Source organism: Kitasatospora sp. NPDC048194 (genome assembly GCF_043202455.1).
In the GTDB taxonomy this organism is placed as follows: Bacteria; Actinomycetota; Actinomycetes; order Streptomycetales; family Streptomycetaceae; genus Kitasatospora.
The window spans coordinates 94,994-151,789 of the sequence record NZ_JBIDAK010000017.1; the positions used below are offsets into that span (position 1 = coordinate 94,994).

The 56,796-nt window shown below is 69.9% G+C and carries 49 protein-coding genes and 8 pseudogenes (1 of these 57 running past the window's edge); 23 read left to right on the plus strand and 34 right to left on the minus strand.

What is annotated here, in order from left to right:
* Positions 1–135: 135 nt before the first annotated feature.
* From ACGF07_RS21355 to ACGF07_RS21370, 4 genes are all read right to left on the minus strand, one after another.
* Positions 136–399 carry a GlsB/YeaQ/YmgE family stress response membrane protein gene (locus tag ACGF07_RS21355; protein ID WP_392901130.1) on the minus strand — a complete coding sequence of 88 codons (264 nt, stop codon included), beginning with the start codon at positions 397–399 and terminating at the stop codon, positions 136–138.
* A gap of 286 nt (positions 400–685) precedes the next feature.
* Entirely contained in the window at positions 686–1,165 is a 480-nt protein-coding gene (locus tag ACGF07_RS21360; protein WP_392901131.1) for a rhodanese-like domain-containing protein, read from the minus strand.
* A gap of 745 nt (positions 1,166–1,910) precedes the next feature.
* Complete coding sequence (locus tag ACGF07_RS21365; RefSeq protein ID WP_392901133.1) at positions 1,911–3,515, minus strand: ISL3 family transposase; 1,605 nt, start codon at positions 3,513–3,515, stop codon at positions 1,911–1,913.
* A 258-nt stretch (positions 3,516–3,773) separates the two neighbouring features.
* Complete coding sequence (locus tag ACGF07_RS21370; RefSeq protein WP_392901135.1) at positions 3,774–4,817, minus strand: saccharopine dehydrogenase family protein; 1,044 nt, start codon at positions 4,815–4,817, stop codon at positions 3,774–3,776.
* Positions 4,818–4,945: 128 nt separating this feature from the next.
* On the opposite strand from ACGF07_RS21370, the gene ACGF07_RS21375 reads away from it, so the two are divergent.
* Positions 4,946–5,881, plus strand: coding sequence for a helix-turn-helix domain-containing protein (locus tag ACGF07_RS21375; protein WP_392901137.1), 936 nt, complete (start codon positions 4,946–4,948; stop codon positions 5,879–5,881).
* A 193-nt stretch (positions 5,882–6,074) separates the two neighbouring features.
* Here ACGF07_RS21375 and ACGF07_RS21380 read toward each other — a convergent pair whose 3' ends face one another.
* The 3 genes from ACGF07_RS21380 to ACGF07_RS21390 form a co-directional block, all read right to left on the minus strand.
* Positions 6,075–6,350, minus strand: a complete 276-nt coding sequence (locus tag ACGF07_RS21380; RefSeq protein ID WP_392901139.1) for a hypothetical protein — start codon at positions 6,348–6,350, stop codon at positions 6,075–6,077.
* Between the two features lie 627 nt (positions 6,351–6,977).
* Positions 6,978–7,688, minus strand: coding sequence for a response regulator (locus ACGF07_RS21385; RefSeq protein WP_392901141.1), 711 nt, complete (start codon positions 7,686–7,688; stop codon positions 6,978–6,980).
* Positions 7,685–9,022 carry a sensor histidine kinase gene (locus tag ACGF07_RS21390; RefSeq protein WP_392901143.1) on the minus strand — a complete coding sequence of 446 codons (1,338 nt, stop codon included), beginning with the start codon at positions 9,020–9,022 and terminating at the stop codon, positions 7,685–7,687. The genes ACGF07_RS21385 and ACGF07_RS21390 overlap by 4 nt, the downstream gene beginning before the upstream one ends.
* 322 nt (positions 9,023–9,344) lie before the next feature.
* Between ACGF07_RS21390 and ACGF07_RS21395 the strand changes: the two genes are divergently transcribed.
* Positions 9,345–11,525, plus strand: a complete 2,181-nt coding sequence (locus ACGF07_RS21395) for an MMPL family transporter (protein WP_392901145.1) — start codon at positions 9,345–9,347, stop codon at positions 11,523–11,525.
* 24 nt (positions 11,526–11,549) lie between these two features.
* Here the strand turns inward: ACGF07_RS21395 and ACGF07_RS21400 are convergent.
* Positions 11,550–11,958 (minus strand): annotated as a pseudogene (locus tag ACGF07_RS21400) (hypothetical protein).
* Between the two features lie 357 nt (positions 11,959–12,315).
* Between ACGF07_RS21400 and ACGF07_RS21405 the strand changes: the two are divergent.
* From ACGF07_RS21405 to ACGF07_RS21420, 4 genes and pseudogenes are all read left to right on the plus strand, one after another.
* A pseudogene (locus ACGF07_RS21405) lies at positions 12,316–12,737 on the plus strand (DUF3052 domain-containing protein).
* A gap of 924 nt (positions 12,738–13,661) precedes the next feature.
* A complete protein-coding gene (locus ACGF07_RS21410) occupies positions 13,662–14,888 on the plus strand; it encodes a hypothetical protein (protein ID WP_392901147.1) in 1,227 nt (408 codons plus the stop codon).
* Positions 14,889–15,500: 612 nt separating this feature from the next.
* On the plus strand, positions 15,501–16,076 hold the full coding sequence (locus tag ACGF07_RS21415; RefSeq protein WP_392901149.1) for a MarR family winged helix-turn-helix transcriptional regulator: 576 nt from the start codon (positions 15,501–15,503) through the stop codon (positions 16,074–16,076).
* A gap of 21 nt (positions 16,077–16,097) precedes the next feature.
* The gene (locus ACGF07_RS21420) at positions 16,098–16,490 is read left to right on the plus strand and encodes a hypothetical protein (protein WP_392901151.1); all 393 of its coding nucleotides are present in this window, start codon (positions 16,098–16,100) and stop codon (positions 16,488–16,490) included.
* Positions 16,491–16,776: 286 nt separating this feature from the next.
* Here ACGF07_RS21420 and ACGF07_RS21425 read toward each other — a convergent pair whose 3' ends face one another.
* The 3 genes from ACGF07_RS21425 to ACGF07_RS21435 form a co-directional block, all read right to left on the minus strand.
* Positions 16,777–17,037, minus strand: coding sequence for an amphi-Trp domain-containing protein (locus tag ACGF07_RS21425; RefSeq protein ID WP_392901153.1), 261 nt, complete (start codon positions 17,035–17,037; stop codon positions 16,777–16,779).
* Between the two features lie 369 nt (positions 17,038–17,406).
* On the minus strand, positions 17,407–18,846 hold the full coding sequence (locus ACGF07_RS21430; RefSeq protein WP_392901155.1) for a DUF2252 domain-containing protein: 1,440 nt from the start codon (positions 18,844–18,846) through the stop codon (positions 17,407–17,409).
* A 348-nt stretch (positions 18,847–19,194) separates the two neighbouring features.
* Entirely contained in the window at positions 19,195–20,157 is a 963-nt protein-coding gene (locus ACGF07_RS21435) for an NADP-dependent oxidoreductase (RefSeq protein WP_392901157.1), read from the minus strand.
* A 381-nt stretch (positions 20,158–20,538) separates the two neighbouring features.
* Between ACGF07_RS21435 and ACGF07_RS21440 the strand changes: the two genes are divergently transcribed.
* Positions 20,539–21,111 (plus strand): hypothetical protein, encoded by a 573-nt coding sequence (locus tag ACGF07_RS21440; protein WP_392901159.1) that lies wholly within the window; start codon positions 20,539–20,541, stop codon positions 21,109–21,111.
* Here the strand turns inward: ACGF07_RS21440 and ACGF07_RS21445 are convergent.
* The gene (locus ACGF07_RS21445) at positions 21,095–21,667 is read right to left on the minus strand and encodes a hypothetical protein (RefSeq protein WP_392901161.1); all 573 of its coding nucleotides are present in this window, start codon (positions 21,665–21,667) and stop codon (positions 21,095–21,097) included. The genes ACGF07_RS21440 and ACGF07_RS21445 overlap by 17 nt on opposite strands.
* A gap of 153 nt (positions 21,668–21,820) precedes the next feature.
* Positions 21,821–22,351: a MarR family winged helix-turn-helix transcriptional regulator gene (locus tag ACGF07_RS21450; RefSeq protein WP_392901163.1), complete on the minus strand. Its 531-nt coding sequence runs from the start codon at positions 22,349–22,351 to the stop codon at positions 21,821–21,823.
* A gap of 222 nt (positions 22,352–22,573) precedes the next feature.
* Here ACGF07_RS21450 and ACGF07_RS21455 point away from each other — a divergent pair, with 222 nt between their 5' ends.
* From ACGF07_RS21455 to ACGF07_RS21465, 3 genes are all read left to right on the plus strand, one after another.
* Entirely contained in the window at positions 22,574–23,644 is a 1,071-nt protein-coding gene (locus tag ACGF07_RS21455) for an alkene reductase (RefSeq protein WP_392901165.1), read from the plus strand.
* Positions 23,645–23,960: 316 nt separating this feature from the next.
* Positions 23,961–24,959, plus strand: a complete 999-nt coding sequence (locus ACGF07_RS21460; RefSeq protein WP_392901167.1) for an IS5 family transposase — start codon at positions 23,961–23,963, stop codon at positions 24,957–24,959.
* 63 nt (positions 24,960–25,022) lie between these two features.
* A complete protein-coding gene (locus tag ACGF07_RS21465; protein WP_392901169.1) occupies positions 25,023–26,147 on the plus strand; it encodes a polymorphic toxin-type HINT domain-containing protein in 1,125 nt (374 codons plus the stop codon).
* A gap of 62 nt (positions 26,148–26,209) precedes the next feature.
* Here ACGF07_RS21465 and ACGF07_RS21470 read toward each other — a convergent pair whose 3' ends face one another.
* The 5 genes from ACGF07_RS21470 to ACGF07_RS21490 form a co-directional block, all read right to left on the minus strand.
* Positions 26,210–26,833, minus strand: a complete 624-nt coding sequence (locus ACGF07_RS21470; RefSeq protein ID WP_392901171.1) for a hypothetical protein — start codon at positions 26,831–26,833, stop codon at positions 26,210–26,212.
* A 526-nt stretch (positions 26,834–27,359) separates the two neighbouring features.
* Positions 27,360–28,178, minus strand: coding sequence for a tyrosine-type recombinase/integrase (locus ACGF07_RS21475; RefSeq protein WP_392901173.1), 819 nt, complete (start codon positions 28,176–28,178; stop codon positions 27,360–27,362).
* A gap of 1,050 nt (positions 28,179–29,228) precedes the next feature.
* A complete protein-coding gene (locus tag ACGF07_RS21480) occupies positions 29,229–30,491 on the minus strand; it encodes a hypothetical protein (RefSeq protein ID WP_392901175.1) in 1,263 nt (420 codons plus the stop codon).
* A gap of 136 nt (positions 30,492–30,627) precedes the next feature.
* Entirely contained in the window at positions 30,628–31,731 is a 1,104-nt protein-coding gene (locus ACGF07_RS21485; RefSeq protein WP_392901176.1) for a transglycosylase family protein, read from the minus strand.
* Between the two features lie 609 nt (positions 31,732–32,340).
* Entirely contained in the window at positions 32,341–32,730 is a 390-nt protein-coding gene (locus ACGF07_RS21490) for a RidA family protein (RefSeq protein WP_392901178.1), read from the minus strand.
* A gap of 72 nt (positions 32,731–32,802) precedes the next feature.
* Here ACGF07_RS21490 and ACGF07_RS21495 point away from each other — a divergent pair, with 72 nt between their 5' ends.
* Complete coding sequence (locus tag ACGF07_RS21495) at positions 32,803–33,747, plus strand: LysR family transcriptional regulator (RefSeq protein WP_392901180.1); 945 nt, start codon at positions 32,803–32,805, stop codon at positions 33,745–33,747.
* A 529-nt stretch (positions 33,748–34,276) separates the two neighbouring features.
* Here the strand turns inward: ACGF07_RS21495 and ACGF07_RS21500 are convergent.
* Together ACGF07_RS21500 and ACGF07_RS21505 are read right to left on the minus strand one after the other, a co-directional pair.
* On the minus strand, positions 34,277–34,783 hold the full coding sequence (locus ACGF07_RS21500; protein ID WP_392901182.1) for an anthrone oxygenase family protein: 507 nt from the start codon (positions 34,781–34,783) through the stop codon (positions 34,277–34,279).
* A 3-nt stretch (positions 34,784–34,786) separates the two neighbouring features.
* Entirely contained in the window at positions 34,787–35,449 is a 663-nt protein-coding gene (locus ACGF07_RS21505; protein WP_392901184.1) for a hypothetical protein, read from the minus strand.
* A 313-nt stretch (positions 35,450–35,762) separates the two neighbouring features.
* Between ACGF07_RS21505 and ACGF07_RS21510 the strand changes: the two are divergent.
* Positions 35,763–35,915, plus strand: a pseudogene (locus ACGF07_RS21510) (LysR family transcriptional regulator); the annotation flags it as partial.
* A 616-nt stretch (positions 35,916–36,531) separates the two neighbouring features.
* Here ACGF07_RS21510 and ACGF07_RS21515 read toward each other — a convergent pair.
* From ACGF07_RS21515 to ACGF07_RS21530, 4 genes are all read right to left on the minus strand, one after another.
* On the minus strand, positions 36,532–36,756 hold the full coding sequence (locus tag ACGF07_RS21515) for a hypothetical protein (RefSeq protein WP_392901186.1): 225 nt from the start codon (positions 36,754–36,756) through the stop codon (positions 36,532–36,534).
* A gap of 230 nt (positions 36,757–36,986) precedes the next feature.
* Positions 36,987–37,334, minus strand: coding sequence for a YciI family protein (locus ACGF07_RS21520; protein WP_392901188.1), 348 nt, complete (start codon positions 37,332–37,334; stop codon positions 36,987–36,989).
* Between the two features lie 152 nt (positions 37,335–37,486).
* Complete coding sequence (locus ACGF07_RS21525) at positions 37,487–37,996, minus strand: DUF1772 domain-containing protein (RefSeq protein WP_392901190.1); 510 nt, start codon at positions 37,994–37,996, stop codon at positions 37,487–37,489.
* 167 nt (positions 37,997–38,163) lie between these two features.
* A complete protein-coding gene (locus ACGF07_RS21530) occupies positions 38,164–38,553 on the minus strand; it encodes a VOC family protein (RefSeq protein WP_392901192.1) in 390 nt (129 codons plus the stop codon).
* A gap of 237 nt (positions 38,554–38,790) precedes the next feature.
* Here ACGF07_RS21530 and ACGF07_RS21535 point away from each other — a divergent pair, with 237 nt between their 5' ends.
* Positions 38,791–39,435 (plus strand): TetR/AcrR family transcriptional regulator, encoded by a 645-nt coding sequence (locus ACGF07_RS21535; RefSeq protein ID WP_392901194.1) that lies wholly within the window; start codon positions 38,791–38,793, stop codon positions 39,433–39,435.
* Positions 39,436–39,678: 243 nt separating this feature from the next.
* Positions 39,679–39,951, plus strand: a pseudogene (locus ACGF07_RS21540) (nuclear transport factor 2 family protein); the annotation flags it as partial.
* Between the two features lie 67 nt (positions 39,952–40,018).
* Here ACGF07_RS21540 and ACGF07_RS21545 read toward each other — a convergent pair.
* Positions 40,019–40,837, minus strand: coding sequence for a hypothetical protein (locus ACGF07_RS21545; RefSeq protein ID WP_392901196.1), 819 nt, complete (start codon positions 40,835–40,837; stop codon positions 40,019–40,021).
* Between the two features lie 327 nt (positions 40,838–41,164).
* Between ACGF07_RS21545 and ACGF07_RS21550 the strand changes: the two genes are divergently transcribed.
* On the plus strand, positions 41,165–41,956 hold the full coding sequence (locus ACGF07_RS21550) for an IS5 family transposase (RefSeq protein WP_392901198.1): 792 nt from the start codon (positions 41,165–41,167) through the stop codon (positions 41,954–41,956).
* Here the strand turns inward: ACGF07_RS21550 and ACGF07_RS21555 are convergent.
* Entirely contained in the window at positions 41,913–42,458 is a 546-nt protein-coding gene (locus ACGF07_RS21555) for a hypothetical protein (RefSeq protein WP_392901200.1), read from the minus strand. The two genes, ACGF07_RS21550 and ACGF07_RS21555, sit on opposite strands and share 44 nt — an antisense overlap.
* A gap of 215 nt (positions 42,459–42,673) precedes the next feature.
* On the opposite strand from ACGF07_RS21555, the gene ACGF07_RS21560 reads away from it, so the two are divergent.
* The 5 genes and pseudogenes from ACGF07_RS21560 (at position 42,674) to ACGF07_RS21580 (ending at position 49,123) form a co-directional block, all read left to right on the plus strand.
* Complete coding sequence (locus ACGF07_RS21560) at positions 42,674–44,593, plus strand: Hsp70 family protein (protein ID WP_392901243.1); 1,920 nt, start codon at positions 42,674–42,676, stop codon at positions 44,591–44,593.
* A gap of 23 nt (positions 44,594–44,616) precedes the next feature.
* Positions 44,617–45,065, plus strand: a pseudogene (locus ACGF07_RS21565) (IS21 family transposase); the annotation flags it as partial.
* Positions 45,066–45,135: 70 nt separating this feature from the next.
* A complete protein-coding gene (locus ACGF07_RS21570) occupies positions 45,136–46,158 on the plus strand; it encodes a tyrosine-type recombinase/integrase (RefSeq protein ID WP_392901201.1) in 1,023 nt (340 codons plus the stop codon).
* Positions 46,159–46,190: 32 nt separating this feature from the next.
* Positions 46,191–47,987, plus strand: a complete 1,797-nt coding sequence (locus ACGF07_RS21575; RefSeq protein ID WP_392901203.1) for a tyrosine-type recombinase/integrase — start codon at positions 46,191–46,193, stop codon at positions 47,985–47,987.
* 191 nt (positions 47,988–48,178) lie between these two features.
* Positions 48,179–49,123 (plus strand): hypothetical protein, encoded by a 945-nt coding sequence (locus ACGF07_RS21580; protein WP_392901205.1) that lies wholly within the window; start codon positions 48,179–48,181, stop codon positions 49,121–49,123.
* Positions 49,124–49,175: 52 nt separating this feature from the next.
* Here the strand turns inward: ACGF07_RS21580 and ACGF07_RS21585 are convergent, their stop codons facing one another.
* Positions 49,176–49,769 (minus strand): Imm21 family immunity protein, encoded by a 594-nt coding sequence (locus ACGF07_RS21585; protein WP_392901207.1) that lies wholly within the window; start codon positions 49,767–49,769, stop codon positions 49,176–49,178.
* 80 nt (positions 49,770–49,849) lie between these two features.
* Between ACGF07_RS21585 and ACGF07_RS21590 the strand changes: the two are divergent.
* Together ACGF07_RS21590 and istB are read left to right on the plus strand one after the other, a co-directional pair.
* Positions 49,850–50,683: pseudogene (locus ACGF07_RS21590) on the plus strand (IS21 family transposase); the annotation flags it as partial.
* Entirely contained in the window at positions 50,680–51,411 is a 732-nt protein-coding gene (istB, locus tag ACGF07_RS21595) for an IS21-like element helper ATPase IstB (RefSeq protein ID WP_392901209.1), read from the plus strand. The pseudogene ACGF07_RS21590 and the gene istB, both read left to right, overlap by 4 nt.
* On the opposite strand, the gene ACGF07_RS21600 is transcribed toward istB, so the two are convergent.
* Genes ACGF07_RS21600 through ACGF07_RS21615 form a run of 4 tightly spaced genes read right to left on the minus strand, consistent with a single transcriptional unit; the run spans position 51,347 to position 54,751 of the window.
* On the minus strand, positions 51,347–51,727 hold the full coding sequence (locus tag ACGF07_RS21600; protein ID WP_392901211.1) for a hypothetical protein: 381 nt from the start codon (positions 51,725–51,727) through the stop codon (positions 51,347–51,349). The genes istB and ACGF07_RS21600 overlap by 65 nt on opposite strands.
* Position 51,728: 1 nt before the next feature.
* The gene (locus ACGF07_RS21605; RefSeq protein WP_392901213.1) at positions 51,729–53,357 is read right to left on the minus strand and encodes an integrase; all 1,629 of its coding nucleotides are present in this window, start codon (positions 53,355–53,357) and stop codon (positions 51,729–51,731) included.
* 15 nt (positions 53,358–53,372) lie between these two features.
* Positions 53,373–53,690, minus strand: a complete 318-nt coding sequence (locus ACGF07_RS21610) for a helix-turn-helix domain-containing protein (RefSeq protein WP_392901215.1) — start codon at positions 53,688–53,690, stop codon at positions 53,373–53,375.
* Positions 53,687–54,751 carry a tyrosine-type recombinase/integrase gene (locus tag ACGF07_RS21615; RefSeq protein ID WP_392901217.1) on the minus strand — a complete coding sequence of 355 codons (1,065 nt, stop codon included), beginning with the start codon at positions 54,749–54,751 and terminating at the stop codon, positions 53,687–53,689. Before ACGF07_RS21615 ends, ACGF07_RS21610 begins: the two co-directional genes overlap by 4 nt.
* Positions 54,752–54,896: 145 nt before the next feature.
* Between ACGF07_RS21615 and ACGF07_RS21620 the strand changes: the two are divergent.
* Positions 54,897–55,046, plus strand: a pseudogene (locus ACGF07_RS21620) (ATP-binding protein); the annotation flags it as partial.
* Between the two features lie 12 nt (positions 55,047–55,058).
* On the opposite strand, the gene ACGF07_RS21625 reads toward ACGF07_RS21620, so the two are convergent.
* From ACGF07_RS21625 to ACGF07_RS21635, 3 genes and pseudogenes are all read right to left on the minus strand, one after another.
* Positions 55,059–55,412: a hypothetical protein gene (locus ACGF07_RS21625; RefSeq protein ID WP_392901219.1), complete on the minus strand. Its 354-nt coding sequence runs from the start codon at positions 55,410–55,412 to the stop codon at positions 55,059–55,061.
* Positions 55,413–55,544: 132 nt separating this feature from the next.
* Positions 55,545–55,889 (minus strand): annotated as a pseudogene (locus tag ACGF07_RS21630) (class I SAM-dependent methyltransferase); the annotation flags it as partial.
* 539 nt (positions 55,890–56,428) lie between these two features.
* On the minus strand, positions 56,429–56,796 hold the end of the coding sequence (locus ACGF07_RS21635; RefSeq protein ID WP_392901221.1) for a LuxR C-terminal-related transcriptional regulator. The gene runs 646 nt beyond the window's last position; only the last 368 of its 1,014 coding nucleotides appear in the window; its start codon lies beyond the right edge, outside the window — the gene reads right to left on this strand; it ends in the stop codon at positions 56,429–56,431.

The window sequence follows — 56,796 nt, forward strand, 5'->3', positions numbered from 1 at the left end:
GGGGGGGGCCCCGGGGGGCGGGGGGGCCCCGGGGGCGGGGGGGGGGGGGGGGGGGGCCCCACCCCGGGGGGGGGGCGCGGGGGGGGCCCCCCCGGGGGGGGGCCCCCCCGACGGCACGAGGTTCGGATGGGTTGGCTAGGAGCGACGGGCCGCTACGAGGCGGTAGACGGTCAGGACGATCAGCGAACCGATGATCGCGGCGATCCAGGTCGAGAGGTGGAAGAACCCGTTGATCGAGTGCACGCCCAAGATGACCTTGCCGAGCCAGCCTCCCAGCAGGCCGCCGACGATGCCGATCAGCATGGTGACCACGATGCCTCCCGGGTCACGCCCGGGCATGAGGGCCTTGGCGATGGCTCCTGCGAGAAGGCCGATCAGAATCCACGCGATGATGCCCATGAGTGGGTGCCGCCCTTCAAAAGGTCCGAATTGTGATGTCCGGTTACTCCTGCCGCCTCTTCTACTCCTGCCGCCGGCTCGCAAACCTCCCGCCCGAGCGTCAGCCGAAGACGCGCCGGACCGCCGGGGTCGGGCGTGGGAGCGGCACGGGCGAGCGTTCACCCAACTGCTCGTGGTCCTGGTCGGCACCGCGGCCGCCGTGGTACCCCGGGCGCCGGACCGGCGCCTGGCCGGGGAACGGGGGGTGCAACGGGTGGGCTGCCAGAGCGGGAGGGGGCGGCGTGGTTCAGCAGGCGCAGGAGATGCCCGAGCGCGGGGCGGTCAGGTCGTCGATCGGCCGCTGCTCGCCGCCCCGGGCGGAGTCGAAGGCGAAGCCCTCGCGCACCCAGTACTCGAAGCCGCCGATCATCTCCTTGACCTGGTAGCCCAGGCGGGCGAAGGCGAGTGCGGCCCGGGTGGCGCCGTTGCAGCCCGGGCCCCAGCAGTAGGTGACCACGGTCATCGACGGGTCGATCAGCGCGGGAGCCAGCTCGGCAATCCTCGCCGTGGGCAGGTGGAGCGCGCCGGGGATGTGGCCCTGGGCCCAGGCGGCGTCGCTGCGGGAGTCGACCACCACCACACCGGGGGCACCGGACGCGAGGTCGGCGTGGACGTCGGAGACGTCCGCCTCGAAGGCCAGACGTGCGGCGAAGTGGGCGGCGGCCTCGGCGGGCGCGGCGGCGGCAACGTTCAGCACGGCGCTGCTGGCCTGGACTGCGGTGGACACGGGCGTACTCCTCGAAGGTCGCACAGGCGCCGGCCGACGGTTTCGGCTTGCGGCGCCGGCCTGGGGATCTCCCAGGCGCTGACGAGTCCATCCTCCGCGCGCCACCCGGCCGGGACGAGTGGCGTGAGCGCCCGGGTTCATCAAGATCCCGCCAGCTCGGCAGCCCGCAGTCTCGACACGTCATCAGATCCGTGACGCCGCCGGTCCCTCACGAGCGGGCCGAGGGAGCTGTGCCCCGTTGGCTTTGTTCACGAGTGTGGGTTCTGGCCCAACTTCTGTGGAACAGTCACGCTACGTACATGCAGGCCGATCGACCAAGGGCTCATCCTCCTCGGCTTCGACGACGAGGCGGAGCTCGGCGGGACGATCGCCTTCTGCGAGCTTGACGAGTTCGTAGGTCCCACGTGGCCTGCCTGGCCTTGGTGACAGAGCGCAGTCGATCCTGGATCCGATCTGATTGATGGCGTAACTGGTCGTGGTACCAGCCAAAGGCCCATCGAGAAAGACCGCCGAACACACGTTGATCTTGGGAGCGCGCACTACTGCATCAAGCCCGTAGCGCTCAGCGAGATCCTCTGGCGTGAGGCTCGGGTCAACGAGTTCGGTTGCGTCTCCAGGCAAGATCAATAGGTGACGGCCATCCGCACTCATCGGGCCTGCGCTGAGGGTTCCAAATCGACTCGGCATGTCGGAATTCTCTCAAGCCGGATTGCCCAGTGAGAAGGATTTCGGCTACTCGAAGTGACTAGGCGAGCAGGACCCGCTTTCGCAGGAGCGCAAAGCCAGCGCGCCCGTACATCTGGCGCTTGAGCATCTTGATCCGGTTGACGTGCCCTTCGACGACGCCAGAACGCCAGGGCAGAGTGAGGCCGGCGATGACGGCGTCGCGGTCGCGGTCGATGCCCGCAGCGAGGGTGTGCAGGCTGGGCAGGTCGTCCCGCCGGACGGCGTCGAGCCAGTCGGGCATCCGCTCGCCCTGGCGCTCGGCGAGCATGGTCGCGAAGGAGCGGACGTGCCCGGTGAGCGCGTCGAGTTCGGAGCAATGCGTCCGGACAGCCTTGAGCTGGAGTTGCTCGGTCTCGGTGAGGGTGTCCGGACGGCGGAGGATCCATCCGGCGACGGTCCGGGGCGAGGGAGGCCGGGCGGTCACCTGCTGCGGTGATGTGCGCTTGTCGTGCAGGTAGGCGCGAACGCGCTGGTAGCTGCCCTTGTAGCCGAGCGGCACGATCTCCTCCCACAGCTTCCAAGCGTTGGTGCAGCCGTCGCTCCAGCGGTCGTCCAGATAGGGCTTGTAGTCGTCGAGGACGGAAGGCCGGTTCTGCCACTGACCGGCGAACAGCTCCTCCGGCGTCGCAGCATCGGCGAACTGCTTGACGGTGCGATAGGTCATCCCGAGCTGCCGCTGGACCGAGCGCCGACTGTGTCCCGCCGCCAGCAGCGCGTGGACGGCGGCATGCCGGGCCCGGGTCCGATCGGCGAACCGGTGTCCGCGCGGCCAAGGAGAACCGGACGAGTCCACGGCCGGGACAACCTCGGGTCTGGGGCCGGGTTCAGGGACCGTGGGGACCAGAGCGCTGAGGCAGCGACGGTGCTGGGCGACGCTCCGTTCGGTGGCCTCGCTCAGGTCGTGCCAGAGATGCCACCGGTCCGCGACCTGGACTGCTTGCGGCGCACCGGCGGTGGCGCCCTCAGCGAAGAACGGCGCCCGGTCCCGGCACACGACCTCGACGCCGGGCCGATCGGCGAGCCAGGCCGCCAGGCTCGATGCCTCCCGGTCGGGCAGCAGGTCGACAGGGCGGCCGGATTCGACGTCGACGAGAACGGTGCCGTAGTGGCGGCCCTTTCGGGTGGCGTACTCGTCCACGCCGACCACACGCGGGGCGGGCGCTTCCGGCTCGGGAAGGGCGTCGATCAGGCGCAGGACGGTGCTCCGGCTGGCCGAGACCCCGAGCACGGAGCTCAGGCGGGCGCCGGCACGGCCTGCCAGGGCGAGACCGACCGAGGCCAGCGTCGAGCGCAGCCGCTCGGTCCGTTGATCGTGGCGACGGGTCAGGCCGGGTATCTGCTCGACGAAGGTGCGGCGGGTGCACCCCGAGTTCCCGCAGGCGAACCGGCGGACCCTCAGCTGAAGAACAACACTTCGCCCGGCGCTGGGAACATCGGCGGGAAACCGCAGGTAGGAACCATGAACTCGGCTCGACCAGACCCCGCACGCCGGGCAAGCGGCACCGTTCCCAGTGCATTCCGCATCGACCAGCACTATCGCGACGCTCACGTCCACCGAAAGCACCGCAACGTCCGCGATCGACGGGAACAACAGCTCCTTCAACCGGAGCGCGATCTCTTCCACGGCCCCGAACTGTCGTCCCGACCGCCTTGACCACCGCTCATTTTCGGGCGACTTCACCTCCTGCCTGAGAAGCTCAGCCGTCACTCAGCGTGGCCGCGTCACAGAAGTTGAGCCAGAGCCCGAGTGTGAGCAGCGTTTGTCCAAGACTCCGGGCAGCACTCGTGCGGGTGAGGGAATCGAAGGAGGACACCGACACCTGCCGTCACGGCTCGCTGAGGGGCGCGGGGCGCACGCCTGAGGGCCGGGCGGATGGTCGGGTCAAGCGTTCTGCTTCGGCGGGTGCAGGTCGAGTGTGATGTGCGGGTCGAGTGCGTGCAGGAAGTCGGGGGCGTCGAAGATCTGGCCGGCGGAGACGACGCCGACGGTCTTGGTGCGGCCGGTCAGGACACGCTCGAGGGCCTCGGCGACGAGGGGCGCGGTGACGGCGTAGATGTCCTGGCCGCTTGCCGTGGCCCGGCGTTCGGCTCCGCCGGAGCGGACGACGACGTCGACGAGGAAGGTTTGGTCCGAGCGCCCGCTCTCATCGGCGGCGGCCGGGGCCGGCGTGTGGGGGGCGGCGACGTCGCGGGCCGCCTCGGCGGTCATGTAGGTGGTCACGTCGGGGATGGAGAGGTGCTGGGGGACGGTGACGACGTCCGCCATGGTGAACTCCCCGATCACCGGCCGGGGTCCGATCGGTTCCGGGAAGGTCCACTCCAGGGTGGGCGCGGCGTCGGTCCGGTGCTCCCACTGTCCGCCGCTGTAGCGTAGGCGGCGGTCGCCGCGTCGCTTGCGGGAGACCGCACCCGAGAGCCGGGTGCCGGCGGTGGGGTGCCAGTTGCTGAGCGCGTAGGCGATGTGTGCCTCGTCGGCTTCGGTCCAGTCGCCCATGGCAGCGGTGGCCAGCAGGTCGCCGAGACCGCCGAAGAAGGCCATGGCCGGGACGATCACCGCTTCCGCGTCCCGCGCCCGCTCGCGGTAGTGGGCGAAGGTGTCGAGGTTGGCCTCGAGCTCGGCGGCCACGTCCAGGTAGGGGATCTTCGCGCGGAGCGCGGCCTCGATCACCGGGCCGGTGGTCGAGGCGAAGGGACCGGCGCAGTTGATGACCGCCGCCGTTTCCGCCACGGCCCGGTCCAGCGAGGCCGAATCGTCGACCGACGCCACCCGGGCCTCCAGCCCGTGCTCATCGGCCAGCTCTTGCAAGGTCTGCGCGTTGCGCCCTGACAGCACCGGGACGAACCCGCGCGCGGCCAGCTCGGCGACCACGAACCTCCCGGTGTGACCGTAGGCACCGAACACCGTGACCAGCTGCCCTGACCCCATGAGACCGCTCCTGTGTATTGCAACGCCCGCTGCGAGGTCGATCCGCCGCGGCCTGACATCCACATCCTGTCCCTCGGCCAACGCCCGGCGCGAGCGTCGGAAACGACGTGCCGCGTACAGTTTCGGACATGCCCACCGTTGCACTGGCCGTCACCGACGGCATGCTCCACTACGAACTGTCCGTGGCCGTCGAGGTCTTCGGATCCGACCTGTCCCATATCGTGGACCCCTGGTACGACTTCGCCCTCTGCGGGAGCGGTCCGGTGCACGTCGGCCGTTTCCGCCTGGAACCTGACCACGGACTCGACCACCTCGCCCAGGCGGACACCGTGATCGTCCCCGGCTGGGCCGACACCGACCTCGAACCGCCCGCCGAGTTGGTCGAGGCGGTGCGTGCGGCCCACGCCACCGGTGCCCGCGTGGCCTCACTGTGCACGGGGGCCTTCGTCCTGGGCGCAGCAGGACTGCTCGACGGCAGGCGTGCCACCACGCACTGGGCTCACACGCGGGAACTGGCCCGGCGCCATCCGTCGGCCGCCGTCGATCCGGACGTCCTCTACGTCGACAACGGAGACGTCCTCACCTCCGCGGGCAAGGCCGCCGCCATGGATCTGTGCCTGCACCTGGTCCGCCTCGACCACGGCTCGGCCAACGCCAACAAGATCGCCCGACGCCTGGTCATCCCACCCCACCGCGACGGCGGCCAGGCCCAGTTCATCGCCACGCCCCTCCCCGCCCCGGGCAACCACCCCCTGGACGGGCTCTTCCCCTGGGCGCTGGAGCGGCTGGACCAGCCGCTGACCGTGGAGGCCCTGGCCCGACAGGCCCGCATGAGCTCACGCCACCTCGGCCGCCACTTCAAGCACCTCACCGGCACCACGCCACTGCAATGGCTCCACACTCAGCGCATTCGCCGCGCCCAGGAACTGCTGGAGACCACCGACGCCACCGTGGACGCCATCGCCGCGGCCACCGGCATGGGCACCGCCACCACCCTGCGCCGCCACTTCCACCGCAGTGTCGGCGTCCCACCCGACACCTACCGCCGCACCTTCCGTCCCTGAAGGGAAGATTCCGCTGCCGATCGAACAGCGCCAAGGCACGGTGCCGTTCGAAGTGGTGAACAAACGCTGCAACAATCTTGCAAACAGAGCCACCCTGTCGTGGGCCGTTCCCGCTGCGGTACCCAAGGGTGCGCAGCGCGCGGGATGGGGCGGGTGGCCTGGAGCCGGGAGCTCGGAGGGAGGTATCGGGGATTCAGCCGGACGTGCGGTGCACAGGGCCGGCGTCAGGACGGTCCTCGGTCTCGGAGGACCGGATCTCCTGTTCCTCGTCCGTGTCCATCTCGACGCCCTCCAACGGCGATCCGGATCCCGTCCCGCTCTCCGGCTGGTAACCCTCCCGCATGGATGCGGTGCCGGGGACGGCGTGGTCACCGGCTCGTTCTTCCCTACCGCTGGATCCGCCCGGGCCACCCGGGCCGATCCGCGCGTCCTCCCGGTCCGCGTGCTCCTCGGGTCGGGTGCCACTCATGCCGCTCACCTCCGTCGCGGTCCCTCGAAACGTCGCTTGCCCTACGGACCGTTGCGCCCTGGCGGGCACGACGATCGCCCCAGCCGAGGTCGGCCTCCTGGACCGCGAAAGGGCGGACGACCGAGCCGGTGGACCGGGTCACTTCGCCTCGTGCGCCTACCCGGCGTGCGGCGCGCAAACGCCCACCCGCGGCGCACCGGCCCGGCCCCGACGGGAACCGAAGCCGCCACAAGCGTCGTGGGCGCGCCACACCACGCCCATGCCCCGCGCCCCAACACTTCGACCAGACGGTAACGACCGGCCAGCACCCCTCCGGCATCCCCACCCATGGTCCGGGGATGTAGCCCCGAGCCCGCGGCCCCCGACCCGGGCCTCTACGCGCGGGCGCAGCTCGCTCCGGTAGGCGGCGTCCGGCATTGGGTTCATCACCTGGACGGTCGGGTTCGGCGGCCTGGCGTTCGCCGGTCCGGGCACCGGCCCCCTCGTGGCGGCCCGCTCCCACGCCACCCGCACCCGCCCCGTCTGCGCCGATGCCCGCTGCCCGCCCCACGACGACCGCGCCGGTCGCGTAGCGACGCGATCGGCCCGGTGCCGCCGCTGCTGCCCGTCCTTCACCCCGCCGTGTCCTCACGCCTGCCGGACGGTCACCAGACCCGACTCGTAGGCGGCGATGACGGCTTGCGCCCGGTCCCGGACGGCGAGTTTGTCGAAGATGCTGGTGATGTAGTTCTTGACGGTGGAGACGCTGATCTCCATGCTCCGCGCGATCTCGTGGTTGTCCAGGCCCGTGGCCAGCAGACGCCAGACCTCCACTTCGCGCGGGGTGAGGTCGCCCGGCTCCGTGACGGCGGGCGGCCGGTGCGAGGCGGTCGGCGCCGATGTGACGTACGTGGAGATGAGCCGGGTCAGCAGGCGGGGCGCGACGGCGGCCTCTCCGGCGTGAACGGTGCGGATCGCGGCCACGAGCTCTTCGGGCGAGCTGTCCTTCGGCAGGAAGCCGTACGCTCCGGCGCGCAGGGCGGCGACCACGTACTCGTCCATGTCGAAGGTGCTCAGGGCGAGTACGCGACACTCGGGCCTCTCCTGGGTCAGCCGTTGCGTGGCGGCGACTCCGTCGAGGACGGGCATGCGGATGTCCATGACCACCACGTCGGGACGGTGCAGGCGGGCGAGCGTGAGGGCCTGTTCGCCGTTCTCGGCCTCGGCGACCACGGTGATGGCCGGGGCGGGGGTGAGGATCAGGGTCAGCCCGCGCCGCACGAGCGGCTGGTCGTCCACGATCAGCACCCGGACGGTCCGCTCGCCGTCGTCCTGCCCGGCGGAATGCGTCTCGCTCACCGGTGGCTCTTTTCGTCCTCGCCCGCCGTCGCGCGCAGCGGCAGGAGCGCCACGACGCGGTAGCCCGTGTCGGGCAACGGTCCGGCTTCCAGCGTGCCGCCGTGCAGGGCCACCCGTTCGCGCATGCCGACCAGACCGTATCCACCGCCGGTGCCGGTTGCCGGAGCGGACTTCGTGCCGTCCGGCGCGCCCTGGTCGGTGACGGACACGCGCACGAGTTCCGGCCGGCACGTGAGGCGCACGCGCACCGGGACGGTGGGTCCGGCGTGCTTGCGGGCGTTGGTCAGTGCCTCCTGGACGATCCGGTAGAGGGTGAGGCCGACCACGGGAGGGAGCCGGCCCGGATCGCCGTCGACGTCCATCGCGGCGGGCTGTCCGGCTTGCCGGGACTCCTTGAGGAGGTGGTGCATGTCGGCGAGACCGGGCTGCGGCGCCTCCGGGGCGGAACCGTCGGCCGCGACGTCCTCGTCGGCGCGCAGAACGTCGAGGAGTTGCCGCATCTCGCGCAGGGCCAGCCGTCCCGACTCCTCCAGGGTGACCAGGGCGCCGCGGGCGACGCCGGGGTCGTGATCGAGGTTGGCGCGGGCACCGCCCGCCATCAGCTGCATGGTGGTGATGCGGTGGGCGACGATGTCGTGCAGTTCACGGGCGATGCGCCGGCGTTCCTCGGCCACCGCGCGGTCGGCGAGAAGCCGCCGCTTGGCTTCCGTTTCCTGCTGCCACCGGTTGACCAGGAGGGCGGCGCCGACGACGAGGCAGGCGGCCAGACCTGCGCTGAGCACGTTCAGGTACCCGGGCGGTGGGGCGAGGTCGGGGGTGATCAGCGTGACGCCGATCGCCGCGGCCGTCAGGGCGGCCGTCGCCCCCGCACGTCCGGCTCGGGCGGCCGAGTAGAGCGCGACCGCCACTGTCGCGCCGAAATGCTGGTCCATGGGCAACGTCAGGTTCAGCAGCGCGCTGAGCACCAGGACGACGGCCATGACGGTGAGCGGCCAGCGTCTGCGGACCAGCAGCGGCAGGGCGGACACCGTCATCAGCAAGGCCCCGGCAGCTGACACGGGCACGCCGGTGACTTGCGGGAACGCCGTATATCCCACGAGGTCCACGGCGGCCGCGCCGACGGTCAGCAGGGCGTCGTTGCGGGTCCACGGCACGGCGTCGGCGTCCGCGTCGTTGCGGATCCACGGCACGGCGTCGGCGTCCGCGTCGTTGCGGGTCCACGGCACGGCGTCGGCGTCCGCGTCGTTCCGGATCCACGGCACGGCGTCGGCGTCCGCGGAGGCAGGGCTTCCGCGCAGGTCCGAACGCGTCGGCACGGCGTTGCGACGCGTCACCGTGGCGGGTCCTTTCCACTGTTGTCGACCGAGGCGCCCGCAACCCGCCGGCACCGTCTCCGCTCGCGTCATTGTCCCTTGGCGTGGCGGTGCCGCGGCTCCGCCCCAGGGCCGAGACCGGACCAGGACCACGGTCCCCCTCACCGGGGACGCCCGGCCCCACGGTCCCGCACGGTTTCTCATCCCGCGCTCGGACGATCTTCGCCCGGGGCGCTGGTTCGCTGGAGGGGAACTGTCCGAGACCGCCCCGAAAGGGAGCCCCGTGATGCGCGCCTTGACCGGATTCTCCACAAGACACCCATGGAAAGTCATCACCCTGTGGATGCTTCTGGGAATAGTACTGACCGTCGCCGGCCAGGCGCTGATGTACCGGGCCACCGAAAGCCAGCTCGGTGACTTCCTGCCCGAGACGTACGACTCGGCGGCGGCGTTGAGGACCGCCGAGGAGAAGTTCGGGATCAAACCCGACGCCAACGCGGTGACCATGCTCGTGAAGCGCGCGGACGGCAAGCCCCTCGACCCGGCCGACCAGCAGCACGCCCAGGCCGCGGCGACCGCACTCGGCACGCAGCGCATCACCATGCCGAAAACCGAGGACAACCCCGACTTCCTGGCCGAGAACTATTCGCAGACGCCGAAGGTAACGCCCGGCACCACCGAGCCCCACCAGGCTTTCACGCTCTTCTCCGTCGCGCTCACCGGTAATTCCACCGATCCGGGGCTGCAGAACGTCTTCAAGGAATTCCGGAAGGCAGCTTCCGCGCGGTACGCACAGGACGGCCTGCGCACCGGATTCGCAGGCGGCCTGGCCGATCTGGTCGACAGCTCCGAGGCGGAGGAGACCACCGGCGCCGTGGCCGGGGCGCTCACCGTGGCCCTGATCGTGCTGCTGAACGTGCTGGCGTTCCGCAGCGTCCTGGCGGCGCTGCTGCCCCTCCTGGCGGTGACCATCGTCGGCGGGGCCGCCGCCGGCGCCGTGGTCGGCGCAGCACTGCTCACCGGGATCAGGCTGGACCCCAGCACGCCCCAGCTGATCAGCGTGGTGCTGCTCGGCATCGGGATCGACTACTTCCTGTTCCTGCTGTTCCGCTTCCGGGAAAGCCTGCGCGCGCAACCCGAACGCGGCGCCCGCGAGATCGCCGGCGAGGTGACGGGCCGCGTGGGCTCCGCGATCACCTCGGCCGCCCTCACCATCGTCGCCGCCTTCGCCACCCTCGGTGTCGCCAGTTTCGGGCAGTTCCGTGTGCTCGGCCCCGCCATCGCGGTCTCCGTCCTGGTCATGCTGCTGGCCAGCCTCACGCTCATGCCCGCGCTGCTGGCGGTCACCGGCCGCGCCATGTTCTGGCCCTCCCGCGCCCTCAAGCGCGCTCCGCGCCAGGGCTCGGCGGGCCGCTTCGGTGACGTCGTCGCCCGCCGCCCCCTCGCCGTCGCACTGGGGTCGGTGATCCTGCTGGGCGCGCTGGCCGCCGGGACCGTCGGCATGAAGATGGACTACAGCACCGGCAGCGGCAGCGGCGACACCCCGGCCGCAGCCACCGCCGCTGAGATCTCCCGCGCCCTGCCCGCAGGTGTGTCCGACCCGACCGACGTCTACGTCGCCACCGGTGACGGCACCGCCCTCGACCGGCCCGGCGTCGACGCCCTCGCCACGGCACTGACCCGCACTCAGGGCGTGGGCCAGGTCAGCCCGGTCCTCTACAACCCGGCCGGCGACGCCGCCCACATCGGCGTCTACCTGACCGCCGATCCGCAGAGCCAGAAGGCACGCGACCTGGTGTCCGGACCGGTGCGCGCGACCGTCGCACAGCACACGCCCGCGGGCGCCGAAGCACACGTCGGCGGCACGGCGGCGATCTTCGCGGACATCTCCGCCGCCGTGACCGCGGACCTCGAACTGGTCTTTCCCATAGCCGCCGTGCTCATCGCCCTGATCCTGCTCATCCTGCTGCGCAGCGTCCTGGCCCCGGCCGTGCTGATGGTCTCCGTCGGCCTCGGCTTCGCCGCGACACTCGGCGCCTCCACCCTGGTGTTCCAGCATCTGCGCGGCCAGGCGGGCGTCAACTTCACCCTGCCGCTCGTGCTCTTCCTCTTCGTGGTCGCCCTGGGCACGGACTACAACATCCTCATGAGCGACCGCATCAGAGAGGAGATGGAACGCCCCGGTTCCGCCCGCTCCGCCGTGGCCCGCGCCGTGCGGCACACCGCACCGGCCATCGCCACCGCCGGCCTCGTCCTCGCCGGTTCCTTCGGCAGCCTCGCCGTCAACCCCGCCCCGTCCACCCAGCAGATCGGCTTCGCCACCGCCCTCGGCATCGTGCTGTCGGCCTTCGTCCTGTCCAGCGCACTGGTCCCGGCCCTGGCCGCGCTCCTCGGCCGCTCCCTGTGGTGGCCGGTGCGGCCGCACCGCTCCCCGGCGAAGAAACCGTCGCCGTACGACCACCGGCCGCAGCCGGACGACCCGGGCGAGACCCCGGCCCCGTACGACCGCATCAGCACGAACTGAACCCCGGCACGAGATCCGCGGCCCTCAGCCGGGCGGCGTGAGCGGGGACCGCACGCCGAACCACTGCTCGGCTCCGTACTCCTCGAACCGCTCGACCTCGGTGAACCCCAGCCGCCGCGCGAGCCGCACGGCGCGGCGGCTGGCGGTCCGGGTGCACAGCACCACCGGCTCGCCGGGGCGGACGTCGGCGAACCAGGCCAACGCCGCCGTGCACGCCGAGGCGGCGTACCCCCGATCCCGAGGCTTCGGCCACGAACACTCCGGGGCGCCGCCCGGGCACCACCGGCACCGCGCGTTCCAGCTCGCCACGGGGTCGGGGGCCGCCGAGGTGGGCGCCTGCCACCGGCGACGTGGACAATTCGCTGAACGCCGCACGGTCCTGGGGATCGTCGTGCCGGGCACCGACCACGGGGTCCAGCCACGAGCTGGCCACACATCCCCGCTCAACCGGCGCCCACAGCCGAACGGCGCACCGCACCTGCGGCGTCCACCTCGTCCGCGCACGAGGACGGCCAGAACACGCATCGCTCGAAGGAGTGATGACCGGTGCCCCCTGCGCGCCTGATCGGACCGACGTTGTCCCGCGAGGTGTGCGGCCAGGAGCCCTCGGCCGCAGCACAGCCGGCGAGCGCTCCCTTCACGGACGAGGCCGGCCTCATCGGTCGGGCCTCACGTCACCGCGCGGGGTGAGCGCGAGGCGAGCGCGAGGCGAGTCGCGCCTCGGATGGATCCCGGATCTGCTGGCTGGCGGCTGAGATGTGGATGACGCACCGAACCGAAGGAGGCTGGGGTGTCGGCGACGGCAGATCAGGCGCAGGAGAGGACGAACCCGGCTGGCCGGCTCGGATTCGAACCCGGCCAGGTCGTCCAGGAGGTCGGCTACGACGACGACGTCGACCATGATCTCCGCGAGGGGATCGAGTCGGTCATCGGTCAGGAGCTGGTCGGCGAGGACTACGACGATGTCGCCGACGTCGTGGTGCTGTGGTTTCGGGAGGAGGACGGTGATCTCACCGATGCCCTGGTCGATGCCATCGGGCTCCTCGACGAGGGCGGCGTATCTGGCTCATCACTCCCAAGGACGGCCGGGACGGCTACCTCGAACCGAGCGACATCCAGGATGCGACCCAAACGGCCGGCCTCTCCCAGGCCAGGACCATCAGCGTCGGGACCAACTGGAGCGGCACCAAGATGGCTGCCCCGAAGAGGTAGCCGCTCTGCCCTGCCCCACACGACAGCCCCCACGAGGGCCGCCGGCACTCACGCGCCGCGGTCCCTCAGCGGGTACAGCCGGACGTGCAGCCCCCGGTCCGTACCGGGCCGAGCGCGCTCGCGGCGACCTCGTCCAGCGCGTCGCGGACCGCGGTGACGGCGGCCGGAGCAGCAACTTGCCGGTAAGTGGCCGCTTCCTTACTCTGGGTGAAAACTCAGGGCCGGCGAGCGGATCCCGGCGCCTTTGACGAGAAGGAGCGCGGAATGGCTGATCACCGTATGGCCAGGTTGGCCGCGTCTGCGGCGCTACTGCTCGCCACCGTGGGTGGGCTGCCGGCTACGCCTGTACCGCCGGGACACCGCTCACCACAGCCGCACTCACCACGGCTGCTGCTACGAAAATCTTCCTGATCATGACCGGCCTAACGAACCGTCACCTCGCGCGTCACTCCCAACCGCAGGGACGGCCAGCCTCCGTCGAGTCCAACGAACGCCATGCCACCCGGTCGACGCCGAGTTCCTCGAGCCTCCCTCGAGCGCAGCGCCTCCCCCGGCTCCTCACCGTCCTGGAGCACGCCACCGCCCCTCCCGCACCCCGCCGCCGAGGCCGCCGGCTCCCGTCGAGGCCGCCCCGCACCACGTCGTGGCGGGAGGCCTTCGACGGCCTGGACGAGGACGTCCTCTACCGCGCAGACCGGCCCTGCCCACGTGAGCCACCGACGCTGCCGCACCCAGGACGTCCGGCGGCGGAGGCGGCCTGGCGGCCTTCCGGGGCCGCCCGCGCGCCCCAGCCCCCCCCCGCTCCGCCACCAGCGGCCGGCACCAGCCGGACGCGAGAGAAAAGAAGCCCCCGGAATGCCGTTCGGCCGAATCCGGGGCACCGTAGGTAGGAGAACCGTTTCCGCACAGTGGGGGTGGGCAACGATGCCCGCCGGAATCGTCTCCCTTTACCTGGACTTGGTTGCTCCGGTCGCAGCCACCCATCTGTCCGCGGGTGGCGCCGGCCCGTCAGATCCCGGCTCGACGCCTGTGTGGGCCGCGATCCTGGCCAGTTCCGTTGTCGGCGCCCTCGTGGCCGCCCTAACCAGTATCCTCACCGCGAAATGGAGAAATAGGCAAGCGGACAAGGAGATGAGCCAAGCTGCGCGCCTGGCGGAGGAGCAGATTAGGGAAACCGCGCGGCTAGCTGACAACGAGATGCGTGACGCGCAGAAGCGCATGAGCGAGGAGCTCGATGCACAGCGAGAGCGGCTGGCGCAGCAGCTGGCGCAGGACAGGAGGAAGCTGCTGTCCGATCGGTTCGCCGCGATCTCCGTGCAGCTGGGAGATGAGTCGCATTCGGCGCGGCTGGCCGCGGTGTACGGGCTGGCGGGGCTGGCCGACGATTGGGACCAGCCTGGTGAGGAAGGTCAGCGCCAGACCTGCATCGACGTCCTGTGCGCGTACCTGCGGATCCCCGTCGATCCCTGTCCTGACAAGGACGCGCCTGCGGAGGTACGGGGCGCGTGGCGGGCCGAGCATGAGGTGCGGCACGCCATCATCGGACTGATCCGCGCCCACCTCCTCCATGGTGCGCACAAATCGTGGCAGAAGTACCGGTTCGACTTCACTCGGGCGACCTTCGATGGCGGCAGCTTCAAGGATGCCGAGTTCCATGGGCCGGTGATATTCCACGGGGCGACCTTCCGCCCCGGCAACGGCAACGAGGTGACCTTCGACGGCGCGTCGTTCCACCCCGGCTGCCAGGTGGAGTTCTTGGGAGCCATCTTCACCAGTACCGGCAGCCGTTCCATCGTCTTCCGCGACACCGAGTTCGCCGGCGGCTCGGTGATGTTCAAGGACGCCCACTTCAACGAGGGCACCGTTGTCTTCGATGACGCCCGGTTCACCGGCGGGCAGGTCGACTTCCGCGGTGCTGAGTTCAACGGCGGCCAGATCACATTCCGGCACGCGCGGTTCGACGGCGCCACCGTCCTGTTCGACTCCGAGTACTCCCATGCCGAGGTCGGCTTCTGGAACACCCAGTTCATCAGCGGCCTGGTCGCTTCGACCGTGCGGTCTTCGGCCCGGGAACGGGGCGGGTGGACTTCGGCGGCTCGTTCTTCCGGGGAGCGGACGTACGGATCGAGACGGCGGACTTCAACGGTCTGACCGTCAACCTCTCCGAGGCGAGCGTCTGGGACCGGCCGCCGAAACTCCCGCCAGGACCCCGGCAAGGACTGCACCTGCCGGAATTCCGCCATGCCGCATAGGCGGTTGGCGCCACCACCTGAAGCTGCGCGAAAAAAAGCTTGCCTGGTCGGGCCTGGACGTTCGACGGCACCGTCCAGGACAACGGCAGCAGTAAGGAAACCGGCCGGTGCCCTCGCCTTTCGCCCGAGGCGACAGCCACTGCCTCGTCCCCCAGGCCGGGACGGAGAACGGTGGGCCCCTGCCCCGGCTCGGTCACCCGCACCGCGAGGGCCGCGGTGCGGGTGCGCGCTCCAGTCAGCTCATGACCTGGCGCAGCGTGGCAGGGGCGAGGCCTCGGGTGAGGTCCCGGACGGCCTGGTGGTGGTCGTCGGTGAGGGCGTGGAGGCCGGCGCGTTCCAGGGCGGTGTAGAGGGGCTGGGTCGCGGTGCGGCCGAGGCTGCGGGGGGGGGCGGCGTCAGCGCTCTGCCAGGCCTGATGGGCGGCCTCGCGGGCCGCTCGCCCCCTGGAGGGAGACGTCGTCGAGCCCGGAGTGGCGGCGTCCTTCCGGACAAGTTAAAGTGCTGCTTCATTATGAAGCACGTACATAATTCTGGCAGCGTAGCCAAGGGGCCGGACGGCCTCCTGTACGACCTCGGTGTTCGCGGCTCGATGCAGGCGTTCGCGGCAGGAGAGGACACCCTCGCACTGGAGGCGGCTGCCGCTGTCCGCTCGGCGTCGCAGGCCGTCGACCGGCTGCGCTCACAGGGCGCCGGCGGGCGAGGTCTCAGCGCAGGGGCGCTCGATGTCCTCGCACGGCTGAGCACGGCCACGGAAGACGGGCTGAGCATCGGCGAACTGGCCCGCGCGGCCGGTGTGAGCTCCCGCAACGTCACCGGCCTGGTCGACACGCTGGAGCGCGACGGACTGGTGCAGCGGGCCCAGGACCAGCACGACCGCCGGTCCGTACGGGCCCGGATCACACCGACCGGCCGCGACTGGCTGGAAGCGTTCCGCCAGCCGACGCAGCGCGTGATGTCCGCCGTCTTCCAGGGCTTCACCGACGACGAACTAGCCCAGTTCCGGCACCTGTGCCTGCGCCTGGTGGAAAACCAGCACCGGATCGAGCAGTACCTGAACACCGTCCGGCCCGACCAGCCGACTTCCTGAACCGATGACCCGGAGCACTGCATGACCATCGAGTCACCCACCCGACACACAGTCAAGACCTATCACCGAGCCCGGTTCCGGGGAGACGTCGCCACGGCCGCCGCCCAGATCGGTGAAGGCTTCACCTTCCGCAGCCCCTTCATCACCTCCGACAGCCCCACCGGCCACCTGGACGGACTGGACCGACTCCTTGGAATCGTCACCAGTGTGGAGTTGATCAGCGAGCTGTACGGCGAAACCGAAGCCACTCTGATCTACGACATCCGCACCGCCCCGGCCGTCGGCATCACCCAGCGCACCGCCGAACACTTCCGCCTCCACGACGGCCGGATCACCGCGATCACGCTCATCTTCGACTCCGCCCCCTGGCAGGCCATCATGGCCGCAGCGGGTCCGACTGCCCCCTCACCGTGACCGGCCGCGGGTCACCAGGACGAGAGACACACAGCTACGCGGCCGGAACGTACCCCAGTGCTCTCAAAGGCCAACGACATCGTTCTGTCCCGGAAGAGGGCGCTCTTGCCGCTGAGCGACAAACGCTCTCGTAACTCAGGTTCCGGCCCAGTGCGCGGTAGTCGTCCTCTTTCTGGTCGGCGAGGAGTCGGCAGTGGCGCGGTCGGTGCCTTCGTTCGCCGCCGGCAGCGCTGGATCGGTGCGGTGAGCCGGTCACGCCTGCGTCTGTTGTGCCGTCCTCGGACAGTCAGTCGCCGGGGCCGTCCGGGGTCCGCTCCGGCTGTCCCGTGCGCCACGCCAGTTCGATCTCGAGCTCGATTTCGCCGTCATTCAGCTCGACCTCGATCTCGGTTCGGAGCTCGTCGGGGATCCGCAGGGTTAGCTTCCCGGGCCCGAGGTCCAGCTCGGCCTGGCCACCGCGCCTGAGGGCGGCTGCCAGTGCGTCGAGCTGATCTGCGGCCTCGTCGCGGGACAGTGTGCGCTTCTGCTCGAACTCGAGATCTTTCACGGATGCCTCCGCACCTCTGAGGGAAAAGCAGGTGCTTCGATTCTCGCTCTGCCTCACGTGATCGGCCCGACGGGGCTCGCCATCCTCCTCAGTGCCGATTGGCCGCCCTGATGAGGCGCGGCCTCGCCCACGACTGCGTGCGCAGGGCCGGCTGGCCGGCGCTTTGTCACACCAGTGCCGTGCGCTACCCTCCGTGCCCACCCTGATGGGCGCTGCCCCGGAGGGCGGCCCGGTCCCGACTGACAGCCGCTTGGCGCTCCCGCCGCCGACTTCGCGCAGCCATCGGTCACTGAAGGCACGGGGCTGGCGGCGGTCGCGGAGGAGGCGCAGCAAGAGGCGCGGGCTGCCGTCCCGGTTGTCCCCGGCCGTTCAGATTTCTGGCACCGTTTCGATCCTGCCGGCTTTCGCCGCGTCCTGGAGTGCGCGGTAGTCGTCCTCGTTCTGGTCGGCGTAGGTCTCGGCGAAGTCGGCGATGGCGTGGTCGAACTTCCTGGATCCGCCGAGGTAGGCGGCCAGGGCGATGCGGTCACCGGATCGGGCGTGCGCCCTGGCCAGGGTCCATCCGCACAGGCCGGCGTACACCCTCATCCCCTTGGGGACCATGAGCTCGATGGGCGCGGAGAACTTCCAGTCCCGCAGCTGCCGCACGTAGTAGTCGCGGTCCACTCCGTCCGGGCCGGTCGCACGGGTCCAGCCGAGGAAGATGTCGCTCTGGGCCTGCATGAGGTGCTGGCCCGCGACCACGCGCTCACCCTGGTTCTGGTGCACGCTACGCTCCGCGTACTCCTCGAGGACTGACGGCTGGGCCTCCTTGGCCTGCAGGAACAGCGGCTCCACACCGTCCTCGGCATCCATCAGCGCGATCCACGCCCGGGTGCCGACACTGCCGACACCGACGACCTTGCGGGCCGCCTGGACCAGTGTGAACTGCTTCAGCAGGTGCCGCCGGTCGGACTGCAGGGTCAACCGGTAGTTGTCGAGCACGGTGCCGATGAAGTCGTAGATCTCGTCAGCCTGCACGTCACCGAAGAGCTCCTCGACGGGGACGACCGTCGGAGGGGTGCTGATGATCCGCCGCCGACCGTCGACCACGGTGGTGAGCTTGCCCAGGGCCTGCATGCTGTCGCGGCTGTGCGCCTTGGCCAGCAGTTTCTCGGCCGCCTTGAATCTCTTCTTCGTGAGCTGGGACCGGAACCGCCCGATGGCGTCCTCGATGTCCAGGTGCGCGTACCAGACGTCCAGGAGGGTCTGCTCCGCGAAGGTGCGCATCGCTGTCCGGTAGCTCTCGGCAGCGGCCAGGACGATCTTCCGGCGGGCCTTGTCGGAGAAGCCGTTGTCCCGACCTGCCACCGCCAGGCTCGCGGCCAGTCGTTTGACGTCCCACTCGAACGGTCCGGGCAGTGTCTCGTCGAAGTCGTTGACGTCGAAGACCAGTCGCCGCTCCGGTGAGGCGAAAGCCCCGAAATTGGCCAGGTGCGCGTCCCCGCACAGTTGCACCCGCAGCCCGCTGGTGGGCGTGGCCGCCAGATCCGCGGCCATCGGCAGCGCCGCCCCGCGGTAGAACGTGAACGGCGACACCAGCATCCGCCCGTGCCGGATCGGCACCAGTTCCGGCACCCGGGAGGCCGCCTGCCCCGCCAGCAGCCCGACCGGATCCCGTGACGGATCCGGCCGGAACTCGCCGTGCGCCTCCAACGGCGCAGCGGCGCGTGCTTCCTTCCCACGAGCCGCCCGTTCCGCCCGGGTCGGACGCTTCACCGCCGCCCGACCGCCGGTTCCTGCACGCGCCTCGCCAACAGATGCCGTCATGGCTTCACCGGCTCCTTCCCGCGCGCTCCGCATACTGATCTCCCGAGCGCCTGCTCGAGAGCGGCCCCGCGGTGCGGGCACCGTCCCAGGCCGCCACTGTTCTCGACCGGATGCGCGCACCGGTGGTGGGCGTGCTCGCGTGAGGCCGCGCTGTGCTCGCCCGCGACCGGCCCGGGATCACGACCTGCCGGTACCGGCGGACCACCACAGGATCGGCGGCCGCCGGGCCGGCCACCCCCAGCGTGCGCGGGACCTCGGGTCCGAGCGAGTCGGATGAGCCATCAGAGGTGCCCTGACCCGTGGCTCCCCGACCAGCGCAGCACGCGGCAGTCCAATGGGAAGGGGTGTTCAGTTGGTGGTGATGACGAGCTTTCCGCGGACGTGGCCGCTGGTGGAGGCGGTGTAGGCCTCGTCCATGCCGCTGAGCGGGAAGGTGGTGATGCGGGCGGCCTTCAAGGCTCCGGAGGTGACCAGGTCGGCGAGTTCGGCCATGTTCTGGCCGGTGGCCTGGTAGTTGAAGTTGACCGCGCGCACGTCCCGGTCGGCGAGTGCGTCGGGGTCGGTGGCGAAGACGGTGCTGGCGAGGCGTCCGCCGTCCCGGATCAGCGGTGCGATCCTGCCCATGACGACGCCGCGGCCGTCGACCAGGTCGACGACGGCGTCGATGCCGTCCGGGTGTGCGGCGCGAACGGTGTCGGCCACGTCACTGGTGTGGTAGTCGATCACCTCGTCGGCGCCCAGGGCGCGCACGTAGTCCCTGTCCTCGCTGGCGGCGACGGCGATCACGTGCACGTTCCGGGCGGCGGCCAGTTGCAGGATGTAGGAGCCGACACCGCCGCTCGCGCCGACGACCAGCAGTGTCTCGCCGTCGGCCGGGTCCAGCCAGCGCACCAGGCCGAGCGCGGTCCCACCGGTCATCGGCAGGGCTGCCGCCGACACGGCGTCGAGCGTCTGCGGCCGAACGGCCAGGGCGGCGGTGTCCTGGGAGGCGGTCATGTACTCGGCGTAGGAGCCGTGAGGATGGCGGCCTGCGGCTGCCGGGAGCCGCATCCCGAACACCTCCTGCCCGACTTCGAAGGACGCACCGTCACCGGCGGCCGTGACCCGGCCCGCGACGTCGAACCCGAGGGTGTACGGGAAGGGGAAGTCGGCGCCGGGTGGTGCCAGGGCGCCGGCGGCCAGCTTCCAGTCGATCGGGTTGACCGCAGCAGCCGAGACCTTGATCTGCACCTCACCGGGGCCCGGTTCGGGCACCGGCATGTCCCTCAGGTGCGGAGTCTGGCCGAAGGAGTCGATCGAGAAGGCCTGCATGGCCATTCCTTTCTGCCGTTCTCCTACGTACTTTCCGTGACCACCGATTGTGCCGCGCGGCAAGGCCATCTGCCCGGGCCACCACGGTCGACGGAGATCACGACGCGTCCCGAACACGTACCGGTGACCAGCTGGGCAGCAGCCCTCCGCGCTTGCTCGCCTCTCTGCTCTGCGTGGCCGGAGAACCAAACAGAAAGCCTTGACCATGTCGATCCATGAGAGCGCAGCCGGTGGCCGATCACGTGGTGGACCATCGTCTTCGCGATCTCTGCGCCACGCCCCCTCGCAGCGCTGGTCGCTGTTGGTCCGATCAGGTTGGAAAGTCCTCATGTGGTGCTGCCAGGACCGGTACGGGGCGCCGGCCCGGGGTTGATTAGTCGCATGACGCAACTGACTATTGATGACATCCTCACCCGGGGCCAGGGGCTGTTGACTCCCGAGAACCTGGATGACCCGCGGATCGATCCGGCAGCGCAGGAGTCGATTTCCAGGTTGAACCAGGGCGAGACTCTCGATCAGATCTGTGCCCTGGCGCTTCTCTCCGGGGTCAAGGCCGAGGCCGGTGGGCTCATGGGGATCTTCGGCGACGACTCGTCCGATGCCGCAGAACTCGCGTCCCTCCTGGACACCGACCCGTCGACTCTTGTGCCCTCGGGCGCCGATGCCGTACTCGTCAGCGGTCCGGACAGCAGTACACCGGCGATTGTCTTCCGCGCCGAAGCACGGAATGACCCCATTCGACTCGACAACTCGCTGCCGGGTGTTATCAGAGATTCGAGGACGGTTCTCAGCGACGCGGCCGACCTCGGCCTCGTCGGGGACCCGGCCGACCCGAAGCCATGGTTGTGTACCTGGATCTGCGGCATGTGCGCCCTGGCGCTCGCGGACGGGGTTCCGTTCGATGAGGTTCCCGTCTGCCTGGCCTGCCTCACGTGCATCACCGGTTCCGGCTGACTCCCGAGGGACGGACTCGCAGGTGGTCAGTGCGGTCGCCGAGCCCCGAGCAGCCGCGCTCGGTGTGGAACCCGGCGGCGCCGGCGGGCATCCGCTGCCACTCGGCCCCGCGCGGGTTGAACGCCCGCAGTTGCCGCGCCTTGCCCTTGCTGAAGAACTGCGACACCAGGCTCGCGTCGCGCCCGAGCATCTTGGCCACCTGCCGCTTGGCGAAGCCCTCGCCGATCAGCTCCTGGGTGAGGCGCGCCGCCTCATTCGGCTGACTCGGATCGGCGGGACTCACCGCTGCTGCACCTCCGGCCGTCGGCTCAGCGGCGAGTTCGGCGCGGGCCAGGCCACGCAGCTTCGGGTGCTCCTCCTGGCTGGTCGGGTGCTCCACCGGTCCGGTCAGGTGGCCCTTGAGGAGGTGGTCACCGGGCTCGCCCCGGTAGGGCCAGGGCCGGCGCTCGGTCAGGGCGATGCCGTCCGTGCCGAAGCAGACAGCCGTGCCGGGCTTCGCGTGCGGGGCCCCGGCGTAGCCGATGACCTCCTTGACCCGCCGGTACTTCGGGTCCACCGGGACCAAGATCGGCCAGAACTGTCGCCACCGGCCCTTCCCGTCCTCCCCCCTCAGAGCCAGGAGGACCGGCTCCACCGCCGGGTGACCGGGCGGCGAGGCTGCTCAGCCGCCCCGGCGTGCTGCAGCGCCGATCAGGTCCGGAGGGCGCCACTAACTTTCGGTCGCGCAGGTGGGGTCGACTGCGGCCTGGACGAGGTTCTGTTCCAGGCGTTCCAGAGTGCTCAGGGCCTCGGTGCGCTCGCCGGTCGACAGACCCGCGGTGACGAGGTCCTCGAGCTGACTCCAGCTCTGCTCGACTTCACGCCGCAGGGCGTGGCTGGCCGCGGTGGGTTCGATGAGGGATGCGCGTTTGTCGGTGGGCGAGGGGCGGCGGCGGACGAAGCCGGCCTGTTCCAGGCGCTGGACGGTGCGGGTCATGGTGGCGGCGTCGGAGTCCAGCAGGCGCACCAGGTCGGTCTGGCGCTGCGGGCCGAGTTCCCATAGCTGCATCATGACCAGCTCCTGGCCCGGGTGCAGGCCGATGCGGCGCAGAAGTTGTCCGGCGAACATGCGGTGCAGGCGGGCGAGGCGGAAGATCGCGTGACTGATGGGCCCGCCGCTGGCAGCGGCCGGCACCGGGACGCTCGCCTCCCGCCCCGCTCCCGCAGGTGCCTTCCCGACCGCCGGAGTGGACTGTGTCATCTCTTCCTCACTTTCCTGATCAGACAGCTAATGGTACCTCGCACCCTCACCACCTCGAGGGAGCGCCGCGTGGTCGACCCGGGCCTTTGCTGCTTGCAGCGCTTCTCTGCCTCACATCCCCCAGGGAAGCGCCTCGAAAAAGGGGTTACTTGTTCGAGCAGGTATCTGTTACGTTGGATGCGTCCGGGCCACCGCCCTTCACTCCTCACGAGGGAACAGACCATGACCACTGCTTTCGATCCGATCGCGCTGGGCGGCCGCCGCCTCGCCAGCCGCATCGCCATGGCGCCGATGACCCGTAGCCGCGCGTACGGACCGGGCGCGCAGCCGACCGCTCTGACGGCGGAGTACTACGCGCAGCGCGCCAGTGCCGGACTGATCGTCACCGAGGGGATCCAGCCCTCCCCGGTCGGCCAGGGCTACCCGGACACCCCCGGGCTGCACACCACCGGCCAGGTGACCGCGTGGCGCAACGTGACCGACGCCGTGCACGCCCAGGGAGGCGTGATCTTCGCGCAGCTGATGCACACCGGCCGGATCGGCCACCCCAGCCTGCTGCCCGACGGCATGGTCCCGGTGGCGCCCTCGGCGGTGGCCGCCAGGGGCCAGGTCTTCACCCATGAGGGTCCCAAGGACTTCGTGACGCCGAAGGAACTGAGCGAGACCGAGATCCTCCAGACGATCGCCGACTTCGCCACCGCGGCGCGCAACGCGATGGAGGCCGGCTTCGACGGCGTGGAGATCCACGGCGCCAACGGCTACCTCATCCACCAGTTCCTCGCCCCCAACACCAACCTGCGCACGGACAGCTGGGGCGGCGGGGTCGAGGGGCGGATCCGCTTCGCCGTCGAGGTCACCGCGGCCGTGACGGAGACGATCGGCGGCGACCGGGTGGGCCTGCGGATCTCGCCCGGGAACCCGTACAACGACATCGCCGAACCCCAGCCGGGCGAGGTGTACGAAGCGCTGCTGGAGCGGCTCTCCGGTCTGAACCCGGCCTACCTGCACCTGATGGAAGGCCCGGACCGCGACCTGACCGGACGGCTGCGCAAGGCGTGGCCCGGCACGTTCATCCTCAACCCCTTCACCCACCCGCAGGCCACCGGCCCCGAGGCGCTGAAGCTGGTCCAGGACGGAACGGCGGACATGGTCGCCTACGGCGCCCTGTTCCTCGCCAACCCCGACCTGCCGGCCCGGCTGGCCGCCGGCGGCCCGTTCAACACCCCGGACGCGGCCACCTTCTACGGCGGCGACCACCACGGCTACACCGACTACCCCACCCTCGGCACCTGACCCCCTGACCGGCGTGGCCACCTTCCTGGACGCGCCGGGCCGCGGCCTTGCACCGATCATCCGGCACACGGCCCCGGCCAAGGCATCTCCCGGTAGCCGGCCCGCAAGCACCCTGCGGTCTGCCCCGCCTGCGGCCGCCCGAACGTCGCCGCCGTCGGCAACCCGGCCGAGCTCCCCTGCGGCTGCGTCGCCGACGGCGGCGACAGCCCCTGCGCCGTCGAGCCCTGGCCGGCCGACGCCTAGGTCGAGTATCGGGTCGTGATCAATCTGCACGATTTACCTTCGCGGCGGGTCCTGATCCGGTAGACCGTGGTGCGTGACGCGAGCGCAACTGACGGATGCGGAGTGGGTGTTGATTGAGCCTTATTTGCCAATCGGCGAGTACGGCCCCTACCCGGAGCGGCTGCGGCAGCAGTTCGAGGGCGTGATCTGGCGATTCCGGACGGGCGGGCAGTGGCGGGAGATGCCGAAGGAGTTCGGTGCGTGGTCGACCGTCTCCAACCGGTTCCAGCAGTGGAGGGACGCCGGCGTCTTCGAAGCCCTGATGGAGGGCTTGATCGCGGAGGCCGCGAAGCGCGGCGAGGTGGACTTGTCCCTGGTCAGCGAGGACTCCACCACTGTGCGGGCTCACCACGACGCCGCCGGGATGCACCTCGGCTCCGGCACCATGGCCGCCCTGGAGAAGGCCGCCGAGGAGGCGGAGAAGGCCAGGCAAAAGGGGGCGGCCCGGAGGAACAAGACGGGCGGGACGCCGCAGGTCCCGAAACGGGAAGAACGGCGACGCGTCCGGCGTCGGCGCAAGCTCCGGCTGAAGGCAGCCCTGCTCGGACGCTCCAGGGGCGGGCAGACCAGCAAGGTCCATTGCGCCGGCGACCGGAAGTGCCGCCCGTTGGTGTTCATCCTGACCGAGGGCCAGGCCGCGGACAGCCCGCAGTTCATCCCCGTGCTGAGGAAGGTCCGGGTCCGCGGGCCCGTCGGCCGTCCCCGCACCCGTCCGGACGCGGTCGCCGGGGACAAGGCCTACTCGTCCCGCGGCAACCGCGCCCACTTGCGCAAACGCCACATCAAGGCGGTCATCCCGGAGAAGAAGGACCAGAGCGCAAACCGAAAGAAGAAGGGCCGCCGGGGCGGCCGCCCCGTCAGTCACGACGCCGAGCTCTACAAGGAGCACAACACCGTCGAGCGCCTGATCAACAAGCTGAAGGCCTGGCGAGGCATCGCCTCCCGGTATGACAAGACCCCGGAAAGCTACCTCGCCGGCCTCCACCTCCGTGGCGCAATGATCTGGATCAAGGACCTCACCCGGACCCATTGATCACGACCAAATACACGCCCTAGGTCCGCGTCCGAGTCCTCAGGGAGCTGCCCGACTCTCCCCGTGCCCCACAGCTTCACCAGTGCCACTCCGGTCTTGATGGCCGACGGCAGCACGAAGCGGATCGACCAGATCAAGATCGGCGACCAGATCGCCAACGCCGTCCCGGGCCAGAGCGCGACGCAGACCCACACCGTCACGAACGTCATCGTCACCACCACCGACCACGACTTCGCCGACGTCACCGTCACCCCGACCCGGTCCGACAAGGCCAGTACGGAGCACACGAGCCAGACCCGCACCACCGAAGCGACCCCGGCCAAGCAGGACAAGCAGTCCGAGTTCCCGCTGGGCAAGAGGATCTGGCAGCGCGCCGGCCTCGCCCTGGCAGCTTCCCTCGCCGCCGCCACCCTGATCGGCGTCAACCACCAGCCGGCCGACACGACCGCCCCGGTCGCCTACGCCGCCTCGACCACCAGCACCGCTGGTGACACCACGGGTGACACCAGCGACCCGGCCGTCAGCGTCGACGGTGGGACCATCCACACCACCTTCCACCACCCCTTCTACGACCAGACCCAGGCCGCCTTCGTCGACGCCAAGGACCTCCGCCCCGGCGACGTCCTCCAGACGCCGACCGGCACCGCCCAGGTCACCGACGTCCGCCTCTACCACGCCGACACCACCACCTACGACCTCACCGTCGGCGACCTCCACACCTACTTCGTGGAGGCCGGGGCCACAGCGGTCCTGGTTCACAACATCGGCGGACCGGCCTGCGAGGAAGCCGGACTGGCAGCAGCCGAGCGCGCGGCAAGCGCGTTCGCCAAGCCCGGCAAGGCCACCGGGGCCCTTCACGTCGAAGGGCGCGGATGGTTCCCGAGTCCGCTCTCCTCGGGCGGCAGGAGCATCCACCCCCTGGCAGCGCAGCGTGCGCCCGGCACCCAGATGGGGTTTGCGCACCACCTGGAATCCCAGGTCGCGGCGATGATGCACCAGGATGCGGAGATGAAGAGTGCCACCCTCTTCATTCATTTCGACGAGTCGGTGGCGGCTGAGGATCGGAGGGTCTGCAGCACCTGTTCCAAGTGGCTTGAGGACATGCTCCCGACGGGGCATACGCTAAACGTCATCTACAAGGACATCAACGGTGTGATCCAACGATCGAAACCCTTTGTCGGAAACTAGTAAATAGGAAATGAGGCCGGACCCGCTCAGCCGGGCCCGGCCTCACTCTGTCCCGAAGCAGGCTACCCAAGCCACTTCACGTTGGCCATCTCCCTGAGCCCGGACAGAGCCTCAGCCTTCGGGGCTGCAATGTCCACGTCCCACCCAGGGCCATCTTCACACCGAATGATCTGTGCGAGGACATCGCCGCGCATGAAGATCCGATATCCGGGCACCGGCCACTGCCAAGCACCGAAATCCACTTCTTCCGCAGAGCCGAGGATGCCCTGCACGAGCTCGTCGGGAACCAGGGATGCCCGCATCCTGGTGTCCGCTCCGAAGAGCACCTCCATCACGGTTCGGTGCTTCAGGAACTCTGCCATGGACTCGGAATTCGACTCCCATGGCTCGTCGAACTCTGCATTGAAAACGCGATCCGGCATAGCCGGATCAAAGCTCCAGTACCATTCCCCGCCGCAATCCGACATAAAGATCGCCTTGCCATCGGAGACCTTGATGTTATCGGGCGGAGTCATTCTCGTGACGAAGGAAAGATCTACATCCCATTTCGAGACAAGCTCATGCCATTCACGCAACGCACTGGGAAGCCAGTCGCAGCTCTCGGGCAGGGGTTTTTCGTCTGCCGCCGGAGGCCCAAACCATGCGGCCAGAAACCGGGGCAGTTCAATGGTGGCAGGATCGATCATGGGCCGATGATCGCACAGACCGTAAGCTTGATCTTTAACCTCGCGCGGCGAGGTGGGCCTCAAACGTGGGTTCGCGTTTGACGGTTCTGCCCACGTCGCGGCGGGGCGCCGGCTTGCGATTCCTCGAACCCGAAGGCCGTCCGGGGCCAGGCCGAGAGGGTTTTTGCCGGGAGCCGTGCCTCTCGCTCCCCCTCGGACGCTCCCCCGCCGGAGGAGAGGTGGTCCGAAGGGCAGGGGCGTGGCCGCGCCCGCCGCCTGGCCTCAGCTGGCCGCTCACCCCGCTGCCCGCACCGACGCTGGCACGCGAGGACCATCCGGGCCGCTACACCCCTGGCCGCCAGGGCGCGCCAGCCCGGCGCGGACGGGTCGTGATACTGAAGTCGCCGCAGATTTCGCACGCCCAGGTCGGCCACGGCCCTGGCCTCGACAGGTCGCACCGCCACCGCGGCCTCGTCGCGGGGCGGGGAGATCGACCAGGACCAGCGTCCGGCCCCGTCCTCGGCGGCGATGGCCGGCAGTGGTGCGGTCACCGCGACACCTCCGCCGTCGTGCCGTCCGCGGACGTGAGCATCTGTATTCGCCAGGCATGGATGTGCTCCATGCTGCGGGCCAGCTTGTCGGCCAGGTCCCGGCCGGACAGGTGGATGTACTGGAGCGTGGAATCGGTGTTGCGGTGGCCGGCGAAGGTCGCGATCGCGTGCAACTCCCAGCCCATCCGGTCCAGATCGGTCAGACACAGGTGCCGGGTGGTGTGGGTCGAGAACCGCGGGACACCGGCCGCCAGGGCGATCCGGCGGACCACCTTCGACCAGGTCCATAGGGTCAGCGGCTGCCCGTGGTTGCGCCGGGACTCCGACAGGAACAGCGACCCCCTGGCCCGGCTGACCGTGGCCCGGTGGGCGAGGTAGGCCGACATCAGCACGCCGGTCGACGCCGAGTACGGCACCACCCGCTCCAGCCGGTTCTTCGTCGTTTCGGCCCGCACCCTCAGCGTCCGGTGGGCCGGATCGAGGTCGTCGGTCCGCAGCGAGCACAGCTCCTCCCGCCGCAGCGCGGAATCGTAGGCCAGGGCCAGCATCACCCGGTTGTGGACCGGCTCCTCCCGCGCGACCTGCAGGATCTCCAACCACTGCTGGTCGCCGGGGATCCACGGCAGTTTCGTCAGCCGCGGCACCAGCCCGCGTTGCTGCCTGCCCCGCTGGCGGCCAGGGGTGTAGCGGCCGCGGCCCACCGGGTTCGACTCGCGCAGACCCTCCTCCATGAGGAAGTCGTAGAACAGGCGGACCGGCACCAGGCGCTGCTGGATCGTGGCGTTGGCCAGCCCGGCCCCAGAGTCGATCACCACCACGTTCGCACCCCGATGGTGCGGCCGTGACGTCAACTCCCTTACGTATACGGCGATGTGGGCGCGGTTCGCGGTAACCGGGTCGACCTCCTCCCGCTCGCACATCCCAGGTACTCGGCCAGCCCGCGGGCGTAGGCGTCGATCGTTCTCGGCGCCCGACCGAGATCAGTCCAGATCTGCAGCCACACTGCTGCCTGCTCGTGCCGGCCCAGCACCGGCCACTTCTCCGTCAGCACCGTCGTGCCGCTCAAGCCATCTCCCAAGTCCGTGGTTGCACCGAGGAGACATGATCACCCCGGACAGATTTCCACGTAACTCTTAAGATGTTGAAGCGGCAGATGTACGGACGCGCTCCCTGACACCGGGCCGCCTCCAGTCGCCAGCGCCTAGGAACGGGCATCGGCCGACCGATCCCGTCCCCGCACGGTCTCGCGCCTGGGCCGGGCGACCAGAGCATCCCACACCGGGTCCGGCTGGCCTGGCACGGATCGTCCCTGCGCCCGCCAAGTGGCGGCCAGCGCCGTGTAGATCGGCAGCTCGGGAAAGTGCAGAACCGGGGCAACCCGATGCCGTGGGCCGACGACATTGGCGGGTACAGGTCTCGTCACCCGATGCCCAACGAGCCCAATCCGCCCCGGGCACGCGGCCGGCCGCCGATCATGGTGGCTGCGCCCCCGTGCGCCGCGGTTCCCTGGGAGAACGACTCGGCCGCACCGGAGCGGCGGTGAGCGCCGTGCTCGCGGACGTCGACCTCTTGATGCGCACTCCTGAATCCGGCCACTGCCACATCGAGGTGACCGGCGGACTCGGCCCGGGGCTCCACCGGGCCACCGTCAGGGCGCCGAGGGCGACCCGGCCCTTCACCAGGGCCGCGGGTCAGTGCGGGTCCGTCGGCTCCGCGGCTCGGGCCGGACGCAGTTGCACGCAGCACTCGCCGGGGGCGGGGGCCAGGACGTATCCGGCCGCAACCCCGGCTGACGCCTTCCCACAGCCTCATAAGCGGCCGAGGTTGGCGGGGCCGGGGCGCGGGCCGTTGGATCGCCTGGCTCGTCAGCTGTGGATGACGCCTTGGGTGGTGTAGCCGTCGCCGTTCCAGTCGCCGGTGATGGGGGTGTCGCCGGCGTCGCCGTAGGGGGTGGCGGTCACGGTGCCGTCGTCGTGGCGCAGGTAGAAGGTGTGGTTGTCGGGCATGTAGACGCCGATGTTGGTGTGCCCGGTGCGGTCCCAGTCGCCGGTGACCGGGATGCTGTTGGGGTTGCCGAAGGTGATGGTCTGGTCGGCGGAGCCCGCGGTGTTGCTGTTGCGGAGGTAGAACGTGCTGGTCGCGGGGTCGTAGAGGCCGACCGTGACGGTTCCGTTGCCGTCCCAGTCACCGGCGACGGGCCTCCAGTCCCCTCCGTTGCCGAACGCGAACGAGGTCACTTCGCCGTTGGCGTGGCGGAGGTAGAACTTGCCGGTGTCGGGCATGTAGACGCCCAGCTGCGACGTACCGCCGTCCCAGCGGCCCAGCACCGGACGGTTGCCCGGGTTGCCGAACACGATCGTGGACTGGGCCGTGCTGCCCGAGTTCGCCAGGTAGAACGTGGAAGTGGTCGGATCATAGGCGGCCTGGGTGTCCGTGCCGTCTCCGTCGAAGTCACCCGCCAGCGGAACCATCGGCGTGTTCCCGAACCCGAACGGCGCACGCGTGGCCACGGAAGAACCCGCACTGTCCGACAGATACCAGGTCATAACCTTCTGGGTGGGAGCCGGCGGGGTGCCGGGGTTGTTCTCGACGGTGTGGTTGTAGCGGTAGGGATAGTAGCCGCCCGAGACCAGGTAGGAGCGCGCATACGTGGTGGCGTGTGCCAGCGTCCCGGGCCGCGACTCCTCGATGATGTTCGCCCGGGTGTGCCCGGCATCGGCCCAGCCGGTGAACAGCACCACGTGCTGGCTGATGTTGTCGATCGCGTCGCCGGGACGCAGGTCGTCCAGGCTGCCCAACTGGGTGGCGTAGCGGGGCAGGGTCCCGGTGGTGAAGCCGTAGTTGGTCCCGGAGACGTCGATGTGCCAGGCCATGGACACCAGGCCAGAGCAGTCCTGCCGGTAAGTGCCGTTGCTGTCGGTCTTGTAGGAGGCCTGACTGTAGGGGACCTGTTCGTCGATCCAGGACTGGGCCCGGGCGATGATCTCGGAGCGCGATATGTCACCGCCGACCGAGGACGAGCCCACTGCGTGGGCGCTGGAGGCGAGGGCCGCGGAGCCGAACACGGAGCCGGCGGTGAGGGCGGCCGCGAGGGCGAGTCGGGTGAGCTTGCTGGTCTTGCGGGACAAAGATGCTCCTTGGATGGTCGGCTCCTGGCCGTGGAAGCTCTTCAAAGGGAAAGAGGTGGGACGGGAGGATGCCGTCGTGGGGTGTGGCACGTAGGCATGACTGACCGCGGCGTCGGCAGGTGCAACCGACGTGGCTTCAGCGGGCCTGGACGATGCCTTGGGTGGTGTAGCCGTCGCCGTTCCAGTCGCCGGTGATGGGGGTGTCGCCGGCGTCGCCGTAGGGGGTGGCGGTCACGGTGCCGTCGTCGTGGCGCAGGTAGAAGGTGTGGTTGTCGGGCATGTAGACGCCGACGTTGGTGTGCCCGGTGCGGTCCCAGTCGCCGGTGACCGGGATGCTGTTGGGGTTGCCGAAGGTGATGGTCTGGTCGGCGGAGCCCGCGGTGTTGCTGTTGCGGAGGTAGAACGTGCTGGTCGCGGGGTCGTAGAGGCCGACCGTGACGGTTCCGTTGCCGTCCCAGTCACCGGCGACGGGCCTCCAGTCCCCTCCGTTGCCGAACGCGAACGAGGTCACTTCGCCGTTGGCGTGGCGGAGGTAGAACTTGCCGGTGTCGGGCATGTAGACGCCCAATTGCGACGTGCCGCCGTCCCAGCGGCCCAGCACCGGACGGTTGCCCGGGTTGCCGAACACGATCGTGGACTGGGCCGTGCTGCCCGAGTTCGCCAGGTAGAACGTGGAAGTGGTCGGATCATAGGCGGCCTGGGTGTCCGTGCCGTCTCCGTCGAAGTCACCCGCCAGCGGAACCATCGGCGTGTTCCCGAACCCGAACGGCGCACGCGTGGCCACGGAAGAACCCGCACTGTCCGACAGATACCAGGTCAGTGCCTTGACCTGCGGCTGCGGAGGGGTGACCGGTCCCGGGTCGTCCGGGTAGGGATTCGCCCGGTCGGCTCCGAGAGCGGCCTTGGGGCCGCAGACGGGCCAGGCGTTCTGGCCCTGGGCGGCGAGGACCTTCTCGGCGATGAGGATCTGTTGCTGTTTCGTGGCCTGGTTGGCGTAGGGCGCGTACTGGCCGCCGCCGTAGTTGAGCCACGTGGACGCGGAGAACTGGAGGCCGCCGTAGTAGCGGGGCGTCCCGGAGGAGACGATCGACCAGTTGCCGCTGCTTTCGCATTCGGCGACCTTGTCCCACGTGGCCACCGATGCGGCGGAAGCCTGTCCCGCGCCGGCGCCGGTCGGGACGGCGAGGGCGAGCAGGAGTGTGGCTGCGGCGAGGGCCGGCCTTCGGCGGAGGCTGGTCATGGTGGATCCCCCCTTGAGAGTGGTGGATTGGCGATGGGTGAGTAAGCGGGCGTGGCGGCGTGAATGCCTTCAGGGCCTGCGAGGTCCCCGGGGGCCAAAAGGGGGCGCCCTGGGCAGGCGGCGCTGCGATTTCCTCGGACACGATGCGTGGTTCCGGACGGGGGCCGTCGCGGTGAGGAGGCGGAATCGCCCCCGAAAGGTCAGGTTCCGACGGTGTTCGCCAAGGCGTGGCCGGCGAACGGCATGAGGCCGGCCGCGTCGGGAAGGACGGCCGCAGCCGTCTTGGGGAAGGTGGTGCGACGCGTCGGGGAGGCTGCGGCGGGGAGCGGGGCGAGCGGGGCGGCCGGGAAGGCCGGTGACTCGTACCGCGGTGGCAGCTTGCGCGTTACCGGTGGGCGGTGGGCCCGGTGTGCAAGCGCTGACTACGTCGTCGTAGCTCGGATCAGGTGGAAGGGCGCTTTCGAGGCGGAGGGGCACGGCAGCAGTGGACAAATCCAGCCCCGGGACGGTTCCCTCCAGAGGGTGGGGCAGGCGTGGGCGGCAACCCGGTCAGCATGTGTCAGACCGGCCGCCCTCGGTTGGGAGTGCCTGCCTGCGTCCGAAATCTGACTACGCGGTGATGCGGCTGGCGTACACCTCGATCTCGATCTTCATGCGGGGGTCGGCGAGGCCGCACTCGAGCATGGTGGCGGCTGGTCGAACGTCGCCGAACGCGCGGCGCAGGGCCGGCCAGCAGAGTTCGAAGTCGGTACGGTCGGGCAGCATGTAGCGCACCCGCACGACGTCGGCGAAGGTGCAGTCCGCCTCGTTCAGGGCAGCCTCGATGTTGCGCAGGCACTGCTCGGCCTGCTCCACCACGTCGTCGGAGATCGTCATGGTGGGGTAGTCGAATCCGGTCGTCCCGGACACGTGGACCCAGTCACCATCGATCATCGCGCGGGCGTAGCCGATCTGTTCCTCGAACGTCGAGCCGCTGAGGATGGGGCGTCGCTCTGTCATGTGCTGAACGCTATGCGGCCGGCAACGATACGTCTAATACGTCTTTATGTACCAGGTGATATCTCTGAGAATATGGATCGTCCCGAACTCCCCCTGCCGCAGCTGCACGCCTTCGTCGTGCTCGCCGAGGAACTCCACTTCGGCCACGCAGCCGCCCGACTGGGCATCGCCCAGCCGCCCTTGAGCCAGCAGATCCGCCGCCTGGAGGACAAGGTCGGGTACGCGCTGTTCAACCGCGAACCCGGACGCATCGACCTCACCCCGGCCGGGCGAGAACTCCTTCCCGCCGCCCGACACGCCCTCAGTCACCTCGCAGCGGCTCTGACAGCAGCCCGAGAAGTCGGCAGCGGCAGGGCGGGCCGCCTGCGGATCGGCTTCGCCGCCTCCCTCGCTCTGACCGTCCTGCCCAGCCTGCTGCGAAACTTCCGGCAACGGTTCCCCGCGGTGGATCTGGACATCGCCGAGATGACCACCACGCCGCAACTGGCCGCCCTGCGCGACAGGACGATCGACATCGGCCTGCTGCGTGAACCACCTCCCCATGACGCGGAGCTCGACTTCGAGACCGTGCTGACCGAAGCGTTCGTGGCCGTCCTGCCCGCCTCACATCCGCTCGCGGCACGACGAACCGTCCCCGTCGAAGAGATGGCGGACTGCCCCTTCGTGCTGCTGCCCCGCGCCGTCGGGCCGCCGCTGTACGACCAGATCACCGATCTCTGCACCGCCGCAGGCTTCACCCCTCACGTAACCCAACACGCTGTGGAATGGCAGACCGTGTGCGCCTTGGTGGAAACCGGCCTGGGCGTTTCACTGGCCCCGGAAAGCATCCGCCGTATCCGTCTCAAGGGCGTTGCCTTCCGCAGGATCTCTCCCGACACCGTCCGTACACGAGTCGCCGTCGCCTGGCGTAAAAATGACACGAACCCACTGATCAGAGCGGTCCTGACCGCCCTCGACCACGATGCGCCGGACGGACTTTCCACGGAAGGAGCGCGATCAGGACAGCGACAACGGTGACGAGTGCGGCAGTAAGTACGAGTTTCTGAGGGTGCGCGAAGCGTTCGTCGGGGCCAGGACTCGAACAGGCGGCATCTCGGGCGTGGGTCCGTGCGCTGGCGCCGCCGACCGGGGAGGCTGGGCCGGGCGAGCATCCGGAGCGAGTGTCCGGTGAGTGCCGATCAGCTCTCTGCGGCCTTGGTGACGCCGGGAGCCGAGGCCGTACTCGATCCCGAGCTGTGGCCGCAGGGCCCGCAGGAGGAGAACCGTCGGCGGCTGCTCGGCCTCCTGCTGGCGAAGGTGAGCTGGAGGTCACCGCCGCGCCGTGGTGGGGGATCGACCGTGCGGGATCGCCGGACTCGGCGGCCGGCCAGCCTGGAGTGGAGTCCGTCGGTGTGGACGCCACCCGTCGGCTCCCATGCGCCGGGGGTGAGCTGGCCGACGGCACGGCCGGCCGACGACTGCGGGGCGTCAAGCCCAACTGCCGGGTCTCCTCGACGGACTCCGGGAACCGGCCCTCCGGCAGCCGCCAGCTGCCGACGCCGAGCGGTCATGACTCCGGGCGTGATCCCCCGGAATCCATCACGGGAGCACTGTCGACACGGCGCTGTGTCATCGATAGGGAGATCAGGACTGCGAACGCCGCGACTGCGGTCAAGGTGCGGGCATCGTTGAACAGTTCCCACCGGCGCAGGATTTCCGCGTGGTCGGCGGGCGGCGCGGTGGCGGCCCACTCCTTGATGCGGCCGTTGATCGGGACGTTCCCGAACCGGGTGATCAGGAAGGACGTGACAATCAGGGCCCCTGCCGTGCCTGCGAGATTCCGGGCGCGGCTCCGTGCCAGGGCAGCCAGGGCGAGGGAGCTGAGGGCCGAGACCGCCATCGCTCCCTGCATGGTGATGCCGTTCATCTTCATCAGCTCGGTGTGGAAGTGGAGTCTCATGTCGATCGGCACGGCGTTGAAGGTCGGGACGAGGTTGGCGGCGCCGTAGCCGAAGGCTCCGGCGAGCAGGCCGGCGGACAGGAGGGCCACTCCCAGAAGGAACCGGATGCGCATGGTTCATGCCCCCTTGGCAGCTCGGGTGAAACGGTTGCTCGGTTCGCCTCGGAACACGCCGTCCGGAAGCCTGCGACCGAAGGCCGGCAGCAGGAGGACCTGGGCTCTGCCGTACACCGGCGAGCCGGAGCCGTACGACCAGTCAAGGGCATCGGCGCACAGCCGGACACCGTCGAGGTCCACGCCGAAGAACCTCAGGCTGCCAGACCGGACCCCGTCGAGCAGAATGCGGATCCGGTCCTCGGGGACGAGCCGGTCGCGGCCGAGCGGGACAGTGATGTCCAGGCCGTGCACCACGTCGTGACCGAGCGCCGCCGGGAGCCCGCCGATCGGTGGTGTCCAGGGGTGGTGGGCGTTGTCCCGCGGGAAAGCGACGAGTGCGGTGGTGGAATGGGCGGTCGCGTCCCCACGTGCGATCCGGTCGGTCATTCGGTGGAGATTCCCGCCCGCCTCGGCCAGTTCGGCGAGCGCGGCAGGCAGGGACAGCCGGACGCCCGTCGACCTGTGAGCCGCGGCCTCGCGAACCCGCCACTCCGTGCAGAGACCCGGCTCGTTCCACTGATCGGCCGACAGACTGTCGAACAAGTCTGCCAGTTCTCGGCGTTCCGCCGCGATCGCTGCCCTGACCTCGGCCTCCGATTGCGTGCGTGTTGGCGCGTTCTCCATGTGATCAAGACTGCGGCCAGGGGAGCGATATCTCCAATAGACAGTTCTCCTGAGACCTAGAACCGCCAGTTATAGAGCTTCGTCGGTGGCGCTGTTCCCTCACCGTCGTCGAGGAGGCCGCTTACCGGGCCGCAGCCTGGCTGCATCTCGCGCAGCCACCCGGCCTCGGTGCCCAAATTCGCTATTTGGAGTAGGAGTTGGGGCATAGTCTGCTCGACCGTTCCGGCCGGTCGGTGGCACCGACCGAGATGGGCCGGGCGGTCCTGCTGTACGCCCGTGCCGCACTGGCCACGGCGGACGTGTGCAGCAGGCGGTGGATGCGGACACGGGCCTCCTGCGCGGACGGGTCACGCTCGGGCTGGCCTCCGGCGCCACCGGCCACGCCTTCGCCATCGGCGCCTTCCTCGCCGACTTCCACGACGCCCGCCCCTCAGTGGAGGTGGCACTCACCGAGGACACCACGGAGCGGATGCAGGCCGCGGTCCTGGCCGGCGAGCTCGATATCGCCGTTCTCGGGCTCACAACGGAGGCACCCCACCCGGAGTGGCCAGACGGCGATCGATGTTCCGCTGGTCGCTGCTATCGCACCTGGCGATCCGCTTCTCGACCGCGCAGACCTTACGAGCGTGCCGCTGGCCGATCTGAGCGATCGGCCGGTGATCTGCCTGCCGCGCGGCACCGGGGTACGCGCGGCGCCAGAACGCGGCTGCGCGCAGGCAGGTCGTGGACCATCGACGACACCCGTTGGCGGCACCGCGCCGGAACGCGGTCCGTCCCGGCCGGGACGGCTCGGCCGGGACGACGACGTCGACCTGGTCGTGGTTGTCGTCGGGCTGATCGGGGCGCTGATGGTGGGCAGCCGGCCGTCGCCCGGGCGGTGTCCCGGATCCGGGCGCCCGCCGCCACCGGTTCGCCCAGGCCGCAGGGGGAGGGTGCGCTCCAGCCGGTCGGGCGATTGAGGGACAGGCGCTGCACGTCGGGCATCGCGTGGTCGGGGCGCTGCCGGTCGAGGTGCGCACGGTGCACGAGGTCCAGGGCCTGGCCGACGGAGCGGTGGGTACTGGCCCCGCTGGCGGGATCGGTCAGGACCAGGCCGGGCACGTCGCCCGCCCCGGTGCTGGGCGGCGACGTGCCCGGCCTGCCCTCCACGGTCCGTCCGGCAGCGGCGCGGTCCAGCCGATCGGCCGGCCCCGGTAGAGCAGCAGGTGGACGTCCTCGGCCTGCGGGTCGTCCCAGGAGGCCAGCAGCCAGCCCTCACCGACCGCCAAGTCCAGGTCGCCGAGGCGGTCCGGGTCGCCGAACCGCACTGTCGGGATCGTGCAGGCGACGCGGCGCAGCGCCTCGAAGGCCTCCGCCGGCTGCTCGGCCGGGGAGGCCGGGGAGGCCGGGGAGGCCGGGGAGGCCGGGGAGGCCGGGGAGGCCGGGGAGGCCGGGGAGGCCGGGGAGGCCGGGACCGGCGCGAGGCCAGCGGGACGGATTTCGGCCCGGGTCGTTGTCCCGGCTGTGCCGGGGCCGGGCGCGGAGGCGGCCCACTTCCTCAGGCGGATTCGAGGATCGGGCGGATCTCGATCGTTTCCGGGGTGGGCAGCCCCTTGGCCAGTTCGACAGCTTCCTCCCGGTCGGCCGTCTCGAGGACGAACCAGCCTCCGAGGGTCTCCTCGCCAATTCGTGCCGGCCCCTCGGTCACCCGGGGCGAACCGTCCGGCGCCTTGCGCACGGTCACCGGAAGCGCGCGTTCGGTGTCGAAGGCTTCACCGCCGACGAGTTTGCCGACGGCCGCGACGCGGCCGATCCAGGTCTCGTACGCCGTGCGGTAGGCGTCCCGGTCGGCTTGGATCCTGCGGCGCGACTCCGACGTCTCGAAGATGACCAGTGCGAACTTCATGGATACTCCTCCTCCTCGGCCTCCGCGCGGAGACCGTGGCTGCGGGTTGGGGGTCGGCGGTGCTCGGCAGCCGCTTCGCCGGGATGGGGGCTGTCAGTTGTCGCGGGGCCAGGGCGGGGTGGCCCGTCCGAGGAACTGGACGATCACCGCCCTCACACCGGGGCGGGAGTCCGGGCGGAGAGCCGCAGGGCCCACGAGATGCAGGTCAGGGCCGCGGTGGAGGCCAGGGCGCGGGCCAGGTTCCAGTGCACCCACGTGGTTTCGAAGGCGGCCCGGGCGGCGGCGAGGTCGGTGCCGCCGCCCGGCGGACCCGCGGCCGCCAGGCGGTCGTTGAGCGGCACGTTGGCCACGCCGGTGATCACGAGTACGGCCAGCTGGAAGGCGGCGGCCGCGCCGATCCACAGCAGCACGGTGCGGCTGCCGCCGGTCTTCAGTTCCACGAGGCCGGCGGCTCCGATCAGGACGAGGGCGCCCAGGAAGGAGAGCATGAACCAGCCGTTGAGGATGGCCACGTTGATCCGCTGCATCGCCTCGACGAAGGTCCGGTCGTCGGCGCGGGCCAGGCCCGGCATCACCGAGCAGGCGTAGGAGTAGAAGAGTCCGGCGCTGAGCCCGGTGGTGACGGTCGCCCCGAGGAGGACGGCGGTGCGGAGGGTCGGCATGGTCACGGTTCCCGTTCGCTGGGGTGGTCGTCGTGGTGGGTGCGCGCGCCCGTGGTGGCGGTGGGCGGGGTGAGCGGCGGTTCGCCGGAGCGGAGCGCGGTCGCGGGCGGCCGGCGGGTGAACGTCGCGGGGGTCGGGCCGCAAGCTCGGATTCCTCCAAGTCGGGGTCACTGCCCGGCGTCGGCGGCCCATTCGACGAACTGGACGATCACACCGTTGGGGTCGGTGACCTGGAACAGGCGCTCGCCCCACGGCTCCTGGCGCAACGGCATGGTGATCCGGGCGCCGGCGTCGCGCAGCAGCCGTTCCTGCTCCTGCAGTCCGGAGGCGACGGTGAAGGCCAGGATCAGACCGGCGGCGCGCTGGTCGCGCTGCTCGGGCGGCAGCACTTCGATGCCGCGGGCGAGCAGGACGACGTCGACCGCGTCCTCGCGCGACAGGGACGCGAAGCCGTCAGCGGCGTGCTGCACGGTGTACCCGAGGTGGGTGGTGAAGAACTCCCGGGAGGCGGCGACGTCGTCGACGGTCAGCGAGACGGTGGAAGCGGTGAACTGCACGGGATCTCCTTCGGCAGGTGGGACGGGTCGGTGGCCGCGGCGAGGTGACGACGTGGACGGGTCCTGGGGGCTGTCCGCCGCGGACGCCGCGGTCCAACGGACGGCGCAGTTCGGCGCTCGCGCATGGGAGCTTCGTCCCGCGTAAACGTTCCACTGGCGCAAACTTTCGTCGGTAGTAAGTTAGCCGACCCCCGAGGGGGTGTCAACATAAAACTGCGACGAGGGTAAGATTTCCCCATGGCTACTCAGACACCCGTCGCCGCAGGGCTGCGCGAGACGAAGAAGCAGGAGACCCGGCAGCTCATCTCCGACCACGCGACCAGGCTGTTCATCGCCCAGGGCTTCGAGCAGACGACCATCGCCGAGATCGCCGCCGCCGCCCGCGTCGCCAAGAAGACCGTCACCAACTACTTCGCCCGCAAGGAGGACCTGGTCCTGGACCACCAGGAGGCGTTCGCTGCCTCCCTGGCCGAGGCCGTCGCCGACCGGCACCCGGGGGAATCCGCGCTGGCCGCGCTGCGCCGCGCGTTCGCCGACGCCGTCGCCGCCCAGGACCCGGTCGCCGGGTTCTCCGGCCCGGAGTTCGCCCGCATGATCAGCGACAGCCCCACCCTGAGCACCTGTCTGCGGGGCCTGCACGACCAGCGCGAGCACCGCCTCGCCCGGGCTCTCGCCGACGCCACCGGCGCCCAGGCCGACGACATCACCGTCCGCGCCGCGGCCGCGCTGCTCGGCGCCGTCCACCGCGTGCTGTTCCACCGCATTCAGGAACTCACCCTCGCCGGACACCCCAACGACCGGATCGCCCGTACCGTCACCGCCGAGGCCGCCCGGGCCTTCGACGTCCTGGAGCCCGCCCTGTCCGGCTACGCAACCGCCTGAGGACTTGAGGTCTCCGCGAAGATCACCGCCCGGCGTGTCCGTCCGTGCAAGCCCGCCCCGGCAGCAGCGGATCGATCACCGCCACTGAGAGCCCGTCAACGACCTTCTGGGGGTACCGCGTCGGCTGGTCCGGCCGCTCACGCAGGCGCCGGACACATCACAGGGGAAGTGCTGGCGCTGTGCAGGGATATCGATGTCTGATTGCCGCCAGCGTGGTCTGTCCCTGCTGATCACACTGGCGGCATGGCGATGTCATCCACTACGGACTCGATTACGGTCCTCACCGGCATGTATGCGGCCGAGGCGCAGTACTTTGCAGCCGGAGGCCCTGACGAGGCTTCATTCGACCTGCTCGCCCCCTTCTTCGCACCGGATGTGGTGCTGCATCAAGCTGATTCCCTGCCCTATGGAGGCACCTGGCGCGGGCATTCGGGCATGACGCAGTTCTTCCTGGCGATGGGAGCCGCTTGGGACTCATTCGACATGGCGGAGCAAGAGTTCCTCGCCACCGGTGAGTGGCTGTTGTCGTACCGATCGAGCGGCCTGCCGGTCGAACTGGGGTCTTGATCGAGTGACCGCGGGCTCAGGGAGCGTCCAAGACCACACCGGCGAGCTCCGGCATTGCCCGGAGGAAGTCCGGAACACTCGCGAGTTCGTCCAGGCGCAGTTCATATGCCGAGATCCTGCGCGCATAGTCGGCAGCCAGGTCATCGACCCGGTGCCGCAGATCGGTGCGCGACGCCACCATGACCGAGTCGTAGTAGTCGAAATCCGAACCGATCGTCAGGTCCACGAATACCCCTTCGCCCTCGAGGACGTCCGCCAGAGTAGGGGAAGTTGGGCCGCTCAACGTGCTCACCAGACGCTGGAGACGCTCCGGTCCGGGGGCGACTGCGAACACCGTGGTCTCCGACGAGGCGTCGAAGAGCACCGCGTGGAGCGCGGATACCAGGTCGCGAGGCGTGGACAACCGGAACAAGCCCGCACGACCGGCGTTGTCCAACTCTGCGGCGGTCGGCTCTGCCCGAAGGGGCTTTGCGGTACGACCAGGTACGAAGCCCTTGTCCCGTGTGGTGGTGGTCGGCGCTTTGGCGTCGATCTCGTACTCCCAGCTCACCGGCATCGGCGTTTGCTTCAGAAAACGCTCGGCGTCGTCGCAGTAGTACGTCGGGATCACATAGCGGTCCAGGCCAGCCGTCAGACGCCACACCAGGCCCACATAGACGGCGATTTCCTCCATGTTGTTGTTGTTCACGGCCCACTCGGTGTACGGCGTCCTCTCCTGAGGCCATTCCTGTCGCAGGCCAGGCCAGTGCCGGGTTACCGCCAGGTCATTGCCGGGGAGGTAGTGGAAGAGATGGACGCCGCCTGTCGTGGCGGCCTCGAAACGGATCGGATGCACCGCGCCAACCTAGCCTTGGGCAGCTCGGCGACGCTCGACAATTTTATGCCCGAGAGGCCAGGCGGCCGGGATCAGCGATCCCGTGACCACGTCACTCCCGACTTGTCTCGATCGGGTGATCGTGGTCGGTGTCGGTATGGAAGCAGGGCCTCTTGGTAGCTCGAAGGGTGTCTACGCCAAAGAGCGGTCCAGGAGGCCCTGTTGTCGCAGTTCTACGCCATCGCGGAGGCGGGGTCTACGTCGGTCACTCTCGCGTGTGACTGCCTCGCTCACAGGTTCGGGAATGCCGCCGACCACGGGGCCCGCGAGCGCCGCTATCCGACGGACATGTCGGACGCGGAGTGGGTGGTGGTGCGGCCGCTGCTGCCGGTGCCGGGCTGGCTGCGAGGCCGGGGCGGTCAGCCGGAGGCCTACTGCCACCGGACGATGCTGGACGCGATCCGCTACCTCGTCGACAACGGAACGAAGTGGCGGGCGATGCCGGCCGACTTCCCGCCGTGGGACCGGGTCTACGCGTTCTTCCGCCGCTGGCGCGACCACGGTCTGGTGAAGGAGTTCCACGACCGGCTGCGTGGAAGGGTCCGGGAGAGGGCGGGGCGGGATCCGGAGCCGAGCGCGGGCGTGATCGACTCCCAGTCCGTCAAGGCGGACGCCGTTGTCGGCGCCGACAGCCGTGGCTTCGACGGCGGCAAGCTGATCAACGGCCGCAAGCGCCACGTCGTGGTCGACACGCTCGGTCTGCTGCTGGGGGTGATGGTCACCGCCGCGGACATCGGCGACCGCACCGCCGCCCACGTCCTGCTCGCCCAGGTGACCGCCGCGCACCATCTGCTGGCGCTGGTCTGGGCCGACGGCGGCTACACCGGCAGCCTCGTCGAGTACTGCCTGGCCGCCCTCGCCCTGGTCCTTGCCATCGTCAAACGCACTGACGACATGCGCGGCTTCGTGGTGCTGCCCAAGCGGTGGATCGTGGAGCGGTTCTTCGTCCACCTGATGCGAAGCCGTCGCCTCGTGCGGGACTTCGAACGCTCCACCACCAGCGCGGAGGCGATGGTCTACTGGTCGGCGACGATGCTCATGACCCGGCGCCTTGCCCGGCCACGGCCTTCGCGAGCGTGAACCGGCCCGGTGCCGGCTCGGCAAGCCAGCCCCGTGCTGTCAGCCGCTTCGCCTTCGACCGCAGGGCCTCGATCTTCCCGGGCACCGGGTCCAGGCCGAAGCAGGCGGCCATCTCCTGGCACGTCAGCGGCCCCTGGCCGAGACGGTTCCGGTCCGCGAGCACCTGCAGGATGCGCTGGTAGTCCACCGACAGTGCCGACCAGGCCAGCCCCGCACGCCACACGGGCACCACGGACTTCGGCTTCGCCGCCCCCGAAGATGCAGGCCGAGCCGACGGTTCACCGCGATCCGACGGCCCCTCGGCGGCATCCGGGCCGGCACCGTCGCCTCCGCCCGGGGACAGCACCTCGTCGACACGCGAACGGGCGACGACCCACTCGTTCCACTCCCGCTCGGCCACCACCAGCTCGGCCTGGATACGGTCGGCCTCCGCTCGCAGGTCGTCCACACGACGGCGAGCACTCAGCTCACGCTGTTCCAGCAGCCCCACAACCGACGGCATCCCGACCTCCACACGAGCGGCGACTCAACACGTCATCGCTCCCCGAGGCCAGCGACCCTATGCCTGAACAGCGGAAACACAGCCCTCGCCCCCGGAAAGGCAACAGCCACTGAGGGGTCCTCTGCCCGGCGGTGCGTAGGCTGGCCTATCGTCTTGTTCAGCTGGGCCGGGAACGGTGGCGGTGCGTGGGGCTGGGGGCAGCGGTGGCCGGTGTGGTGGGGATCGACTTCGGTACGGCCTGGTCTGCGGTGTGCGTGTTGAGCGAGGGCAGGCCCGTCCCGGTGAGGGGCGCCGAGGGCTCGACCGCCACGGCGTCCGTCGTCGCGTTCACGGACGGCGGCGGCGTGCTCGTCGGCGAAGCGGCTCTGCGGCAGGCCGCCGCCAACCCCCACCGCACCTTTCGCGCCGTCAAACGCCGTTTGGGTACTGACTGGCGGGCGCAGGTCGACGGCCGGTTCTACAGTGCGCCGCAGATCGCCGCGGTGCTGTTGCGCAAGCTCAAGCAGGACGCGGAGGCGTTCGCCGGCGAGGCGGTGAGCGGCGCGGTCCTCACCGTTCCCGTGGGGTTCGGTCCGGCGCAGCGAAGGGCCTTGCGGGAGGCCGCGGAGCTGGCTGGGCTGGAGGTGCTGCGGTTGGTCCACGAGAGCTCCTGCATTGCCCTGGCCTACGCGGCGGAGCGGCTCGTGGAGGGTGAGAGTCGGGACGGTGTGGTCGTGCGGCTCGGCGCGGGCGGTTTCGACGCGACGGCGGTGGACTTGGACCGGGACGGCGTGTTCATACGCAGGGTGCGGGGTGATGCGCGGTTGGGCGGTGACGACTGGGACCAGGCCGTGGCCGATAATCTCGCCGAAGGGTGTCGCCAGCGGTGGGGTGTGGACGTGGGCGGCGGCGACGCGGCGGCGGTGCAGCGGCTGCGGGAAGCCGCGGAGCGGGCGAGGTCGGCGCTGTCGGCGTCCTCGGCCACGAGCGTGCACCTGCCGTACCTGGCCACTGGTCCCGACGGCCCCGTCCACCTCGAAGAGACGCTGACCCGGGCACGGTTCGAGGAGCTCACCGCACCGCTACGGCAGCGTGCCACCGCCCTGCTGCGCGAGCTGGCCACCGACCTGGACGTCACCGCGCCCGAAGTGAATCTGGTGCTGCTGGCGGGTGGCGCGGCACGCATGCCCGCCGTCCAGGACGCCGTGCGCCAGGTGTTCCGCGGCCGACCGCTGAGGGTGCTGGACGGGCACGAGGCCGCCGCGGGCGCTGCCCTGCAGGCGGGCATCATCACCGGTGCGCGCCGCGATCTGGTGCTGGTGGACTCGGTGTTCGGACGGGTCGGCGTCGAAGTCCAGGGCGGTGAGGCGGTGTGGCTGATCGAACATGACGCGCTGCGGCCCACCCGCGGCTCCAACACCTTCGTGACCGCCGAACCGCTCCGGCAGGACGGATCACGGCCCGTCGCGGTCACCATCCATGAGGCCGGCAGCTCCTCGACCTCCCCCCGGCAGCGCCTCGGCACTCTCCTCCTGGACGGGCTGCGCGTGCCGGCTTCGGGGCCCGCGCGGATCGAGGTCGCCCTCGAGGTGGACTATGCCGGTGAGGTCTTGGCCGTCGCCACTGACGTGGCCAGTGGACGGCAGTGGCGGATGGACCTGCGCCCGCCCCTCGCGCCCGCGCCGGTGAATCCCGTCGCCCTGGTCGCGGAGGAACCCGCCTCCGACCCCGCCCCGGCGGCCGAGGACCAGCGCCGATCGAACAGTTCCGGCTCGGCACCGCGCAGCGCAGCCAGTACGGCTCCCTCCTCGGGGCACAGCGGTGTACCGAAGATCGAACTGCGGGCGGGTCTGCCGGGGTGGACCGAGGAGCAGGCCGTGGACCTGCTCAGGTCGGGCAAGGCCCGCATCCACCCCGACGACGTGACCGCGGCCACCACAGCGGAAGGCTGTCTGCTCGGCATCGGCCGCGCCGCCGGCTTCCTGATGACCGGCACCGGCGTCATGGCCTGGGCCCATCCGCAGAACAACGTCGGCAGCCCGTTCCTCCTCCTACCCGGACTGGTCCTGTTCTTCAGCGACGTGTGGTGCAAGCCGACCCTGATCCGCAGGGCCGTCGCCCGCCTCGCCCGCGCACCACGCCGCCCGGAGCCGTGACGGGCTCGCAGGTCACCGGGCACGCGCAGGCTCCGATCTCGCCGCCGCGCCGAGCGCCGAGTGGACAGGCTCGAAGAAGGTTGGTCTGATCGACGCGATGCTGCGGTCCGAGATCCTGATCAAGGGCGCGGTGGTCCACGAGCGGTTGGTCGCCGAGTACGGGTTCACCGGCAACTACCAGCGGGTGAAGCTCTACCTCCAGGAAGCACGGCCCCGTATCGCCGAGGAGCTGGGTATTGCTCCTGGTGAACTGGCTGGTCTGCACCGCAGGTTCGAGGTCGTTCCGGGCGCCCAGGCCCAGGTCGACTGGGGCGACGAAGGCGGGATCCTCGCTCATCTCGGAATCCCGAAGGTCTACTCCTTCCACATGGTCCTGTCCTACTCCCGCGATCCGTTCTGCTGCTTCACCACCAGCCAGGACCTGGCGACGTTCTTCGACTGCCACCGTCAGGCGTTCGCACACTTCGGCGGTTATGTGGGTGACAACTCTTCCGCGATCTCGTGTTTCCGGTCAGGATGGTCGCTCCCGTCGAGGAGCGCGGATGGCCTGGCAGCCGAAGTTGGTACGACGCGTCGATGCTGCGGGCAACCCCGCGGCCTCGCTGGGGCATGCGCTGGTCGACGACTACCTGGAGTTCGTCGCAGCCCGCTGTCGGCCCAACACCCTGCTGGCCACCGCCTACGACCTGAAGGTCTTCTTCTCGGCGGTGCCCAAAGAGCCGACCGATGTCGTCACGGCGGACATCTTCGCGTTCATCACCGCGCAGAAGGCACCGCGCCGCGGGCCGAAGGTCATCCGGCTCGAGGACGGTGAGGCGGGGCTGTCGGCGCGGACCATCAAGCGTCGACTCGCCAGCATCTCGGGGCTGTTCGGCTACCTCATGACCCGCGACGACGTGACCGTTCAACGCAATCCGGTGCCGGTCGGGCTGGCCAACCGCAGGCGGAGCGGCAATCGCGGGGCACCGTTGCTGCGCACGCCGCGCACTCTGCCCCGCGTTCTTGGCCCCGGCGAGGTCGAGGCGGTGCTGGGTGCGCTGAATACCGCGCGGGATAGGGCCATGGTCCTGGCGATGCTCCTCGGTGGCCTGCGCCGCTGCGAGGTGCTCGGTCTGCAGCTGGGCGACCTCTCGCCGGGCGAGCGCCGGGTCTTCATCAGCGAGGGTAAGGGCGGTCACCAGCGTCTGATACCGATCTCCGCGCAGTTCTTCACAGCGGTCGGCGACTACCTGGACCGTGAGCGTCCCCCGGTCGATCACGACCGGCTGTTCGTGGTCCTGCGCGGCCCGACCCGCGGCAAGCCGCTGTCCGCCGCAGGCCTGGACGAGATCCTCGAGGGCGTCCGGAGACGGACAGGACTGCCACGGCTGACCTGCCATCAGCTTCGCCACACCTGCCTGACCCGGCTGCGGGAGGCGGGCATGGCCCTGGAAGCGGTGCAGGCCCAGGCCGGACACCGCTCCATCGAATCGACCCGGATCTACATCCACTTGGCCAACAGCTGGCTCGCCGAGCAGTACCTGCAGGCCAGCGCCGCCATCGATGCCGACAGGACGGGCGTCTGATGCGCCGGGCCCGAGCCGCGGCCCTGCCAATCGTGCGGCCTGACCTCGTCGAGTACTACCTCGCCCATCGCGCCGCCCAGGGCATGAACATCGACCACAAGGTCCGCTGGGGCGCCCGTGCCCTGCTCGCCGCCGTCCCGGACCTCGCGGACTTCGCCGGCCTGCCGCTGGAACGCCAGCTCGCCTTCAACCACGAGACGCACCGGTTCATCAGCTGGCTCGCGGTGACCGGACGCATTCGGCCAGGCGCGGACTACCTGGTCGCCCGGCGCCCGCGCCTGGGCATCGTGCTGGCTCGCACCGACCCGGAACTGCACCTGCGCTTCATGGAGACCGCGCGCTCGCTCGGCTTCCGTGACACGGTCGCGATGTCCCAGTTCAACCTGCTGGCCCACTTCGTCGCGCTGTTCGGCCGACAGCCGCACGAGCTGCGGCAAGCCGACTGGGACGAGGGACGTCGCCTGCTGCTCGAAGCGGCCCGCCGCATCCCCAACCGCGGGGTGAAGGCCCTCTCGACAGCCCTGTTCAATCTCGAGGCGACACTGTTCCACTGCAGCCTGTCCGACCAGCTGCCGCGAAGGCGCTCTCCGGACCGGGCCGACATGCGCGCACAGGAGTGGGCCCGCGTCCCGGCCCGCCTGGCGGAGAGCATGCAGCACTACCTGCAGCAGATCGGCGGCACGCTGCGGCCGGGCACCGTGAAGAACGCCGAGCTGACGCTGCGGGAGTTCGCCCTGCTGGTGGCCGACGAGGATACGACGGTGGGGTGCGTGGCCGACCTCAGACGGCGGCACGTCGAACGCTACCGGCAGTGGCTGCTGGAACGACCGACCGCCCGCGGCGGGCCACTGCACCGGCACACCGTCCGCGACCGGCTGAGCAAGCTCCGCGGGTTCTTCCGCCGCCTGGACGAGTGGGACGCCGACGACCGGCCGCCCCGCCAGCTGGTCTTCGACAGCGACTTCCCAATCGCGGACGAGCCGCTGCCCCGCTTCCTCGACGACGCGGCGGCCGCCAAACTGCTGGCCGCCGCCCGCCAGGACCCCGACCCATTCGCGCGGCTGGCCATCGAGATCCTCGCCCGCACCGGGATGCGCCGCAGCGAGATGCTCGGTCTCACAATCGACGCGGTGGTCCAGATCGGGTCCGCCTACTGGCTGCGTGTCCCGGTCGGCAAGATGCACACCGACCGCTATGTCCCCCTGCACCCGCAGCTGAAGACTCTGCTGGACGACTGGCTGCTGCACCGGCCCGAGGGCCTACGGTCGAACCTGCTATTCACCGACCACGGCCGCCCGGTCAACGCCTCCCGCATCGAGGCAGCCGTCCGCACGGCCGCGGAACGGGCCGGCCTCGGCCGGGTCACGCCCCACCAGCTCAGACACACGCTGGCCACCCAGGCGATCAACCGCGGCATGTCCCTGGAGGCGATCGCCGCTCTGCTCGGTCACCGGTCGTTGTCCATGACGCGTGTTTACGCGCGGATCGCCGACCGGACGGTGGCGGACGAGTACTTCGCCGTCTCGGAGAAGGTCGAGGCGCTCTACGACGCCCCGCGTCGGCTGCCGGCCGACGCGGAGGGAACGGAGATGGCCAAGCTCCGCCGGGAAATGCACCGCCGGATGCTCGGCAACGGCTACTGCGCGCGCCCCGTCGAGATGGACTGCCACTTCGAGTCGATCTGCGAGTCCTGCACGTTCTTTGTCACCACCATCGAGTTCCGCCCCACTCTCGAGCGCCAGCGGGACGACGCGGCGGCCAAGGGACAAGTCGCCCGCGAGCAGATCTTCGATGGACTCCTCAGCCGACTGGACGGAGAAGCGTCCTGATCCCCTCCCGACCGTGGGCGCATCTCGGTCAGAAGCTGTATTCAATCCCTCTGGGAGAGGATGTTGTGGTGTTGGGGCGGCTACTGGGCCGATCAGACATGGTCGATACCGGTCCCGGGGTGCGTTGCAGCAGGCAGGGCAGCCAGGGGGCGGCTGCCCTGAAGGTCCGTCGCTGCCGCTAACCTCCGGGCATGGCTGAATCACGGCACCCCCGCCAGATCATCACGCGGCTCGTTGACGGACGCATCTGCGCCTACGACCTGGCTGCCAAGGCCAGTGGCGTGCTTCCACCCGCCATGGTTTGTCCGCCGGCTCCCGGGGACGACGTCATCGACCACGCCACTGCCGCTGACTTTCAGCGCGCCTACTACACAACCCTGAACGCGGTCGTGTGCGTGACGCCGGACGGAGTCGAGGTCTGGCGGTCAGCCCTTGAACCAGAGTCGGTCCAGCGACACGGACACAAGCCTGGCTGCGTGCTGTCGTTGGATGGACGCGTGGTGTGGGTCTACCGCCCTGACGCCATGGCCGGCCGTGACCGACCCGACCAGTGGGTTGCCCTGGACGCCCAGTCCGGAGCGGTCATCGCGCAGGTGGATCTGCAGACCGTCGGGCACGGCGGAGTGCAACTGCTGCACGGGACGAGCGGTCAAGTCCTCCTCGACGTGGGAGAAGGACAGGATGGTTCGGTCATCTACCGCGCCTCACTGACCGAGGCCGGGATGGATCTCTTCTGCTACCCCTGGGACGATCGCTGCCTCATCGACCTGTCGCCCGATGGCCGCCAGTTCATGACCGTTGACCACAACCAGGCCGATATCGCCATCCACGCCTACCCCGAGGGCGGGGTGGCGTTCACCCTCTCGGTCGATGCCTTCGGACACGACCCGGACGAGGCCTACGTGGAATGGTGCGGCGGCTACCTGAGCCCGGACACCATCATCGTCACCATCGCCGGCGAAACCGAGGACGAGCAGGAGTGGTTCCACCACTACCAGGTCGATGCGCGCTCTGGCCAAGTCCAAGCCGAACTCGACGCGCGCGGGGAACATCCCTACGACATCCGCCCTCTCGGGGACGGCACCTGGCTCACCACAGATCCATCTGGTCACCCAGTCCGCTGGACCAATTCATAGGAGGCCCTGCGGCTGAACTGGGCGAACCTCGGTAACGCCTCTCGGCAGGCACTCAGTTCGATGGCCGAGGCAGAAGTTGGATCACGCCCACCGAGATGTGCTCGGTCGGTGAGGCGTGGACGGCGCGGACCATCCAGCTGCCAGGCCCGAGCGGGACGGGGGCCTGCTCCGGCAGGCCCCCGCCATTCGGGAACTCGACGCCCAGATCGGCCCCTGCTGTCACGGAGTCCATGAGCACGGCAGGACCGTCCGTCTCCCAGACGCCGCAGTCCTCCCACTCGGTGGTGGGGTCGGCGAGCACCGCCTGAGCTGCGGCGATCAGATCGGCCTCGCTGTTGGCGCCCAGCCAGCGGACGAAGGCCTGGTGTTCCGGCATATAGAAGCTGCTGGCAGGCTCATCCGCCAGAACGAGTCCCCGGGCGCCCTCGTTGCCGACAGCAATCACCCCGGCCAGACCTTCCACCTCGCAGGCGCGGTCGTAGTCGTCCAAATCGTCCCCGTCGCCGATGACCATTCCCGACTCGGTGCAACCATGCCAGTGGGCCAGCGCGGAAACTGGCACTGCGATCAGCGGGCCGCCCATCGATTCGACCCAGACGGGGGAAGGCTCGTGCGAGCCAGCGGTGGCAGAGGAGAGCGTCTTCACGACGCCAGTGTCCTCTCGGCCACTGACAACGAGCTCTCGGGCTGATCTCAGCACAACCGGTGGCTTGACAGCGAGACCCGCATATTAGAGGGGTGCCGATGACGATCGTCTACGACCGCACCAAGACCGTGGTCCGCCGACACGTGGCCCCGGGCGAGGCGGTCCCGCTGCACCCCGAGGCGGTGGCATTCGCCGGGCACTACGACTTCGACATCGACGTGCTCGCCGCCTATCGCCCGCAAGGCAAGGGCAGAGTCGAGCGGCAGGTCTCCATCGTCCGCGACCACGTCCTGTCCGGCCGGGCCTTCTCCTCCGTCGAGGAACTCGACGCCGCATTTACGGCCTGGGTGCCACTGCGGCGGGCCCGTGTCCACGGCACCCACGGAGAGGTCATCGGTCACCGGGCGGTCCGCGACCACATGGCCCTGCGCCCGCTGCCGACAACGCCCTACGTCGTCACGCAGCGGCACCTGCGGCATGTCGGGAAGGACTGCCTGGTGGCCTTCGACGCCAACCTCTACTCGGTTCCGGCCCGCAAGGTCCGACCCCGTCAGCTGGTCGAGATCCGGGCCACGAAGTTCCAGGTCATCCTGCACGCCACGGTTCCCGACGCGAACGGCAGCACGCTACTGGCCGTCCACTCACGGGCGGTGGGCCGGGGCGCCCGCATCGTCGACCAGCGCCACTGGGACGGCCTGCCGAAGGGCGACACCCGCCGTGTCACCACCGGCGATGTCCTGCCCCGGCCCCGGCACGAGCAGCCCCTAGGCGAGGAGGCCGGCCCGCTCCGCGCTCTGCTGAATCGGGCCGCCGCCGCCCACGTCGAGGTCGGCCGCAGGCCCCTGTCGGTCTATGACGAGCTGACCGGCACCCGCCCCTTCACCGCCAACCCCACGACAAGGGAGTCGAGTTGAGCCAACTGGTCAGCGCCCGCATCCGCACCATGGCCGCCAAGCTCGGCCTGCCCCACCTCGCGGAGAGCCTCAACCAGTACGCCCAGAGGGCCGACGAGGCCAAGATGGGCTACCTCGACTTCATCGACCTGGTCCTGGCCGAGGAACTCGCCGTCCGCGACGACCGCCGCTTCCGCCAGAACCTGCGGCTGTCGAAGCTGCCGCACCACAAGACGCTGGACGACTACGACTTCTCCTTCCAGCCCGAGCTCGACCCGCGCAAGATCAAGGACCTCGCCACCCTCTCCTTCGTCGAGGCCAAGGCCAACGCCGCCCTGCTCGGGCCGCCCGGAGTCGGAAAGACCCACCTTGCCGTCGCCCTGGCGGTCGCGGCCTGCCGGGCTGGCTTCTCGATCTACTTCACCAGCCTCGACGACATGGTCAGACACCTCAAGGCCGCCGAGGCCGCCGGGCGGCTGACCAGCAAACTCCGCACCTACCTGCGGCCGAGCGTCCTCGTGGTCGACGAGGTCGGCTACCAGCCCCTGGAACGCGCCGAGGCGAACCTGGTCTTCCAGGTGATCTCCAAGCGTTACGAGAAAGGCTCGATCATCCTGACCTCGAACAAGACCTTCAGCAAAGCGCACATGTTCCGGCGAACTCGTGCCAGGTGGCGCCGAAGCCTCACGGGTTCGACCTGCGTGCGGCCCGGAAATCTTGGTACTCGTCGCAGACGACGCCATCGTTGACCCAGCGTTGGGGGTCGGCGGCGAGTTCGTGCTCTGCCAGGTACAGAGCTTCCTCGGGGGTGGGCAGGACGGCGACCTCTCGGCCCCACGTCTCCTCGTCGGGGTCCAGGGGCGGGAACTCGGTGATGTCGAGGAAGGTGTCGGTGCCGACATCCTCGACCTCGCTCAGGTAGATGGTGACGCCCGTGCGGCTGGGGCTGAGGGCGATCCAGCGGAGCCCGGGCCGGCCGTCGGTTTCGATGGCACCAAGGAACTGCTCGATCTGCTTCCCGCGCTGGAGGGCGCCGAGGGCGAAGGCGGGGATGAGGTGCCGCATGTCAGTTCCTTTGCTGGTCGGGCAGGCGTCCGGGGTCGATGTGATCAGCAAGGTAGATGAGGGTGGCCTCGGGGTCCATGCCGAAAGCAGCGGCGACGAGCTTGGGGTCCATCGTGTTCACGAGGTCGACGAGGCGGGTGCTGCGGATCATTCGGGGCGGGTAGCCGCAGTCGTCAAGGACGTGAGAGAGATAGGCAGTTGACGCTGGAGTTCGCCCGGCTTTCGTGCCTTTGGTGACCATGACGTGAGGGTTGTCCGTTGGCCATCCTTCTCGGTGGGCGAGGCATCGCTGCAGCACCGTCCAGGTAGCGGGGTCCAGCGGGACGGGGTGCGGGCGTTTGCCGAGCCGGACGGTCTGGGTTCGTGGGTCGATGTCGGTGATCTGCAGCATGCGGACCTCGGCGCTGGAGGCGCCGTGCAGCAGGGCGAGGATGCCGAGCAGGGCTTCGTGCGGGTGGGCGTGGTTGTCGCTGGTCCAGCGGCGGAAGAGTTCGCGCTGCTGGTCGAGGGTGAGGGTGCGGCCGCGGAAGCCGCCGGGTTCCTTCGCGGTCAGTCCGCGGGTCGGGTCGATGAGGATGAGGTGCTGCTGGCGGGCGAAGCCGAAGAACTGCCGCAGCACGGTCAGCCGGCGCTTGCGGGCCCTGGGCAGGGTGGTCAGGAAGGCTTCGATGTCGTGGACGTCGACCAGGGCCCAGTCGTTCTTGCCGCGCTGGTCCACGAGGAACACGCCCAGGTCGCGAAGGGTGGCCAGGGCAGCCTCAAGGGTGAGGTCGCTGCGGGGGCGAGTGCCGGCCCGGCGGGCCCGGTCCTGGGCCCGCATCCGGGACGCGTCGAAAGCGGCAACAGCCGGTCGGAGGGGTTCGGGGACGGCGTCGACGCGGCGCTTGCGTCGTCCGGCGGCGAGTCGTTCGGCCTGGTCGGTGGGCAGGGCCAGTCCGCGGAGGGTGAAGAAGTCCTCCAGGGTCCGCGCGAAGGTGCCCATGGACCGCCCTGGGCGGCGGGACCTGTCCAGCAGGGCCTGCGGCGAGTTGGAGTGCTCGTCCTGCAGGAGTCGGCCCAGATCGGTGATGAAGCTGCAGGCACGTGCCACGCAGTGGCGGGCCGCAACATGGGCGACGAAGTCGTCGAGCCAGCCGGGCGGGTCGGCGAGCCGGTCGCGCAGATGCTCGCCGCGGATGAAGGGGCGGCTGGGATGCTTTTGCCAGCAGGCCGAGCACAGTCCCAGTCCGGCATGACGACGCAGCTGACCGCACTCGCGGCAGAGCCGTGGCGGCTGCTTCTGCCGGGGCCTGGAACACGAGCCGCACCAGCCGGTCTCCTCACGCAGACGGCCGGGTCGGCCGCAGCGCGGACACGGCTGCTGGACGGCCAGCCGCTCGGCCTTGCGCCGACAGTCCCGGCACAGGCGGTTCCCGGCAGCGCGGACCGGATGGCCGCACTGCTCGCAGACGCGCGAACAGACGATGCACCGGCCGGTGTCCTCCTGCAGCACGCGGGCCTTGCCGCAGGACGGGCACGTCTCCTTCGCGGCCTGTTCCATCATTCGGCGCCGGCACAGGCAGCAGTGCTGGCGGTCGAGATAGCCGACCGGGGCACCGCAGGTGACGCAGTCCCGTTGCTTCTTGCCCATCGCGAAGTCCGCAGGTCACAGGGGCGGCATCGACCGGCCGCGTCCCGCGACGACGGCCTGCGAGGTGTCGGCGACGAGCCGGGGCGGGGTTGCCGGGCGTTCGACGGGGGTGGTGTCGACCTCGATCAGATCGTTGGGGGTGCACTCCAGCGCGGTGCACAACGCGGCCAGCGTCGACATCTTCACCTGCGAGGGCTCCTTGGTGAACAGCGCGGACACCGACGCGGAGGACATCTCCAGGCCGGCCTTCTCGGCCAGCAGCCGCCGCAGCTCGGTTCCGGTCCAGACCTCGCGCTGGGCGGCGGCCATCCGCAGCCGCCATCGGATCTTCATGCTGTGGTGTCCTTCCCGGTCAGCTCGGCCAGGGCGCTGGCGACCGCCCGCTGGTAGGCGTCCTCGATGAACGTCGCGGAGGGCCGGACATAACGCATGGTCGAGCTGACCGTCCAGTGACCGAGCATCTGCTGGATCGCCACCAGGTCAACCCCGCGCTCGTAGTTGTGGGTCGCGCAGGCCCGCCGCAGGGCATGCGGGCTGAACCGCTCGGCTGGCGGCCGCCCCTCAAGTTCCATGAGATAGCGGAGCCGGTTGCGGATCGTCCCGCGATGCAGTGGCCCACCGGATTCATCGGCGAACAGCACCGGTGAGTCGGGGAACTTCGGACGCACGTCCTCCAGGAACCACCGCAGCACCAGGTCAAGGCCGTCGAGCATCGGCACCCAGCGCGGCCGGGGTCCGGAGGTGTGGGCGCCTTTGCCGAAGCGGACGTGGAGCTTGCCGAACGGGCCGCGGGTGAAGTGGAGGTCCGGCTTCTCGAGCAGCGAGGCCTCCTCGGAGCGGAGCCCGGCGTGATACAGCGTCCGGAACAGCGCGTAGTCCCGGGCGGCGGGTCCGTACTTCCTGGCGGTCGCGATCCGCTGCTTCATGAAGTCGAAGAACTCGGTCACCCGCTCCGGCGTCGGTGGCGGCAGCAGGGCCGGGGAGTCGTCACCGACGTGCCGGGAGGCGTTGAACTCGTCGACGGGGCAGACCAGTCGGACGCCGAATGCGGCCTCGATCTCGGTCGCCTTGCGGGCCTGCAGGAAGCGGTGGAACCCCTTGAAGATCTGCACATACTCGCGGCGCGTCGACGTCGCCCGGCCCTTCACCGCGAGGTCGCCGACGACGCGGTCGATGTCCTCCGGGGTCACCTCCCACGCCGGCCGCCCCAGCGCGGTCAGCGTCCGCTCCAGCAGGCCGATGTCGTTGTCGATCGTCACCGGGCTGAACCCGCGGGCCCGCCAGGAGGCGACGAACGCGTCCACGCACGCCGCCTGGAAGAGCCATGGGTCCGTGACCAGCGGACCCTGCGGGACGCCGCCGCCCGCGATGACCTGCAATCTCGCCTCGGCCACCGGCACACCTTCCTCGCACCTGAACGGTCAAGGCAGCACCTTGAAAGCCTGGGCACTACCGCGAGAACCAACGAGGACCGCAGAAGGAGGAAACGGCCAGGTCGCAGCGGCAACTCGTGTGAGGGAACAAGTGCCAGCCCCAGATGAGTGGGGACAGGTGTTCGGCGACGAGGTCCTCGCCACCGCCATCCTTGACCGGCTCCTCCACCACTGCGACGTGATCTCGATCAACGGGCCCAGCTACCGGCTGAAGAACCGCCTCACCGCAATCGAACGCGAGACTGACGCGGCCTGACCGACGACGGCTTCAGAGGTCGACCCAGGAATTTGCGGCCGAGCGGTCGTGCCACCCACGGAAGTACCAGTCGGCCAGATCACCGAGACGCTCGATGCAGTCCTCGTAGTAGCTGTCCGGAACCGGCCTTGGGAAGTTCGCATGTGAGGTCCACGACGGAACCCACTTCGCAACCTCGTAGAACCCCTCGGCGACCCAGCGATCAAGCTTCTCGTCTCCCTGGAGTCGCTCGCACGCCGCACGCATGGCCCGCTCCAGGCGGCTGAAGGCCGCCCGGTCCCATTCCAGATCACCTCGCAGCCGAAGGAGGAAGCTTCCTTCCTCCGCATCAAACTCCTGCCTCAGAACACCCATGACCTCGTTCACAAGCGAGATCATGACACCCGCGGCAGACACCGAGCACAGGCTGAGCAACTGAACTTTTCCGGCGCCCACCCGCAGCAGGAGCTGAGCACGTTCAGCCGTACTTCGCTGAGCACTTCAACGAGTACGCAGACAGTTGACCACGAAGTTGGCCACCACGGCGTCGAACGAGCCGTCCGAGAAGGGGAGCTCGGGAAGCACCGCATGCCGGACCTCCGCCCCCGGGGCGTTCGCGGCCGCCAGCGCCACCATGCCCGGCTCGGCGTCCACTGCCACGACCTCGGCGCCCCGAGCCAGCACCGCCGCCGCGACCGTGCCAGGCCCGGTGCCGACGTCCAGCACTCGCGTCCCGGCGCCGACCTCGGCTGCATCCAACAGCGCCCCGGCCGTTGCTCCGCACAGGGCCGCGAAGCTCCCCGCGTATGCATCTACCGCGCCCGCCCACATCCGCCGCTCGTGCGCGTCGAACTCGCCAGCCATAGTCTGCCCTCCCCAGGTTCAGATCGTGTCGCCAGCCTAGCCGGGCGCCCGAAGCAAGATCGCGGGCTGGGGATGCTGTCACCCAGCCGCTCGGCGTTGTGCTGGGCGGCGAAGTCAGCGTCAGTGGGTCCCGGTAGGAACGGAAAGTCCGAACCGCCGGCTGCTCGGCTGGGTCGAGGCGCTTGGCGACGGCTGGGGCACCTACATCCAGGGCCGCCTGATCACCGAGGCCACCGACGGCGATCCCTGGCTCTCCATGGACGTGCCCCACGCCGTCGCCCTGCTCCGTGTGGCCCGCGACTAGCAGCTGACCTGACCCGCAGCGCCGCGTTGTGGGGCGTCTTGTGAGTGGTCTTGTGGAACGGCCGCCGCTTGACTCATAGCTCCCTGAGATGTCTCTCTTGCCCTTTGTCTTGGTGGTGGAGGTTAGGTCGGTCGGTTCGGCGTAGTCCGAACCCGGTGGTGTCCACTGACGCGTGTCGGGGTCTGTGAGGAGGGCGCGGTGTCAGGGGCGGCGGTTGTTCGTCGGGGGTCGGTGGTCAGCGGTCTGATGCCTGCCTGGACGGGGATGCGAGCCAGCCGGCTTGGGTGGCGCGCACGCCGGCCTGGAAGCGGCTGCGGGCGTCGAGGCGTTCCATGAGGTCGGTGGCGATGCGGCGGGCGGTGCGGGGTGAGACGCCGAGGCGCTTGGCGATGGCGTCGTCGGTGTGGCCGTCGGCCAACAGGGTCAGGGCGGTCCGCTCCTGGGCGGTGAGTCCGTGTTCGTCGGGCCGGGCGGTGGCGCCGAGCGGCTGGGCGCTGGCCCAGACGGTCTCGAACAGGGCGCACAGTGCGGTCAGCATCCCTTGGCCGGTGAGCACGACGGCGCCGGCCGCGGTGTCGTTGCTGTGGACCGGGATGACGGCCG

What these genes read in the sequence shown, in the direction of transcription:
- ACGF07_RS21355 (WP_392901130.1), bottom strand. Translation starts at nt 399, where the DNA reads ATGGGCATCATCGCGTGGATTCTGATCGGCCTTCTCGCAGGAGCCATC.
- ACGF07_RS21370 (WP_392901135.1), bottom strand. Translation starts at nt 4,817, where the DNA reads ATGGGGTCAGGGCAGCTGGTCACGGTGTTCGGTGCCTACGGTCACACC.
- ACGF07_RS21375 (WP_392901137.1), top strand. Translation starts at nt 4,946, where the DNA reads ATGCCCACCGTTGCACTGGCCGTCACCGACGGCATGCTCCACTACGAA.
- ACGF07_RS21380 (WP_392901139.1), bottom strand. Translation starts at nt 6,350, where the DNA reads ATGAGTGGCACCCGACCCGAGGAGCACGCGGACCGGGAGGACGCGCGG.
- ACGF07_RS21395 (WP_392901145.1), top strand. Translation starts at nt 9,345, where the DNA reads ATGCTTCTGGGAATAGTACTGACCGTCGCCGGCCAGGCGCTGATGTAC.
- ACGF07_RS21410 (WP_392901147.1), top strand. Translation starts at nt 13,662, where the DNA reads ATGCCCGCCGGAATCGTCTCCCTTTACCTGGACTTGGTTGCTCCGGTC.
- ACGF07_RS21415 (WP_392901149.1), top strand. Translation starts at nt 15,501, where the DNA reads ATGAAGCACGTACATAATTCTGGCAGCGTAGCCAAGGGGCCGGACGGC.
- ACGF07_RS21420 (WP_392901151.1), top strand. Translation starts at nt 16,098, where the DNA reads ATGACCATCGAGTCACCCACCCGACACACAGTCAAGACCTATCACCGA.
- ACGF07_RS21430 (WP_392901155.1), bottom strand. Translation starts at nt 18,846, where the DNA reads ATGACGGCATCTGTTGGCGAGGCGCGTGCAGGAACCGGCGGTCGGGCG.
- ACGF07_RS21435 (WP_392901157.1), bottom strand. Translation starts at nt 20,157, where the DNA reads ATGCAGGCCTTCTCGATCGACTCCTTCGGCCAGACTCCGCACCTGAGG.
- ACGF07_RS21440 (WP_392901159.1), top strand. Translation starts at nt 20,539, where the DNA reads ATGACGCAACTGACTATTGATGACATCCTCACCCGGGGCCAGGGGCTG.
- ACGF07_RS21450 (WP_392901163.1), bottom strand. Translation starts at nt 22,351, where the DNA reads ATGACACAGTCCACTCCGGCGGTCGGGAAGGCACCTGCGGGAGCGGGG.
- ACGF07_RS21455 (WP_392901165.1), top strand. Translation starts at nt 22,574, where the DNA reads ATGACCACTGCTTTCGATCCGATCGCGCTGGGCGGCCGCCGCCTCGCC.
- ACGF07_RS21470 (WP_392901171.1), bottom strand. Translation starts at nt 26,833, where the DNA reads ATGATCGATCCTGCCACCATTGAACTGCCCCGGTTTCTGGCCGCATGG.
- ACGF07_RS21485 (WP_392901176.1), bottom strand. Translation starts at nt 31,731, where the DNA reads ATGACCAGCCTCCGCCGAAGGCCGGCCCTCGCCGCAGCCACACTCCTG.
- ACGF07_RS21490 (WP_392901178.1), bottom strand. Translation starts at nt 32,730, where the DNA reads ATGACAGAGCGACGCCCCATCCTCAGCGGCTCGACGTTCGAGGAACAG.
- ACGF07_RS21495 (WP_392901180.1), top strand. Translation starts at nt 32,803, where the DNA reads ATGGATCGTCCCGAACTCCCCCTGCCGCAGCTGCACGCCTTCGTCGTG.
- ACGF07_RS21500 (WP_392901182.1), bottom strand. Translation starts at nt 34,783, where the DNA reads ATGCGCATCCGGTTCCTTCTGGGAGTGGCCCTCCTGTCCGCCGGCCTG.
- ACGF07_RS21505 (WP_392901184.1), bottom strand. Translation starts at nt 35,449, where the DNA reads ATGGAGAACGCGCCAACACGCACGCAATCGGAGGCCGAGGTCAGGGCA.
- ACGF07_RS21520 (WP_392901188.1), bottom strand. Translation starts at nt 37,334, where the DNA reads ATGAAGTTCGCACTGGTCATCTTCGAGACGTCGGAGTCGCGCCGCAGG.
- ACGF07_RS21525 (WP_392901190.1), bottom strand. Translation starts at nt 37,996, where the DNA reads ATGCCGACCCTCCGCACCGCCGTCCTCCTCGGGGCGACCGTCACCACC.
- ACGF07_RS21535 (WP_392901194.1), top strand. Translation starts at nt 38,791, where the DNA reads ATGGCTACTCAGACACCCGTCGCCGCAGGGCTGCGCGAGACGAAGAAG.
- ACGF07_RS21550 (WP_392901198.1), top strand. Translation starts at nt 41,165, where the DNA reads ATGTCGGACGCGGAGTGGGTGGTGGTGCGGCCGCTGCTGCCGGTGCCG.
- ACGF07_RS21555 (WP_392901200.1), bottom strand. Translation starts at nt 42,458, where the DNA reads ATGCCGTCGGTTGTGGGGCTGCTGGAACAGCGTGAGCTGAGTGCTCGC.
- ACGF07_RS21570 (WP_392901201.1), top strand. Translation starts at nt 45,136, where the DNA reads ATGGCCTGGCAGCCGAAGTTGGTACGACGCGTCGATGCTGCGGGCAAC.
- ACGF07_RS21580 (WP_392901205.1), top strand. Translation starts at nt 48,179, where the DNA reads ATGGCTGAATCACGGCACCCCCGCCAGATCATCACGCGGCTCGTTGAC.
- ACGF07_RS21600 (WP_392901211.1), bottom strand. Translation starts at nt 51,727, where the DNA reads ATGCGGCACCTCATCCCCGCCTTCGCCCTCGGCGCCCTCCAGCGCGGG.
- ACGF07_RS21605 (WP_392901213.1), bottom strand. Translation starts at nt 53,357, where the DNA reads ATGGGCAAGAAGCAACGGGACTGCGTCACCTGCGGTGCCCCGGTCGGC.
- ACGF07_RS21610 (WP_392901215.1), bottom strand. Translation starts at nt 53,690, where the DNA reads ATGAAGATCCGATGGCGGCTGCGGATGGCCGCCGCCCAGCGCGAGGTC.